The following is a 56195-nucleotide window of genomic DNA, read 5'->3' on the forward strand; positions in this document are numbered from 1 at the left end:
ACAAGAGCACGCCGGTGGCGATCGAGCTCCAGGCGAAGCCGAAGCGACGCTGACGCGCCGGGCGCCTCGCCGGCTCGACCGATGTTCTACCCGCGCCTGCGGTGCGGGTGACGGCGCTCGTGCTGGGGGGACGGCCCCTCCCCGCGCGGAGCGCCGGGAGGCGGACCGGAGGGTCTGCCCTGCTGCGGTGCGACGGGTGCAGCCGGGCCGAGCGGCGGACGACTCACGCGGATCACCTCCGGCGCGGGAGCGTCGCGGCGACGGGCCGGTCCGCCACGTCCAGGCTGCCGCGGTCCGCCCGCGCGCGGCGCGTTCTGCGGCTGGCGCGGTCCGGACTGCTGCTGCGGCTGGCGCTGTCCGGGCTGCTGCGGCTGGCGTGGCCCGGACTGCTGCTGCGGCTGGCGCTGTCCGGGCTGCTGCGGCTGGCGCGGTCCGGGCTGCTGCGGCTGGCGCGGCCCGGACTGCTGCTGCTGCTGGCGCGGCCCGGACTGCTGCTGCTGGCGCGGCCCGGACTGCTGCTGGCGCTGTCCCGGCTGCTGCTGCTGGCGCTGTCCGGGCTGCGCCGGACGCTGTCCGGCCTGCTGCGTGGTCGGCTCGTGGCGTGCGCCGGGCGAAAGGTGCGAAATCTGCCGCGGCCCGGACCCGGAGGGCTCGTGGTGGGCGCGCGGCTGCGCGGGCGCGTGGGTCTCGCGCGCCGGGGGCGCGTGCGCCGGCCGCTCCCGCCGTTCCTGCCAGACGCGATCCCGGCGCGGCTCCTGCTGCTGCGGCCGCTGCGGGTGACGCTCGCCGTGACCGCGCCCGTGCCGCTGTCCCTGCCTCTCGCCTCCCCGCGCGGCGGGCTCCGGCGGCCGGCCACTCGGCACGAAGTCGGAGCTGAGCTCGCGCCGTACGTACGCGCGCCAGATCTCGTGCCCGTCCCCGGAGGCGGCGTGGAGCTCGGGGGCGATGCCGGCGAAGAACCGCCGCACGTTCTCGAGGTCGCGCTGGAAGAACGACTCCGCCTGGCTGTTGTGCGCGGCGCCGACCACCTGCGGGAAGTCGATCACCACCGGGCCGTTCCAGCCGAGGAGGATGTTGTAGGGCGAGAGATCGCCGTGGATGAGATCGCACCCGAGCATCCGGACGATCTGGCTGCGCAGGTCGGCGTAGAGCGCCGCCGCCTCCTCGGGCGCGACCTGCGCGTCCACGAGGCGCGGCGCTGGGTGTCCGTTCGCGTCGACGACGAGCTCCATGAGGAGCACGCCCTCGTAGAACATCACCGGCCTGGGGACCCGGACGCCGGCGGCGTGCAGCGCGTGGAGCGCGTCGGCCTCCTTCGCCTTCCACGCCTCCTCGGCGGCGGCCTGCCCGAAGCGGCTGCCCCGGTCCATCGCGCGCTGCATGCGCGAGTCGCGGACCTGCCGCCCTTCCTTGTAGCCGGCGTTGTTCCGGAAGCTCCGCGCCTCGCGCGCCTTGTAGACCTTGGCGGCGACGACCTCGCCGCCGTGGCGGACGAGCCAGAGGTCCGCCTCCTTGCCGCTCTTGAGGCGCGCGCAGACCTCTTCGATGACGCCGTCCGCCAGGAGCGGTGCGAGGGGATCGTGCATGCTCGTCGGGTGGGTCCTTGCGCGAGGCTACTTCTTCGGGGCACCGCCCGGACGACCGCCACCGGCGCCGCCACCCGGCCTCCGGCCACCGCCGCCCGGCCGTCCGCGACCGCGCTCGTTCTTGCGATCCTCGCGGAGCGAGTCCATCGAGAAGCCGCCGGTCGCGCCGGCCTTGGTGCCGCCAGCGCCGCGGCCGCCACCGCCGCCTCCCCGACCGCCGCCGGGTCCACCGCGACCGCCACGGCCACCGCGGCCGCCGCGCTCGTCGCGGGGAGAGCTCACGGTCTGCTTCATGCTCTGCGGGAAGAAGTCCACGAGGTACTGGTGACCGCCGCTCGTCTTCGCGCCCGGGACCGGCTCCTCGACGCCGAACACGCGGACGAGCCGCACGTCCTCGGCCCGGCGCCCCACCACCTCGACGGCGGCGCGAAGCATGGCGAGCCGATCGCCCGACAGGCCCGTGGCCGTCGCCACTGCGGCGTCGAGCGCGGCCTTGACCGCCTCGCTCTCTCCCTCCGCCGCGGGCTTCGGCGCCTCTGCCGTCGCCGCGGGCGCTGCCTCCGCCGTCTCGGCGGGCGCAGCGGCCTCGACCGGCGCGGCCTCCTGCGCCTCGGTGGGCGCCTCGGCGACAGCGCCCTCCGGCGCGGCCGGGGCCGGCGCCTCGGCGGCCGCGGCGACGGGGGCGGCCGGCTTCTCCTCGGCCGGGAGTGAACGCCGGGCCTGGGCGACCGCGGCCGCCGCCGTCCTAATCAGGGATCCGCTGAGCTCGGTGAGCGTCTTCATGCGGGCGTAGCCATACACCGTCCGGGCGGTGTCGGCAAAGGGCTGCCTGGCGCGAGCGCTCGTCTGCCGGCTCCGCGAACCCGGCGACGCGAGAGGAGCGGGGCCTGGTCCGGCGCCGGCCGGTCGAGGTTCGTCACCTCTTCGCGGCGAGAAGCGCGTTCACCTTCTCCATCACCGCGAAGGCGTCCGCCACGTACAGCACGTCCGCCTTGCCCCTCGCCCACCCGCAGCCCGCGTCGAGGTTCACCGCGCGCCGCTCGCGGATGAAGCGCCAGCCGACGACGTGCGGCTCCTCACCGTGGCAGCAGGTCGCGAGCCCCTTGGGATGGCGAGGGGTGGAGCCGGTCTGGCCGACCTGGTTCAGGTGTGTCATGAACTCGAACACCTTCTGCCCCTCCCCCGCCTGATCCACGAGCGACTTGGACGAACCGAGCGAGGCGCCGGCGCTTCGCAGGAGGCCGAGGATGAGCTGCTCGGCGCGCTCCGGCTCGGGCTTCCCGGACGCCTGCTTCTTCGTCCAGCCCGCCCCGGCGACGAAGAGGAGCTTCGCGTCGGGGCGGATCGTCTGCTCGCCCGACGAGGGCGCCCGCAGCCCCAGGACCTTCGTCCGCGTCAGGCCGTCGGCGGAGAGCGCGAGCCGCTCGACCACGGGGGAGGCGCCGCCTTCGACCGTCGCCGCGGGGTACGCGCCCGGATCGACGAGCAGCACCCAGGGGCGCTCCTCGCGCCGGAGCTTCGCCTCGATGCGCTGCTTGTAGAACCAGCGGGTGATGGCGACGCCGCCGTCGGACGCGACCTGCGTCACGTGGGTGTCCACGCGCCCGCCGAGCCGCTGCGCGACCCCGGCCGCCACGCGCGCCATTCGGCTCGTCGCGGGCGCGACGACGACGGTCGCGCCGGAGGCCTTGGCGAGCGCCGTGGCGGCCGCCGCGTCGGTGCCGTAACGCGGGTCGTCGAAGGCGGGGCCCTCGACGGCGAGCACCTTCGTGGCGCCTGCGCCCGCGAGCGCCGCGGCCGCCCGCTCGACGGAGGCGCCGAACAGGCCGACGGCGAGCGGCCCGCCGACAGCGCGCGCCGCGGAGAGCGCCTCGAGCGCGGCGCGCGGGAGGCCGCCATCGGCCTCGGTGTGGGTGAGGAGGAGGACGGTGTCCATGGTCGGGCTCCCTCGCGCTAGTCCTGGGCGATCCACTCGACGAGCTCGCGCGCGACGTCGTCGGGGCTCATGTCCTTCACGATGCGGGTCTCGCGCTGCGTCCTCGGCACGGCGACCGAGAGGTACTCGACGCGACCGGTGCCGACCGGCGCGGGCGCGGCCTTCTGCAGGGCCGGCATGATCGCGCGCATGTTGGCCATGCCGACCTGCGGGTTGTTCTTGGGCTCGCCGAGGCTGCCGGTCGCCCAGCCGAGCACCGCGGGGGCGCCGGCGCAGGAGGACACCTGGTGCCTCCCGCCCTCCACGCGCTCGAGCACCTCGAACGCGCCGTCCGGACCTGGCGTGAGCTGGTCGACGCCCTGGAACTGATCGGGGATCTCGAGCCGCTCGCCGACGAGCTGGAGGGTGACGCCCGCACCGCGCGAGGCCGACTCCCAGCCGCCGAACAGGAGCAGCCGGGAGCGATCGAGGCCGGGGAGCGCCTTCACGGCGTCGGCGAGCCTCGCCGCGACCTCGTGGGGATCGGTGAAGCCGCCGGCGGGGCCGTCGAGCGCGACGAGCTCGAAGGGGACCCGCTGGCCGACCGCCATCATGACCTGCTGGAGCTTCGCCTTCGGGCCGAGCGAGAGGAGCGTCACCTTCGAGCCCGGCGTTCGCGCCGCGAGGTTCGCCGCCTCGTACAGCGCGTGGGCGGCCCACGGGTCGAGCACGTGCGGCAGCATGAGCTCGTTCTTGAGGCCCGGCCCCTGCGGCGTCTGGGCGGGCTCGAGGGTCTGGAGCGGGTCCGGGACGACGCTCCCGAGGACGACGATCTGGTATCCGGTGCTCATGGGCTCCTCGTCGTGCGCGCCCGCCGGCGAGCGGCGGGGGCGGGGTTTGCGATCAGTTCTCCGCGGAGTGAAGCCCGCCCGTCCCGGCGCGGAGCTCGAGGTTCACCTCGTCGGTCCCCTCGAGGCGTCCGGTGCAGCTCCACAGGCACGCGCCGCAGTGGACGCACTTCTCGCGATCGAAGCTCGGCACGCCGTCGGCGCCCGGCCGGAGCGCCTCGGCCGAGCAGATCTCGACGCAGACGCGCTTGCCGCAGGCGCGGCAGCGCTCGGCGGAGCGGAACCCGACGTGATCCGCGTAGCCGGGGGGCGCCTGGACCTTGCCGCCCATGAGGAGCGCGTCCTGCTGCGACACGAGGAGCTTCCCGTCGAGCGGCACGGCCGGCCAGCCGGCGCGATCCATGAGCGCGTCGTGCAGCGGGACGCCCCTCGCCTCGCACTCCGCCCGCAGCCGCGCGAGCTCCTCGGCCGGGATCCGGCCCGCGTAGAAGTCCTCCAGCGTGCCGACCGCGTCGGCCGGGTGCGGCGGCTCGTGGCCGAGCGACACCCTGCCGCGCGTGAGGCCCGCGAGCGCCATCCCGACGAGGCCGGGCACGAACCCGCGCTGGAAGCCGTCGCGCGCCTTCTCGGCGATCCTCGCCTCCGCCTCGATCCAGCTCGCGCGGCGACGGGCGACGTAGGCCTCCTCCAGGCCCTCCTTCGTGAGCGGCCTCCCCGCCTCTAGGAGCGCGATGACGCCCTCCGCGAGCTGGACGCCCGTCGTGAAGGCCTCGTCCACGCCCGAGGACGTGAGGACGTTCGTCGAGCCGGAGCCCTCGCCGATCCGCGCGAACCCGTCGCCCGCGAGGAACGGCTCGCCGCGCCGCCCGGACTCGAGGAGCGACTTCGCCCCCCAGGACCGGAGGCGCGCGCCCTCGAGGTGCCGCCAGATCGCGGGGTGCTGGACGTAGTGCTGTAGGTAGCGATAGGTCGTGCGCGCCGGCGACGCGAAGCCGCTCGGGACGAAGATGCCGACCGACGCGACGTGATCCGGGTGGACGTACAGGAACCCGAAGATCTCCGGCTCCGGGAACCCGAGCGTGTGGAGCACCGTGCCCGGCTCGAGGCGCGTTTCCTCCGGGAGGTCGACCACGAACTTCATGCCGACCGCCCACTCGCGCCGCGCGTTCCCGGGGGGCATGCCGAGCTCGGCGTCGAGCTGGCGCCCGACCGCGCCGACCGGCCCGTCGCCGACGACGGTCAGCGCGGCCCGGACGTCCATGCCCGGCATGAACGCGGCGTCCGGGAGCCCCTGGCGATCGACGCCCTGGTCGACGAGGCGGACGCCCCGGACCTTGCCGTCCTCGACGAGCGCCCGCGCGACGGGTGTCCCCGGCCAGAGCTGGACCGCGCCGGACGCGAGCACCTGGGCGCTCATCCACTGCATGAGCTGGCCCATCGAGAAGACGAAACCGTCCTGCTTGTGCAGGAACTCGGGCGTGAAGGGGAGCTCGAGCGCCTCGTCGGCGAAGGGCAGCACGCCGCGCAGCGCGCGGATGGTCCGATCCGCCGCGCGCAGCGAGGCCGACCGGCGGCTCGCGCCGAGGGGATCGAGCAGGTAGAGGACGCGCTCGTCCTTCACCCTCGCCGCCATGGGGATCTGCGCGCCGTCGAGGTCCGGGAACGCGGCGCGCAGGCCGCGGGCGCGCGTCACGACGCCCGACACGCCGAAGCCGAGGTCGTCGGCGCGCTCGTAGCAGACCACCTGCAGCGGCAGGCCCGGCGCCGCGGCGCTCTCGAGTGGCGGGAGGTCGGACGCGGAGAGGCGGCGCGACAGGGTGGTGAGGAAGCCGGCCGTGGCCGGCCCGAAGCCGACGCAGGCGATGTCCACGGACATCGTCTGGCGCTCCGGCTGTTCCTGGGTCCCGAGGGGCTGCAATGGCGTCTCCCTGGCGACGAAGGCCGCCGCGGCTACTGCGGGTAGTCGAGCGCCTCGGGGATCATCACCTTCGAGAGCGCCTCCGCAGCGCGGTCCTTCGCGAGCAACGCGCCCGTCAGGCACCCGTCGATCTTCACCCGCATCGTCCGGAAGTCGCTGATGCCCTGGCAGGAGGCGCAGGGGCCCTCCTTGTCCGGGTGGCCGCCCTCGGCGACCACGTCGCCGGTGCAGCCCGCGAGGCCTGGGATGATCCCCTCGAGCGCCTCGGCGTCGCTCGCCGACCAGCACGCCGCGCACCCCTCCGCGTCCCACGACGGGTGGCGGTTGTAGCCGTGGACGAGCTCGGCGCAGATGCGCCCCACCTCGCCCGCGGCGCGCGCCGCCTGGACGTGGCAGAGGTCCGCGAAGAAGCGGGCCGTGCCCGCGTGCGCCTCGCCGAGCACCGGCGCGCCCTCCTCGGCGAGCACGACCGCGTCGAGGATCTGGCTGCGCGCGGCCATGAGCCAGCCGAGCGCGTCCGCGAGCTTGAAGGTCACCCCCTGCCGCGGCGACTGGACGAGCTTCGCGCCGTCCGCGTCCGTCGACCGCTCGAGGTGCCGGTACGTCCAGAGCCAGAGCTCCATCGCCGACGCGAGCGCGCAGGCCCCGGTGCCCGGATGCGCGCCCGCCACGTGGCGCAGCTCGCGGACCCACGCCTTCTGCTGCGCGAGGAAGAGCGGGTTCGCCATCGTCACCGAGAGCTGCCGGCGCTGCACGGCCTCGGGGCCCTCGTAGGTCGCCTCGAGCTGGGCGTCCATCCACTTCTGGCCGAGGAACCCCGGGCAGTCCTCCGTGATGCCGTAGCCGCCCATGAGCGAGACCGCCTCGCGCATCACGCTCGCGCCGACGCCGGTGTTCCAGAGCTTCGTCGCGGGGCAGAGGACGTTCGCCTGCGCGTCGAGGAGCGCGAACCGGACGAGCTCGTCGGCGCGGAGCTCCGCGATGCGCGCCTCCTGCTTCTCGCCGCGGGGGTGCGCCTCGAGCTCCAGGAGCTCGAGCCCCTTCTGCTCGAGGGCCTTCGTCCACTTGAGGGTGGCCTTCATGCCGGAGATGCCCTGGGCCGCGAGCGCGGCGTCCTTGCGCCGCTCGAGCGGATCGAGCTCGTCGAACAGGCGAGCCGTCGCGAAGCCCAGCGACGCGCCCGCCTCGCCCGCCGCCCAGACCTCGACGAGCCGGTGCAGCGCGTCCTCGCGCTGCTGGATGCCGAGCTCGTAGCGCACCGATCCGGGCGCGGCCTGCTCGGCGCCGCGGAACCGCCCGCGCTGGTAGCGGATGACCGGCTCGATCGCGCTGAGCAGCTTCGCGGAGGTCATGACGCCGACCGTCACGCGCGTGCGCCGGAACACCGCCTCGATCACCTCGGAGTGGTCGAACCTCGGGACGATGACGCCGTCCTTCACGGTGTACCCGCCGACGATGCGGCTCGCCGGAACTTGCAGGCTGAAGATGGGATCGCTCGTCGAGGAGAGCTGGTGCACGAGCTTCTTCGTGGGGGTGCCGCGGTCGAACGTCCCCGCGTCCGTCTCCTCGAGGATGACGAGGCACGAGGACTTGATGCGCGGATCGTCGGTGTCCACCGCGGCGGTGACGAAGTTCGCGAACCCCATGTTCGTGATGAACCGGCCGCGCTTCTCGACCCGCAGCACGGGCTCCTCGCCCTCCTTCCACTCCGCCACGCTCACCTTCCCGGAGAGCATGCCGGTGTCCACGCCGACGTAGGGAATGGGCTCGGTGAGCGCGAACGCCGCGCGCCAGGGCCGCCGGTCCTCGCCGGGCTTCGCGGGCGCGGCGAGGCTCATGTAGTGGCGCACCTGCTCGGGCGTGCCGCGCTCGTGGATGGGCGACAGGCCCAGGAAGCCGGCGAGGGCGCCGGTCGCCGCGCCCGCGTCCACCCAGGCGAGCTCGAAGGCGGCGAGCGCGAGGGCGAGGTTCTTCGGGCCGGCGATGAAGCCGCCCTCCTCCGGCTCCATGAACGCCGCCGTGATCCCCGACGCGTCGTAGTGGGCGAGGAGCTCGTTCTTGCGCGCGGTCCACTCGTGCTCGTTCCTCCCGCCCTCCGCGACGAGGCGCGCGACCGGGCCGCGCGCGACGCCGCGCGCGGACTGCACCAGCATCTGCAGGTCGTACCGTTCCGCGAACCGCCACATGAGCTGCCGGACGTCGTCGCCGGGCAGGGTGCGGAGCGTGTCGGGATGAGCCTTCAGGGCGGGCGTCGCCATGGGGTGTTCCTCGCGGGGCGGGTGCGCGTGGGAGCGCACTGTGAGGAGAACAGTGACCGTGGTCCGAGCGGCGTGCGGCGGACAGTAGCAGAGGAACGGGGCCCGATTGCAATGCGTCAGGCCCGAGGATCGGCGGTGATTGCCCAATCCATTGTTCGGGATCATCGGACGACGCGACACTCTGCCGCGCCCGCGACCGTTCGCCACACTCTGCGGACGTCCGCCACACGGGTCTGCCGGCCGTGAGCTTCGGCGGATCCCTGCCCCTGGATCGAGGTGCACTGCCCGCGAAAGGGCGCACCCTTCCGGTCCGAGCCGCGGCAACACGCCCGCCGTACCTGTCGCGCATGACGACTCGAGCGTTCTCCCTGTTCCTGGCTCTCGCCGTTCCACTCACCGTCACCGCCGCCGCTCCCGCCGCGAAGGCGGTCCTGAAGGACGCCGACGGCAAGGAGGTCGGGACGGCCACGCTCACGCCGACTCGCGGCGGCGTGAAGCTCGCGGTCGCGGTGGCCGGGCTCCCGCCGGGGAAGCACGGCATCCACCTCCACGGAGCGGCCAAGTGCGAGCCGCCCGACTTCAAGTCGGCCGGCGGTCACTTCAACCCGTTCGGCAAGAAGCACGGCGTCCACAACCCGGAGGGCGTGCACGCCGGCGACCTGCCGAACCTCACGGTGGGGAAGGACGGCAAGGCGAAGGCGACCTTCACCGCGAAGGGGGCCACCCTGGGCGCCGGCGAGGGCTCGCTGCTCGGCCCGGACGGCACGGCCCTGGTCATCCACGCCGACCCCGACGACGAGAAGACCGATCCCGCCGGCAACTCGGGCGCGCGCATCGCCTGCGGCGTGGTCGAGAAGCAGTAGGGAGCCGGCGCCGGGGCGCTCACGCACGGGCCGGGCACTCCGCCCGGCTTGTCCCGAAGGCCCGTCCCCCCAATGTTCCCCTCCGAACCCTCGAAACCAAAGCGGAGGGGACATGGCCACCGTCAGCGGGCAGCAAGGCTTCCAGGCGACCTTCCAGGCGACGCCGCACTTCAGCCACATGGCCGAGCAGATGCGGCGGTCCATCCAGGAATGCCTGTCGTGCTTCAGCGTCTGCGAGCAGACCCTCGCGCACTGCCTGCAGAAGGGCGGCGAGCACGCGGCCGCCGATCACGTGAAGCTCCTGATGGACTGCGCGGAGAGCTGCCGCATGAGCGTGGCGCTCATGTCACGCGAGTCCGCGTTCCACGCCCACCAGTGCGCGACGTGTGCGGAGATCTGCAAGGCCTGCGAGGAGTCCTGCGAGGAGTTCGCGGGCGACGCGCAGATGAAGGCCTGCGCCAACGCGTGCCGCTCGTGCGCCGAGGCGTGCAGCGCGACGGCCGCCCTGGCGTAGCCGCCGGAGCCGGCCGCATCTCACGCGCACGCGAAGGTGGAGCGTCCGCCTCCCGGGAGGGCGGCGCGCGCCCCGACTCCAGCGGAGCCCGGTTGATCTGGTCGCGTCACGAGGCGCGCGATGGCGTCGGCGAGCCGGGCACAAGACGACCGAGCAGCGCAGGCGGGCCTGGAAGGCCCGTCGAGCAGCGCAGGGAGGAGTCTGCCCGGCGCAGCCAGCCAGCGTGCGCCGCAGTAGCGATCCAGGTCGACCGGTCTCTGCCTTACCCGAGCACCTTCTCCGCCTGCGCCACGTGGAGCAGCACGGCGGCCCGGCACCAGGGGAAGTCCCGCTTCAGCTGCTCGTGGACCGGCGTGCCCACCTGGAACTCGGCGCGTCCGGAGAGGCGGAAGCCGACGCCCTTCGGGTGCTTGGCCCCCAGGATCATCTGCACCCCGCTGCCGCTCCGGACGTTCTCCTCCGTCCGCCGGTAGCCGCCGGCGGGGAACGCGAGGGTGGTGTCGTCGAGGACGCGGAGGTAGCTGTTCCACGTCGCGACGAGGTGCGGCCCCGCCGGCCCCTCCGTCACGAAGGCGGCCGAGCCCTCCTGCGTCAGCGCTGCGCGAATCTCCTCGGAAATCATGAACGCACTCCTCCTGGCTCGCGGTCGCGTTTCTCGCGCGCGACGGTGTGCGCCCCCGTATAACGCGGGCGAGGAACGGATGGTCCGATTGAAGCGCGCCTACGACGGGCCCGAGCGGAGCGATGGCTACCGCGTGCTCGTGGACCGGCTCTGGCCGCGCGGCGTGAAGAAGGAGGCGCTCGCGCTCGACCTGTGGGCGAAGGACCTCGCGCCGAGCCCGGGGCTCCGGCGCTGGTTCGGGCACGACCCCGCCCGCTTCCGCGAGTTCGCGCGGCGCTACCACGCCGAGCTCGGGACGGGCCCGGCGCAGGTGCTCCTCGCGGAGCTCGGCCGCCGCGCAGCGCACCGTACGGTGACGCTCGTCTACGGCGCGCGCGACCGGGAGCACAACGGCGCCGTCGTGCTGCGTGACCTGATCGCGGAGGGGCCGGGGGAGCACGCGAGGTGACACCATGCCGCATGCGGCCGCGGCAGGCGGCGATGAAGATGACGGGATGACCTCCGGTCCGACCCGTACCGCGTGGCTGAAGTGGCTCTATCCGGTGATGCTGACGCTCGCGGGCGCGCTCCTCGCGACGGGCCCGGGTTGCCGCGAGGGTGGCTCACGCTCCGGAGACGCCGCGCCTGCGAACGCGCGGCGCTACACCGTGCGCGGCGAGATCGTGCGGCTCTCCGCCGCGGCGCGGCAGGTCTCCATCCGTCACGAGCCCATCGACGACTTCGCGAACGAGGCGGGGACGGTGGTGGGGATGGGCTCGATGGTGATGCCGTTCGACGTTTCGCCGGAGGCCGCGCTCGACGACGTGCGCGTCGGGGACAAGGTCGAGGTCCGGATCGCCGTCTCGTGGTCGCCTCCCGTGCTGCGGATCGAGCAGCTCCGCAAGCTTCCCGCCGACACCGCCCTCCGGTTCGGAGAGGCCCGCCCGAAGGCCGCCACGCGTCCCTGACGACCGTCGGCGGGCCCCGCGTCCCGGGACCCGAGCGCCCCCCGCCGCTCCGCCCTCGCCTTCTCGCGCGCCCTGCCGGCGCTCGACCCCCTCGCCCGTCAGCGTCCACGAGCCTCGCGCCTGCCGGGCACGACCACGAGGAGCGCGACCGCCGCCACGAACGCAAGCGTCGCGCCGTAGGCGAACGCGGCGGGAGATCCCAGCCGGTCCCAGATCAGGCCGAAGATCACCGAGGCCGGGAGCGCGCCGAGCCCGATCGCGAGGTTGTACCAGCCGAACGCGGCGCCGCGCCGGTCGGGCGGGACGAGGTCGGCCACGAGCGCCTTCTCCGCTCCCTCGGTGAGCCCGAAGTAGACGCCGTACAGGGAGAAGAGGGCCCACGCGTGCCACGCTGCGCTCGCGTGGCCGAAGAGGAAGTAGACGAGGGCATAGACCGCCCAGCCGACGACGATGAGCGGCTTGCGTCCGACCCGATCCGAGAGCGCGCCGCCGGGGGTGCTGGAGAGGGACTTCACGACGTGCAGCAGCGCCCAGAGGATCGGGGTGAGCGCCTGGTTCACGCCGAGCTGGGAGGCGCGCAGGAGGAGGAACGCGTCGGTCGCGTTGCCGAGCGTGAAGACGAGGAGCACGACGAGGTAGCGCCAGAACCCTCGACCCAGCGGGCCTGACGCGGCGGGGGCCTCGCGCCTCCCGTCCACCTCGCGCGGCACCTCCGACACGGCGGATGCGAGGACCAGCACCGAGAGCACGCCGGGGATCGCCGCCAGCCAGAAGACGCGCCGGAGCGGCGCGCCCGTCCACCACGTCAGGATCGCGAATGCGATGAGCGGCCCGACGACCGCGCCCGCGTGGTCGCCTGCCCGGTGGAGGCCGAAGGCCCTGCCGCGGATGGACGGCGCGACCGAGTCCGCGATGAGCGCGTCGCGCGGCGACGTCCGCACGCCCTTGCCGACGCGGTCCACGACCCGGATGACGAGAACCTGCGAGGCCGCCTGCGCGACGGCGACGAGCGGGCGCGCGAACGAGGAGATCACGTAGCCGAGGAGGACGAGCGGCTTGCGCCTCCGGACCCGATCCGACCACCACCCGCTGGCGAGCTTGAGGAGCGCGGCGGTGGTCTCCGCAGTTCCCTCGATGAGCCCCACCGCGCTCGCGCTCGCGTGGAGCACGCTCGACAGGAAGAGCGGCAGGAGCGGGTAGATCATCTCGCTCGAGACGTCGGTGAGGAAGCTCACCACCGCGAGCGCGATCACGTTCCGGCCGAGCCGCGGGCGCCCCTCCACGCTCGTCTCGCGCTCGGTCCGGCGGCCTCGAGCTCCATTTCCGGGAAGGCGCATGCGGCTCCTCGGGCGAAGGGTAACGCTGCTCGCGTCTCGCGGGGCCCCGCAATCGCGGCTGGCGGGCAGGGCCGCGCCGCCGGGTGCGACGCGCGGGGCGAGCGAACGGCCCTCGCGCGAGGAGCCTCGAGCCGGGATTGTTCCGCGCCGCGGGACACGGTGGTGCGCGCGCGCGACTTGTCCCGATCGCCTCGGCGGTTATGGATCCCGTCGGAGAGACCCATGATCGAGCGAGGACTGAAGGACGTGGTGACCCCCGTCGCGACGAGCGACGGCGCAGGCGTGCGGCTCCAGCGCAGCATCGCCACGGAGCGGCTCGACCACCTCGACCCGTTCTTCCTCTTCGACCATTTCGGGTCGGAAAACGCGAACGACTACGTCGCCGGCTTCCCCATGCACCCGCACCGGGGCATCGAGACCATCACCTACATGCTCGACGGCAGCGTTGCCCATCGGGACAGCCTCGGGAGCTCGGGCGTCATCGGGGCGGGCGACGTGCAGTGGATGACCGCGGGGAGCGGCATCCTGCACGAGGAGATGCCGAAGGTCGGACCGCGCCGGCTCGACGGCTTCCAGATCTGGGTGAACCTGCCCGCGAAGCTCAAGATGACCCGGCCGCGCTACCAGGACGTGCCCTCGAGCGCGATCCCCGAGGTCGCGCGCCCCGACGGCGCCCGCATCCGCGTGGTGGCGGGCGAGGTGGACGGCGTTCCCGGCGCGGTCCGCGAGATCTTCGCGGGACCGACCTACCTCGACATCGCGCTCCCTGCCGGCCGGACCTTCGAGCAGCCGGTGCCGCGCGGCCACACCGCGATCCTCTACGTCTTCCAGGGAGAGGTGAGCGTGGGCGGCGCCGCGCCCTCGCGCGGGCCCGCCATCCGCGCCCCGCACCTCGCCATCCTGGAGGACGGTGACGTCGTCCGCGTCCACGCCGGCGGCGCGGGCGCGCGCTTCCTGCTCCTGTCGGCGCAGCCGCTCCGCGAGCCGTACGCACGCTACGGCCCGTTCGTCATGAACACCCGCGAGGAGATCGCCGAGGCGCTCGCGGAGCTCCGCGCGGGGACGTTCATCAAGCCCTGACGGCGGCGCGGCTCGTCGCGCCGAGCGCGCCGCGCCCCGCCGTCACCGCGTCGCGCCCGCCTTCCCCGGCGGCGTCTCGGCGCGGGCGCTCTGCGGCGCCTCTACGACGCCGAACCCGTACCACCACCCGGTCACGGCGGACTTGCGGAACACGACCGTCCGCTGGCGTTCACGGAACGTATATCGAACCACGCCCTCCTTCTTCGACAGCATCTCCGTGAAGGCCTTGTCGACCTCGGGGCCGAGCTCCTTCGGGTTCGTGAAGACGAGCGTGGGATCCCATACGATCGCGAGGAGCGGCGTCGCGTCGAACGAGTAGAAGATGAGGTCGTCTCCGACATTCATCTCCTCGCGGATCCGGGCGCTCAGCTTGCCGAGGTAGATCGACGCGCCGAGGACGCCGGACACGACGCCGTCGCGACCCTTCACCGGCACGGCGACGATGGCGACGCCCTTGCCCGTCGCCTTGCTGACGACGAGGTCGCCGATCACGGTCTCCCCTGCGAGGACCTTCGGAAAGTAGGCCCGCGTGGAGAGGTTTCCCTTCTCGCGGCCGTTCTGGACGCTCCAGTACGACCCGTCTGGCAGGGCGAACCAGTTGAGCGCGGCGTCGTTCAGCTTGGCGATCTCGCCGAGCTGGCGCTCGATGTTTGCCCAGTCGGCGGAGCGCGTCTGCTCGGACAGCGCGAGCACCTGGAGCGAGTCCGCCATCTTCCGAAGGTGGCCGTCCGCGAGGGCGACGAACGCAGCGAGCACGACCTTCGCGTCCACCTCGAATGCCGCAGCCTCGGCGGGTGCCTGCGGCGGTGCGGCCCGTGCGATGCCGCTCGCCAGCGCCATCGCCAGCGCGAGCGCGAGACCCCTCCCGAATACGCCTCTCGATGCGGGGAACATGCCCTGCCTCCTTCCACGCCGGCCGGGTCGCGCCGCGCGACGAGCCTGCCCGAGCCCGGCCTCTCGTCGCGCACGCCTCGACCGGTCCACCCCACGATACGCTCCGAGGCGCGCTCACCTTCGCATTGCGGACGAGGGCCTTCGGGTTCGGACGATCGGCGTGCCCGCATCGTGGTGAGGAGATCACCCGTGCGCTCCTCTGGCTCACCGATCCGCGTGGACGGCCGCGCGCAGTGACGCTCGCCCGAACGGCGCCGAGGGCGCGGATCGCCGCCGGCCCGCGCACGTGCGCGCGAATGCGGCGCGGTCCGACGCGGTCGCGCCGACCGGCAGGACCGACCGTTCCAATCCTGGAACAGACCTGTGCTAAGGCGCCGATTGCGCCGCATCGGGAACGCCGCCAAGAATGCTCCCGTGCCGAGCGGCAGCGGGAGAGGGCCGAGAGAAGGCCCCGCCCCGCCGATGAGACCGCCGCCGCGGCCCCCAACGCTCTCCCGAAGGAAGGCCGAACATGAAGAAGCTCCTCGCCTCGCTGCTCGCCGTCGCCCCGATGCTCGCGCTCGCCGCGCCTGCCGCCTGGAACGTCGACGCGTCCCACTCGCAGGTCGGCTTCGCCGTGAAGCACCTCGTCATCTCGACGGTCCGCGGCGAGTTCACGAAGTACTCGGGCGTCGCGCAGCTCGACGACGCGGATCCGGCGCGCTCCACGGTCGAGGTGACGATCGACGCGAACAGCATCGATACCCGCGTCGCCGACCGGGACGCGCACCTCAAGTCGCCCGACTTCCTCGACGCGGCGAAGTACCCGGCCATCACCTTCAAGTCGGCCAAGGTCACCAAGGCGGGCAAGGACAAGCTGAAGGTCGCGGGCGACCTCACCCTGCACGGCGTCACGAAGCCCGTCACCCTCGACGTGACGACGTCGCCCGAGGTGAAGGGCATGTACGGCGAGACCCGCCGCGCGTTCTCGGCCGTCACGAAGATCAGCCGCAAGGACTACGGCCTCTCCTGGAACAAGCTCGTCGAGGCCGGCCCGGCGGTCGGGGACGAGATCGCCATCACGCTCGACGTCGAGCTCGTGAAGGACGCCCCGAAGAGCGCGTCGAGGTGAGGACGCCTGGCGCGCGGTGAGTCCGGGCCGGCTCCGCGAGCGCGGGGCCGGCCCGCGCCGTCCGTGGTCAGGGGCTCGCTCTCCTCGCGATGCGGACGCGCCAGTCGGCCGGGCCGCGCTCGAGGTACTCGGACTCCGCCTGGCCGGGCCGCACGAACCGGAACTGCTGCAGCAGCGGCGCCGGGTCGTGGTCGTTCACGATCACGAGCGCCTCGCCCGGTCCGAGCGCGTCGAAGGTCTGGAACACGAGGCCGTGCCGCAGCTCCGGCGGCAGCTTGCGAAGGTCGAGCTCACGGGGCGATCCGGTCATCGGGAGAGGCTCCTCGGGACGGGGTTCGGTCGCCGGGCGGTGCACCTCGCGTGCCTTCCGCGCGCGGCGCGACCCGCCGGCGCGGCGCTCTTGCGCTCGCCGCTCCGGCCCAGCGATTTCCCGCGGGGCGCCTCCGACCGCGCGCCCGGCGCGCCGGCGACACGATCGCGGCCCCGCGTGTTCCACGCCGTTCCGGTCTGGAACGTAAGGGGGATCGAGGACCCTCGGGGCACCCCCGGTGCTAGAACCCTTGCCGAGCGGCGCGGTCCGCCACCCGGCCCGTGTGAGCCCACTCGCATCCCGGCCGTTCCTGCGACCGTGCGGGCGAATAGACTCGACGCGGGAGGCCGATTGGCGCACGACCACGAAGGACAGCGCATCCTCGCGGCCATCGACGTGGGGACGAACGCGGTGCGCCTCGAGATCGCGCGCCCGCTGCCTGACGGCACGCTCGAGACCCTCCACCAGGAGCGCGATCCGGTGCGCCCGGGCGAGGGGGTCTTCGCCACCGGCTCGATGTCCCGCGAGGTCGCCGACCGGCTCCTCTCGGCCCTCCGCCGGTACGCGGCCCTCTGCCGCCGCTACCACGCCACCGTGCGCGCCGTCGCGACGAGCGCCGTCCGCGAGGCGCGGAACCGCGACGACCTCGTGAAGCGCGTGAAGCGCGAGACCGGGCTCGACCTCGAGGTCGTCTCCGGGCGCGAGGAGGCCCGCCTCATCTGCCGCGGCGTGCTGAACGGCCGGCCCCGGCGCGCGCGCTCGCTCGTCCTCGACATCGGCGGCGGGTCGACCGAGGTCGCGACCGCCGTGGGGGAGGAGGCGAAGGATCTCTACAGCGTCGGGCTCGGCGCGGTCCGGCTGACCGAGATCTTCGGCTCGGCGGGGAAGGTCTCGCCGCAGCGGCTCGCGGCCATGCGCAGCTTCGCCGACGAGGCGTTCCGCGACTCCGTTCCGCGGCGGCTGCCGCACGGCAACGTGGCGCTCGGGTCGTCCGGGACGATCAACGCCATCGTCGCGGCCCACGGCGAGGGCCGCCGCATGACGCTCCGGGACGTGAAGCGCGCGGTCGAGGAGCTCGCCTCCGACTCCATCGCGGAGCGGCGCAGGCGGTTCGAGCCCCGCCGCGCGGAGATCATCGTCGCGGGCGCCGTGATCCTCGAGGCGGCGATGCGCCACCTCGGCCTCGACTCGATCGCCGCGGTCGACACCGGGCTCCGCAACGGCATCCTCGTCGACCTCGCGCGCCGGTCGCCGGCGGCGGTCGCGGCCGCCCAGGCCTCTCGCGCCGCGGCGGCGCTCGCGTTCGGCCGCCGGTTCAACTTCGACGAGGGCCACGCCCGGCAGACGGCGCGCCTCGCGCTCGATCTCTTCGATCAGCTCGCCGAGCTGCACGCGCTCCCCGCGAGCGCGCGCGGGCTGCTCGAGGCGGCGGCGCTCCTCCACGACGTCGGGCACGCCGTCTCGCCGACCCGCCACCACAAGCACACCTTCTACCTCGTCTCGAGCGCCGACATCCCCGGGCTGTCCGACAGGGAGCGGCTCCTCGTCGCGCTCGTCGCCCGCTATCACCGGCGCAGCCCGCCGGAGCGGCACCGCCCGGATCTCGAGGACCTCCCCGCGGGCGAGTTCCGGCTCGTGCGGCGGCTCGTCGCCCTGCTGCGCGTCGCGGACGCGCTCGACCGGAGCCACCACCAGCCGGTCGTCTCCGTCCGGGCCGCCCGGAAGAACGGCGTCGTGAGGGTGCTCGCGCGGACCCGCGGCCCCGTGGACCTCGAGCTGTGGGACGTCGCCCGGGAGGCGTCGCTCTTCCGCGCCGTCTTCCACGCGTCGATCCACGTCGAGCGAGCGCGGAGGTAGGGCCCGGTCGCGAGCCGCGACCGCGACCTCGAGCCGCGTCGTCACGCCGCCGGCGCGTCCGCCGCGTGCCCGTTCGCCGCCGCCGCGACCTTCACCCCGAGCTTCACGCGCCGTCCGCCGCGCGAGAACCCGCGCCGCAGCGCCCGGACCACCCTCTCCTCCCGCCACCGCGAGAGCTCGCGCCGGAGCGCCCGGGCCTCGCGGGCGCGCTCCTCGTGGAGGACGGCGAGCGTCGCGCGCGCGGCCCGGCGCTCGCGCCGCTGGCCCCGGCGGGCGAGGCGCTCGAGCCGCTCGATCCGCACGTCCGTGTCGTGGAGATCGCCGAGCCGCTCCTGGAGCGGCACGAGCGCGGCGAGCATCCCCTTCGCCGCGCCCGGGAAGCCGGGCTCCACGAGCTCGGCGACGTAGCGGAGCTTCTTCGCCGCGATGCGGAGGCGGTGCACCTTCCGTGGCGATCGCGCGTCCCGCGCGGCCGCGAGGCGGCGCTTCAAGGTCGCGAGCCGCGCCCTCACCTCCTTCGCGAGCCGCTTCCCCTGGAGCCGCCCCTTCCCTGCCGCGTCCTCCGCGGCGCGCGCGATCGAGGGCGCGACGGCGCCCTGCCAGCCACGGATCGCGCGGCGCAGCCGCTTGCTGGCCCTCGGCAGGCCTCCGCCCGCCCACGCCGCGAGCCGCCCGCCGCCATCCTGCCTCCGGGCGTGCCGCTCGAACCAGCGCCGCTGCACCTGGCCGTCGCGGACCTCGCCGAGCGCGTCCTGGAGCGCCTTCACCTCGTCCTCGAGCGCCGCGAGGTCGCCGCGGCCGAAGAGCTGGAGCGCGGCGCGCAGCCGCCGCGTCGCGATCCGCATGTCGTGCACCGCGTCCACGTCCGGCTCGCCGTCGCCCGTCCCCACGGCCGCGGCCTCGTACCGGCGCACGTCGTCGAGGCGCGCGCGGACGAGGAGCGGGCCCGCCACGGAGAGCGGCGTGCCGGGCTCGAGCCCGGGGATCTCCGTCGGCTTCGCCACGCGCTAGCTCCCGGCGAGGAGCCGCTCCACGTCCTCGGGCCCGTGCCATCCGAGGACGCGGGGGTGCTTCGGCTCGAAGAACACGGACGACGTGAAGAAGTGCTCGATCTCCTCGAGCACCCGGCCGTCGAGGTCCCGATGCGTGCGCAGCGCGGCGCCGCGGGGGTGGACGAGCGGGAGCGCGAGGATCCGGTCGTTCCGCTCCCGTCCTCCGCCCTTCGCGTCCTGCTCGAGCGCGAGGACCCCGAGTGCGCGGCAGCGGAGGACGACGCCGGGGTAGCTCGCGACGTCCCAGTAGACGAGCGCGTCCACCGGGTCGCCGTCGGAGGCCTTCGTCCCCGGCACGAAGCCCCAGTCGTACGGGTAGGCGAACCCGAGCGGCAGCGGCCGGTGGCCGATCATCACGTCGAGCTCCGGATCGTGCTTGAGCTTGAGCGTCGCGCCGCGCGGCGCCTCGACGACGACGTGGAATCCGCCCTCCGTGCGGGCGGGAACGGACGAGATGGGCATGCCTCGAATCTGCGGTCCGGCGTCACGACCCGCCACCGGCGAGGCGGGCGGCGAGCGAGCGCCTCCCTGGACGCGCTCGACGGTGTGCGCGTCACCTCGCCTTCCGCGCCCCGAGCAGGCGCAAGAGCCTCGCCGTCGCGAGCCAGCGCAGCCGCCCTCCCCCCGGCCGCGGGGCGCCGTCGAGCTCGAGGAGGCACGCGCCGCCTTTGCGAAAGGTGAACAGCGGCTCGGGATCGCCGGCGACGAGGAGCGCCGCGAGGCCAGAGAGGTGCGGCTCGTGCCCGACGAGCGCGACGGTCCCGCCGTGGCGCGACGCGCGGAGCCACTCGAGCAGCTCCTGGGGCGGATGGCCCGGCGCGAGCGCCGGGAGCCCTTCCTCGGGCGAGAGCTCGAACGCGTCCGCGACGATCCGCGCCGTCTCGACGGCCCGGACGAGGGGGCTCGGGACGACGGCGTCGAGCTCCGCGACGAGCGCCATGAGCCCCCGCGCACCCCGGGCCATGCGCCGGCGTCCCTCGGCCGTCAGCGGCCGGCGCGCGTCGGCCGCCTCGCCGCGCGACGAGGCCCGCTCGGCGATGGCGTGGCGAATGAGCAGGAGCTCCATCTCCCTGCTCGATAAGGCCGGGCGCGGCCCGGCGGCAGCGGCGCGCCCCATTCCCGTGCACGCTCGGGGCCCACGCGAGGCGGGCTCCCCCGGTCGCTCGCGCGCCCGACCGGGTGGGGAGCGGGGGCGGACGGCGCGGCCCGTCTTCGTGGCGGCCGCGGCCCGCCGCCGCTTATGAGCGAAGAAAGGATCCCTCAGATGCTCAGAGGCACGGGCGTGTCGCCGGGAGTCGCGCGGGGCAAGGCCCTCGTCATCGCGTGCGGCTACCGGTCCGCGGCCCCCCGGCGCAGCATCCACCCGTCCGAGGTGGAGGGCGAGCGGCTGCGCCTGGACGCAGCCCTGGCCACCGCCGGCGCGGAGCTGGCCGCGCTCCAGGCGGACGTGACCGAGCGGCTCGGCCAGAGCCAGGCCGACATCTTCGGTGCCCAGGCGCTCGCGGTGGACGATCCGGAGCTGCGCGACCGGGTCCTCCGCCGGGTCCGGGAGAAGCTCATCAACGTCGAGGCGGCGCTCTCGGAGGTGATCGACGAGTACCTGCGGATCATCGAGGCGATCCCCGACGCCTACCTCCGCGAGCGCGCGGCCGACGTCCGCGACGTGGGCCGCCGGGTCCTGTCGACGCTCATCGAGCGCCGGGGCCCCTCGAGCCTCGTCATCCCCGCGGGCGCCATCATCGTGACGGAGGAGCTCCTGCCGTCCGTGACGGCGCGCCTCGAGCTCGACCGCGTCGGCGGCCTCGTGACGGAGCGGGGCAACCGGTTCTCGCACAGCTCGATCCTGGCGCGCTCCCTGGGGACCCCCGCCGTCGCCGGGGTGCCCGAGGCGTCGCTCCGGATCAGGACGGGAGATCGGCTGATCGTGGACGGCATCGGGGGCGTGGTCTTCGTCAACCCGGAGCCTGCGCTGGAGCGCGAGTACGATCGCGTGGAGGCGGAGCTCCGCGCCGGCAAGGAGGAGCTCACGCACCTCGTCGGCGTGCCCTCGGTGACGCGCGACGGCACGGCGGTCCCGCTCTACGCCAACGTGAACAAGCTCGCGGACACGGAGTCCGCGCTCCGCTTCGAGGCCGAGGGGATCGGCCTCTACCGCACCGAGTTCGCGTTCTCGATCCGCCCGGCGTTCCCCACCGAGGAGGAGCAGTACGAGTACCTCGCGCGGGCGGCGGAGCGCTTCCACCCGCGGAAGGTCGTCTTCCGTCTCCTCGACCTCGGCGGCGACAAGGTCCTGCCGTACTTCCCCCTGCCGCCCGCCCGCAACCCCTCGCTCGCGCAGCGCGGTGTCCGGCTCCTGCTCCGCCACCCCGAGGTGCTGAAGCCGCAGTTGCGGGCGTTCCTGCGCGTCAGCGCGGATCACCCGGCCTCCATCCTGCTCCCCGTCGTCGGCGGGCTGGAAGAGGTCCGGGAAGCCCGCCGGATGGTGAGGCAGGTGCAGGCGGAGCTCGCCGCCGAGGGCCTGCGCTTCAACCCCGACGTCCCGCTGGGCGCGATGATCGAGGTCCCCTCGGCGGCACTGATGGCGCGCACGCTGGCGCGGGAGGTCGAGTTCCTGAGCCTCGGGACGAACGACCTCGTGCAGTACGTGCTCGCGGCCGATCGCGAGGACGAGACCATCGCTCCCTACTACCAGCCCCTGCACCCGGGAGTGCTGCGCCTCATCCGCTCCGTCGCGGAGGCCGCGGAGGCCGCCGCCCGTGAGCTCACCATCTGCGGCGAGATGGCCGGCGATCCGCTCCACACCGAGCTCCTCCTCGGCCTCGGCCTGCGCGCGTTCAGCGTCGCCCCGGGCGAGATGCTCGAGGTGAAGAACGCCATCCGCGAGACCCGCCTCGACGCGGCCCGGGAGCTCGCGCAGCGCGCCGTGGAGCTGGGATCGGCCGCGGAGGTCGAGGCGCTGCTCGGCGAGCGGACCCGCCCCCGGAAGGATTGAGCCGCCGGCGGCCGGGCGAGCGAGCGAGCCGCCGGGCAGCGCGCGCGGCTCAGGCCGCGATCGCGCGGCCGGCCCGGACCGCGGCGACGGCGCGGAGGAGGTCGGAAGCGGCGTACGGCTTGGCCAGGTATCCGCTCGCGGCGAGCGCGCCGGGCTCGGCCGACGAGGTGACGAGCACCGGCACCTGGGCGAGCACGGGGTCGCGCAGCTGCTCGCGGCGGAACTCCCAGCCGGACATGACCGGCATCTCGAGGTCGAGCAGGATGAGCTCGGGCGTGAGCTCGCCCGCCTTGAGCCGAGCGAGGGCCTCGCGCCCGTGCCTCGCCGTCACCGTCTCGAAGCCCGCGTCGGTCAGGACCTGGACGACGAGCTCCCGGAGGTCCTCGTCGTCGTCGACCACCATCACCACGCCACCCGTCCGCTCGACCATGCCGTCCTCCCCTCGGACGCCGAGCTCAACGCTACGCCCCGTCCCGCGGCCGTCGAGCTTTCGGCGCCCGGGAACGCCAGCTCTCGTGGGTTCGGCCGACGGGAGGAGCGGCGGAGCCGGCCGGGCGCGTCAGGGACGCTCCGCGTGCCCCAAGTGCGGCCCTCGGCAGGGGGATGCGTGGCGATAGATCCCCGGTCCTTTCCCCAGGGAGATCCCGATGCCGCTCGTTCGCATCTCGCTCAGAGCCGGAAAGCCGGAGGCCTACCGCACCGCCCTCGGCGACGCGGTCCACCGCGCCATGGTGGAGACGATGAACGTCCCCGCGAAGGATCGCTTCCAGGTCATCACCGAGCACGACGCCGCGGGGCTCGTCTACGACCGGTCCTATCTCGACATCGCGCGGAGCGACGATCTCGTCGTCGTGCAGATCACGCTCAACGCGGGACGGACCGTGGAGATGAAGAAGGCGCTCTACGCCCGGATCGCCGAGCTGCTCTCCACGTCACCCGGGGTCCGAAGGGAGGACGTCCTCGTCTCCCTCGTGGAGGTGGGGAAGGAGAACTGGTCGTTCGGGAACGGGATCGCGCAGTACGCGTGACTCAAGGCGCCGCGACCACCCAGACGTCCTTCACGCCCTGCCCATTCGTGTCGCCCGGCTTCTTGTCCCCGACGAACGTGTAGAGCGGCTTGCCCTTGTACGTCGTCTGCTTCTTGCCGTCCTCACGCGTGATGGCGCCGAAGTCGCCCGCGCTCGGCCCCCCCGCCGGCTCGACCTTCTCGCGGTAGTAGATCGGCCAGTTCGCCACGCACGACCCTGCGCACGCGCTCTTCCCGCCCGCGTCCATCTTGAACACGTAGAGCGTCATGCCCTTGTCGTCGGTGAGGTAGCTCCCGACCTTCTCGCTCTTCGCCACCGTGACCGTGTCGCCGGCCGCCCGCGCGCCACCGGCGAGCCCTAGGACGGCGGCGGAGGCGATCGCCGCCACGAACCCACGCTTCGAAACGCGCATCTCGAGTCCCTCCCGCCCGTACGGGCGCGATGAACGTAGGGCGAGGAGGCCCTCGCGATCGCGGCTCGCGCGGGGCCATCGTCGCCTTTGCGCGGGTGCTGCCTTGGCGGGAACCGCGCGCGGTCGGGCGCGCGCGCCGGCGGGGTCAAGGCGCCGCGAGGAAGGGCGCTGCGGCGCGGTCGACGAGCCAGAGGACCGAGCCGTGCGCCGGCCGGACGCGCGCCGCGGGGAGCGCCTCCGCCCCGCTCTCGCCGGAGAGCACGCGCGCGAGCGCCGGCGCCTTCTGCGCGCCCGAGACGAGGAAGACGGCGTGCGCCGCCGCCTGCAGCGCGCGCAGGGTGAGCGTGATCCGGGCGGGGCCCGCGGCGGGCGCGGGCACCGCGGCGACGAGCCGCGACGGCTCGTCGATCGCGGGGCTCCCCGGGAACAGCGAGGCGGTGTGACCGTCCGCGCCCATCCCGAGCAGCAGGAGATCGAAGCGGGGCGCGACGCCGAAGAAGGCGCGCAGCGCGTCCTCGTAGGAGCGGGCGGCCGCGCCGGGCTCGTCCTCCCCGCGGATCCGGTGGACGTTCTCCGGCGGGAGCGCCACGGACGAGAGGAGCGCGCCGCGCGCCATGCCGTAGTTCGACCGCGGGTCGTCGGGCGGCACCGCCCGCTCGTCCCCGAAGAACACGTGCGTGCGCGCCCACGGGAGCGCGTCGCGGTAGGGGGCGGCGGGATCGGCGAGCAGCGCGTAGACCGCGCGCGGGGTCGCGCCGCCGGAGAGCGCGACCGCGAAGCGCCCCGACGCGGCCACCGCCGCGAGGGCCCGGAGGCGCCACTCGTCGGCGGCGGCGCGAGCGAGCGCGACGTGGTCGTCGAGGACCCGCACCTCCCGCCCGGACGTGTCCCCCTCCGCGCCCACGCGGCCCGCCCTCAGCCCACCACCCAGCGCCGCCCGTCGCGGCGCAGGAGCGTGTCCGCCGCCGGAGGCCCCCAGGAGCCGGCGGCGTAGTTCGGGAAGTCGGGGGCGGGGCGGCTCGACCACGCGTCGAGGATCGGGGTCATGATCCGCCACGCCGCCTCGACCATGTCGGCGCGGTGGAAGAGCGTCGAGTCGCCCACCAGCGCGTCGTACAGGAGCCGCTCGTACCCCGTCGCCGCGCACCCCTCGCCGATGCTCCCGTAGTCGAAGGAGAGCCGCACGTCCTCGACCCGGATGGCGGCGCCCGGCGCCTTCGCCTTGATGTCGAAGGAGATCGCCTCGTCGGGCTGGATGTGGATGTGGAGCCGGTTCGGCTCGAGCTCCGCGACGCCCGACTGCTGGAAGAGCGTGAGCGGCGGCTTCCGGAACTGGACCACGATCTCGGTGCAGCGGCGCGCGAGCCGCTTGCCCGATCTGACGTAGAAGGGCACCCCGGACCAGCGCCAGCTGTCCAGGTCGAGCCGCACGGCCGCGTAGGTCTCGATCGTCGACTGCGGGTCCACGTCCGGCTCCGACCGGTAGCCGGGCACGCGCGCCCCGGCGATCGTCCCCTCCCCGTACTGCCCGCGGACGGCGCCCGTCGCGCGGATCGTCTGGAGCACCTTCACCTTCTCGGCGTGGACCGCGTCGGCGTCGAGGCTCGCGAGCGGCTCCATGGCGACGAGCGTGACGAGCTGGAGGACGTGGTTCTGGAGGACGTCCCGCAGCGCCCCCGCGCTCTCGTAATAGGAGCCGCGCCCCTCCATCCCGAGGTCCTCCGCCACGGTGATCTGGACGTGGTCGACGTAGCGGCGGTTCCAGATGGGCTCGAACACGCCGTTCCCGAAGCGGAAGACGAGGATGTTCTGGACCGTCTCCTTCCCGAGGTAGTGATCGATCCGGAAGATCTGATCTTCCCGCAGCACCGCGTGCAGCTCCGCGCCGAGGGCCTTCGCCGAGGCGAGATCGCGCCCGAACGGCTTCTCCACGACCACGCGCCGCCACCCCTGCGCCTCGCGGGTGAGCCCCGCGGCCTCCAGGCGGCGGACGATCGTCCCGAACGCCGCGGGCGGCGTCGCGAGGTAGAAGAGGACGTTCCCGCCGGTCCGGTGGCGCGCGGACACCTCGGCGAGGCGGGCCTTCAGCCACCCGTAGGTGGCGGGGTCCTCGAACGCGCCCTGCACGACGCACATCCGCTCGACGAAGCCGTCGAAGCTGCGCTCGTCCTCCGGCGGGCACGCCGCGACCTCGCGCACGCTCGCGCCGATCGCCTCGCGGTACGCGGTGTCGGAGGCGACCTTGCGCCCGACGCCGATGATGGCGAAGTCCTCGGGCAAGAGCCCGTTCGACCACAGGTTCCACAGCGAGGGGAAGAGCTTGCGGCGCGCGAGATCGCCCGTGCCTCCGAAGATCACGAGCGCGGCGGGGTCGGCCGGCCGCTCGAGCGGAGCCGGCTTCGGCTTGCCTCCCTCGTCGGGCGCGATCCGCGCCTCGGGCTCGCTCATCGCCGTCGCTCCCGGGAGGTCCCCGGCGCCGACCCGGGCGCGCTCGGCGGCGGGGCCTCCGCGTGGCCGCCGAATTGCCGCCGCATCGCCGAGAGGAGCTTCTCGCCGAACGTGTGGTCCTGCCTCGAGCGGAACCGGGCGTAGAGCGCCGCGGAGATGACGGTCGCCGGGACCGCCTCCTCCACAGCGGCCTGCACCGTCCAGCGCCCCTCGCCGGAGTCCGGCACCCTGCCCCCGAACGCGTCGAGCCCGGGGTCCTGCGCGAGGGCCGCGGCGGCGAGGTCGAGGAGCCAGGAGGAGACGACGCTGCCGCGTCTCCAGACCTCGGCCACCTCGGCGAGATCGAGCCGGTAGCGGAGCTCCTCGGGCACCTCGTCCCCGGCGGCGCCGCGCAGGATGTCGAACCCCTCGGCGAACGCCTGCATGAGGGCGTACTCGATGCCGTTGTGGACCATCTTCACGAAGTGCCCGGCGCCCGCCGGACCGCAGTGGAGCCAGCCGTCGTCGGCGGTGCCCGTCCGGCCCTCGCGGCCGGGCGTGGCCGGCACCGCGGCGCGCCCCGGCGCGAGCGAGCGGAAGACCGGCTCGAGGAGGCGGACCGCCTCGGCGTCCCCGCCGATCATCAGGCTGTACCCGCGCTCGAGCCCGAAGACGCCGCCGCTCGTGCCGACGTCCACGTACCGGACGCCCTTCGCCGCGAGGCGCCCTGCCCGCCGCACGTCGTCCTTGAACCAGGAGTTGCCCCCGTCCACGACCACGTCGCCCGCCTGGAGCCGGTCCGCCAGCGCCGAGACCGTCTCCTCGGTGGGCGCTCCCGCGGGCAGCATGACCCAGACCGCCCGCGGAGGGGCGAGGCGGCCGACGAGCGCCTCGAGCGACGGCGCCGCGGCCGCTCCCTCCCGCTCCAGGGCCGCTCCCGCCGCGGGCTCGCGGTCGTACGCGACGACGCGGTGACCGGCGCGCAGGAGGCGCCGCGCCATGTTCGATCCCATCCGCCCGAGCCCGACCATCCCGAGGTGCATCGCGCCGTCTCCTCTCATGGGGCCGCGGGCGCGCCGAGCCCCGCGCGCCGCGCCTCGATCGTGGCGAGGAGCGCCTGGAACGGCTCGGCGAACTTCCGGACCCCCTCCGCGAGCACCTCGTCCGTGACCGCGTCCATCGAGATCCCGAGCGCCCTCAGCGCCGTGAGGTCGGCGTGGGCTCCCGGCACGTCCTCCTCGAGCGTGGGGCGCACCGTGAGGCCGCGGCGGAGGGCCTCGAGCGTGTCCGGCGGCACCGTGTCCACCGTGTCCGGGCCGACCAGCGCCTCGACGTACATGAGCTCCGGGTAGCGCGGATCCTTCACGCTCGTGCTCGCGAAGAGCACGCGCTGCGTGCGGGCGCCGCGGGCCGCGAGCCGCTGCCAGCGCCCGGTCGCGACGAGGGCCTTGTAGTCCTGGTAGGCCAGCTTCGCGTTGGCGATGCCGGCCTTGCCGCGGAGCGCCACGATGCGCTCGCGCTCGCTCGGCCCCGCCGCGCGGCCGGCCAGCGCGTCGAGCCGGCGGTCCACCGCGGTGTCGATCCGCGAGACGAAGAAGCTCGCCACGCTCGCCGCCCGCGAGAGCTCCTCTCCCCTGGCCGCGCGCGCCTCGAGCCCGGCCATCCAGGCCTCCGCGGCCAGTCGGTACGCCGAGCGCGCGAACAGCAGCGTGACGTTCACGTTCACGCCCTCGGCGGCCAGCGCCTCGATGGCCGGCATGCCCTCGGGCGTGCCCGGGACCTTGATGAAGACGTTCGGTCGCGAGAGCGCCCTCCACAGACGGAGGCCCTCCTCGATCGTCCCTCGCGTGTCCTTCGCCAGGAGCGGCGAGACCTCCAGGCTCACGAAGCCGTCGCGCCCGTCCATCGCGTCCCAGACCGGGCGCAGGAGATCGGCCGCCGCGCGCAGGTCCTGGAGCGCCAGCGCCTCGAAGATCGCCTTCGCGTCCGCGGTCCCCCGCCCCAGCGCGGCGATGTCGGCGTCGTAGTCGGCGGTGCCCGCGATCGCCTTCTCGTAGATGGACGGGTTCGTGGTGAGCCCGCGGACGCCGTCCTCGACGAGCCGCGCGAGCGACCCGGTGCGGAGGAGATCCCGCTTCAGCCCGTCGTACCAGAGGCTCTGCCCGTACCTCGCGAGCTCACGGATCGGCTCGATCATGTGCGCCTCCTTGCAGCGCCCGCGCCTCGATGGAGCGCGTCAGCGAGACCCGACGGCGGTGCCGCTCCTCGGCGGAGGGGCGGGCGCCGAGGAAGGCCCGGACGATCTCCCGCGCGAGCGCCTCCCCGACGACCCGCGCCCCGAGCGCGAGGACGTTCATCGCGTCGTGCTCGACGCCCTGGTGCGCCGAGTAGGTGTCGTGGCACACGCCGGCATAGACGCCCGGCAGCTTGTTCGCGGCGATGGCCACCCCCACGCCGCTCCCGCACACGAGGACGCCGCGCTCGGCCCGGCCGGACCGGACGGCCTCGCCCACCCGCACCGCGTGCTCCGGGTAGTCGTCCTCCGGTCCCGGCGCGCGCGGGGCGAGATCGACGATCTCGTGGCCGCCGGCGGCGAGGTCCTCGCGCAGCGCCTCCTTCAGGGCGAAGCCGGCGTGGTCGGCGGCGAGGGCGACGCGCACGGGCGCTAGCCCTCCCCGCGCGCGAGGAGCGCGCTCGCGGTCGAGACGATCGCGTCCGGCGTGAACCCGAAGCGCGTCTGCAGCGCCTTGAGCGGCGCGGAGGCGCCGAAGGTGCGCATCCCGACGACGGCGCCTTCGCTCCCCACGTAGCGATCCCAGCCGAACGTGGAGGCCTGCTCCACCGCGACGCGCGCCTTCACCTCGGGTGGGAGCACGCTCGCGCGGTACTCCGGCGGCTGCTGCTCGAAGAGCTCGAACGACGGCATGCTCACCACGCGCGCGCGGACGCCCCGCGCCGAGAGCGTCTCCCAGGCCGCGAGGGCGAGGTGCACCTCGCTCCCGGTGGCGAGGAGCAGCAGCGCGGGGCGCCCGCCGGGGGCGTCGGCGAGCACGTAGGCGCCGCGCGCGAGTCCCGACGCCGGGGCGTAGCGGGTGCGATCGAGGATCGGCACCGGCTGGCGGGTGAGCACGAGGGCCACCGGGCCGTAGCGCCGCTGCATCACGACGCGCCAGGCCTCCACCACCTCGTTCGCGTCCGCCGGGCGGAGCGTGACGAGGCCCGGGATCGCCCGGAGGGAGGCGAGGTGCTCCACGGGCTGGTGCGTGGGGCCGTCCTCGCCGAGCCCGATGGAGTCGTGCGTGAAGACGGCGATGACGGGGAGCTCCATGAGCGCGGAGAGCCGCAGCGCGGGGCGCATGTAGTCGCTGAAGACGAGGAAGGTCGCCTCGAAGGGGCGCAGCTTCGTGAGCGAGAGGCCATTCGTCACCGCGCCCATGGCGTGCTCGCGGATCCCGAAGTGCAGGTTCCTGCCGCCGGGGGTGTCCGCCTCGAGGTCCAGGGCGCCGTCGAGGGCGAGGCGGGTCTTCGTGGAGGGCGCGAGATCGGCGGCGCCGCCGAGGAGCCAGGGGACGTTCGCGGCGACGGCGGTCGCGACCTTCCCGGACGCGTCGCGCGTGGCGATCCCCTTCGCGTCGGCCGGGAACGCCGGGAGCCCCCGGTCCCACGCCTCCGGCAGCTCGCGGCGCTGGATCCGCTCGAGCTCGCCGGCGAGGTCCGGGTGGCGCGCCCGGTACGCGGCGAACGTCCGCTCCCACGCGCCGCGCAGGCGCGCGCCGCGGGCCCCGATCCCCGCGCGGAAGTTCTCGCGCACTCCCTCCGGCACGAGGAACCGGCCGTCCTCCGGCCACCCGTAGCGCCGCTTCGTGTCGCGGACCTCGTCCTCGCCGAGGGGCTCGCCGTGCGCCTCGGAGGTGTCCTGCTTCCGCGGCGCGCCCCAGGCGATGTGGCTGTCCACCACGATCAGCGTCGGGCGGTCGCGGGTCGCGCGGAACTGCTCGAGCGCGCGAGCGAGCGCGTCGAGGTCGTTCGCGTCGCCCACGCGCGTCACGCTCCACCCGAGCGCGATGAAGCGGCACGCCACGTCCTCGCTGAAGGCGAGCTCGGTCCGCCCCTCGATGGTGATCCGGTTGTTGTCGTAGATCCAGCAGAGGTTCGGCAGCCGGAGGTGGCCCGCGAGCGACGCCGCCTCCTCGGAGATCCCCTCCATGAGGTCGCCGTCCCCGCACAGCGCGTAGACGTCGTAGTCGAACAGCGTGAGGTCGGGGCGGTTGTACCGGGCGGCGAGCCAGCGGCCGCCGATCGCGAGGCCGACGCTCGTCGCGACGCCCTGCCCGAGCGGACCGGTCGTCGCCTCGACGCCGCTCGTCCACCGGTACTCGGGGTGTCCGGGGCACTTGCTGTCGAGCTGGCGGAACCGCTCGATGTCCGCGAGCTCGACGGCCAGCCGGCCCAGCGTCTCGTAGTCGGGATCGACGGCCTTCACCCCCGCGAGGTGGAGCAGCCCGTAGAGGAGCATCGACGCGTGCCCGTTCGAGAGCACGAAGCGGTCGCGGTCCGGCCAGACCGGATCCTCGGGGTCGTATCGCAGGAAGCGTTGCCACAGCACGTAGCCCACCGGCGCGAGGGCCATGGGCGTGCCCGGGTGGCCCGAGCGCGCCTTCTGGACGGCGTCCATGGCGAGGGTGCGGAGCGTCGCCACCGAGAGCTGGTCGACATCGCGGTCCACCACGGCTCCTGATCTGGATGCGACGCGCGCCGATCGCATCCCCTCGGCGCTCGCGTACCGGATCGTCCTGCGAGTGCGCGAGCGCCCGCACGGACGCGCGCTCCGTGCGCTCTTCTCAACCGCGCGCCGGGACCTCCATCGCGCGGCGCGCGGCGCCGAGGAGCCCGGCGCGGTCGTCGAGGATGACGTGGACCGGGATCTCCTCGAGCAGCGCGGCGAGCCGTCCCTTGTCCGTGAAGACCTCGTGGAACACCCCGCGCCGGAGCCAGGGCAAGATGTGCGGCGCGATGCCGCCGCCGAGGAAGACGCCGCCCGTCGCGAGCACGCGGAGGGCGAGGTTCCCCGCCTCGGCGGCGTACGCCGAGGCGAACAGATCGAGCGCCGCCGCGCAGACGGGATCGCGCCCCTCGAGCGCGGCCGACGACACGGCCTTCGCCGCGCCCGCGCCGGCGATCGCGCGGACGAGCTCCGGCGGCTCCGGGACCCCGCTCCGCTCGCGGAGGAAGCGGTACGCGTCGCCGAGCCCGGGGCCGGAGAGCACGCGCTCCCAGCTCACGCGGCCGTGGCGCGCCCGGAGCCAGCGGAGGAGCTCGATCTCGAGGTCGGTGCGCGGCGCGAAGTCCGCGTGCCCCCCCTCGCTCGGGAGCGCGACGAGGCGGCCGGAGATGGACAGGAGCGCCGCCTCGCCGAGCCCCGTCCCCGCCGCGATCACGGCCCGCGCCGCGGACGGGTCCGGGCGGCCCGCGTGGATCGTCCCGAGCGCGTCCGCGCCGAGCACGTCCAGTGACCACGCGAGCGCCTCGAGGTCGTTCATGAGCACGACCTCGGCGAGCCCGAGCGCCGCCGCGAGGCGATCCGCGTCGACCACCCAGGGCAGGTTCGTGGTCACGACGACGCCGGCCCGCAGCGGCCCGGCCACGCCGAACGCCGCCGAGTCGATGGAGCCGCCCTCCTCGCGCAGGAAGCGCTCCAGGATCTCCTCGAGGCGGCCGAAGCGGTCGCTCGGGTAGATCCGGAGGGCGCGCAGCGCGGGCCGTCCGCCCCGGACGTCGAAGGTGGCGAGGCGGGCGTTCGTCCCGCCGATGTCCCCTGCCAGGATCACGAGCCTCTCCGGGCCGCCTCGATCGTGCGAACCTCGCTCATCGCGTCCCATGCCGCGCCCGAGCGCGCAGGGCTCGTCTCGCACGGGCCATCGGGGCGGTGCGCGCTCCTGGCCTTGCGCGCGAGGCGCGCGGGTCGAAGATCCGGCACCGACGGGGTGCGCCGGCAAATGCCCGATAGGATCCTGGTCCTCAACGCGGGCTCGTCGTCCATCAAGTTCTCGCTCTTCCGCGGGCGCGATGGGGCGCTCGCGGCCGACGTCCGCGGCCAGGTCGACGGGCTCTCGCCCGAGGGCGCGCCGCGCTTCGTGGCGCGCGGGCCGGGCGGCGCGGTGCTCGCGGAGCGTCGCTGGCCGGCGAGCGCGTACCTCGACCACGCGGGCGCGGTGCGGGCGCTCCTCGACTTCGTCCGCGGGGCGGCGGAGGGCGGGGCGCTCGCGGGCGCGGCGCACCGGGTGGTGCACGGCGGCGCCGTCTTCGCCGGGCCGGAGCTCGTCGACGACGGCGTGCTCGCCCGGCTCCAGACCTTCGTCCCGCTCGCGCCACTCCACCAGCCGCACGGCCTCGCGCCCATCCGCATCCTGCGCGAGCTCGACCCGGCGCTCCCGCAGGTCGCCTGCTTCGACACCGCCTTCCACCGCACCCTGCCCCCCGTGGCCGAGCGCTTCGCGCTCCCCGAGGAGCTGCACGCGGCGGGCCTCCGGCGCTACGGCTTCCACGGTCTCTCGTACGAGTACGTAGCCTCGACGCTCGGGTCGCTCGATCCCGCCGCCGCGTCCGGGCGGACGGTCGTCATGCACCTCGGCAGCGGCGCCAGCATGTGCGCCCTGCTCGAGGGTCGCAGCGTCGCGACGACGATGGGGTTCAGCGTGCTCGACGGGCTCTGCATGGGGACCCGCTGTGGCGCGCTGGATCCGGGCGTCGTGCTCTGGCTCGCGAGCGAGCGGGGCCTGGATCCGCGCGCGATCGAGCGGCTCCTGTACGACGAGTCCGGGCTCCTCGGGGTGTCGGGCATCTCGAGCGATCTCCGGACGCTGCTCGCCTCGCCCGATCCGCGCGCGCGGCTCGCCGTGGACCTCTTCGTCTACCGGATCGACCGCGAGCTGGGGTCCCTCGCGGCGGCGCTCGGCGGACTCGACGCCGTCGTGTTCACGGCGGGTATCGGCGAGAACTCCGCCGAGATCCGGGCGCGGGTCTGCCGCGACGCCGCCTGGCTCGGCCTCGAGCTCGATCCTGCGGCGAACGCCGCGGGGGGCCCGCGGATCTCCGGCGGCCGGAGCCGCGTGTCCGCCTGGGTGGTCCGCACCGACGAGGAGCTGATGATCGCGCGGCACGCGCGCCGGATCCTGGCGCGCGCGGTCGCGGGGGAGGGACGAGCCGTGAGCGAGCAAGCGCCGAGGACCCCGGGAATCGCCGACCTGTCCGCGTTCGGGCCTGCGCGCTCCACCGTGCGCGGAGCGCCGCTCGCGCCCGAGGAGGTGGGCCGGATCGACGCCTTCTGGCGCGCCTGCAACTACCTCGCGCTCGGCATGATCTTCCTGCAGGACAACCCGCTCCTGCGCGAGCCGCTCCGCCCCGAGCACGTGAAGAACCGGCTCCTCGGCCACTGGGGCGCGAGCCCGGCCCTGTCGTTCGTCTACGCGCACCTCGACCGGATCATCCGCGCGCGCAACCTGGACGTGCTCTTCCTGGCGGGGCCGGGGCACGGCGCGCCCGGCGTGCTCGGCCCGGTCTACCTCGAGGGCACCTACTCCGAGGTCTACCCGGACAAGAGCCTCGACGAGGAGGGGCTCCGGCGCCTCTTCAAGCAGTTCTCGTTCCCGGGCGGCGTCGGCAGCCACTGCACGCCCGAGCTGCCGGGCTCGATCCACGAGGGCGGAGAGCTCGGGTACGTGCTCTCCCACGCCTGCGGCGCCGCGTTCGACGACCCGGACCTCATCGTCGCGGCCGTCGTGGGGGACGGCGAGGCCGAGACCGGCCCGCTCGCGACGTCGTGGCACGTGAACAAGTTCCTGAACCCGATCCGCGACGGCGCGGTCCTCCCGATCCTGTCCCTGAACGGCTACAAGATCGACAACCCCACCCTGCTCTCCCGCATCCCCTCGGACGAGCTCACGCAGCTCCTCGCCGGCTACGGCTGGACGCCCTTCCTCGTGGAGGGCTCCGAGCCCGAGTCGATGCACCAGGCGATGGCGGCCACCCTCGATCGCTGCGTGGAGCTCGTGCGCGGGGCGCAGGCCGAGGCACGCCGGACCGGCGTCGCCGCCCGGCCGCGCTGGCCGATGATCGTGCTGCGCGCGCCCAAGGGCTGGACGGCGCCGGCCGAGCTGGACGGCCACGCGCTCGAGGGCTCCTGGCGCGCGCACCAGGTCCCCATCCCGGGCGTCAAGCGGGACCCCGCCCGGCTCGCGCTGCTCGAGCGCTGGCTCCGGAGCTACCGCCCCGAGGAGCTCTTCGACGCGGCGGGCGCGCCGGTCGCCGCCGTGCGCGAGGCGGCGCCCCGGGGGCCGCGCCGCATGGGCGCGAGCGCGCGCGCCAACGGCGGGCTCCTCAAGAAGGCGCTCCGGCTCCCCGACTTCCGGGACTACGCGGTGACGGTGGAGTCGCCCGGGGGCTCGCAGGCGGGGAACACCGGTCCGCTCGGCGCCTTCCTGCGCGACGTGCTGCGCGCGAACGACCGGAACTTCCGGTTCTTCTCGCCCGACGAGACCACCTCGAACCGGCTCGACGCGGTGTACGAGGCGTCGGGGAAGCTCTGGCTCGGCGCGAGCCTCCCGGAGGACGCCGACGGCGGCCGGCTCGCCCCCGACGGCCGCGCCGTCGAGGTGCTCTCGGAGCACACGCTCGAGGGGATGCTGGAGGGCTACCTCCTGACCGGGCGCCACGGGCTCCTCGCGTCCTACGAGGCGTTCGTCCACATCATCGACTCGATGTTCAACCAGCACGCGAAGTGGCTCTCCATCTGCAACCGCCTCTCGTGGCGCGAGGAGATCGCGTCGCTCAACCTGCTCGTCACCTCGACCGTCTGGCGCCAGGACCACAACGGCTTCACCCACCAGGACCCCGGGTTCCTGGACGTGGTGGTGAACAAGAGCGCCGAGGTGACCCGCATCTACCTCCCGCCCGACGCGAACTGCCTGCTCTCGGTGGCGGACCACTGCCTCCGGAGCGAGAACTACGTGAACGTGATCGTCGCCGACAAGCAGGTCCACCTTCAGTACCTCTCGATGGAGGCGGCCGTCGCGCACTGCGCGAAGGGGATCGGCATCTGGGACTGGGCGAGCAGCGACGAGGGGCACGACCCCGACGTCGTCATGGCGTGCGCCGGCGACGTCGCCACGCTGGAGGCGCTGGCCGCCACGGCCATGCTGCGGGAGGCGTTCCCCGACCTGCGCCTCCGCTTCGTGAACGTCGTGGACCTGTTCAAGCTCCAGCCGGAGACGGAGCACCCGCACGGCCTCTCCGACCGGGACTTCGACTCGCTCTTCACCGGGGACGCGCCGATCATCTTCAACTTCCACGGCTACCCCTGGCTCGTCCACCGGCTCGCCTACCGCCGCAGGAACCACCCGAACCTGCACGTGCGCGGCTACAAGGAGAAGGGGAGCATCAACACGCCCCTCGAGCTCGCGATCGAGAACCAGATCGACCGGTTCAGCCTGGCCATGGACGTGATCGACCGCGTGCCGCGGCTGCTCGGCCCGGGCGCTCACGCCAAGGAGCGGTTCCGCAACCGGCAGATCCAGTGCCGGCTGCACGCCCAGGAGTACGGCATCGACCCGCCCGACATCGTGGGCTGGCGGTGGCCGGCGGGGGACGCCGTTGGCCGCGATTAGCCCCACGGACGCATCTCCTCAGCGCCGCGCCGTCGCGGACGTCGTCGCCGCGCTCGCGAGCGACGCGCGGCGCGGGCTCTCGGGCGGCGCGGTCGAGGAGCGCCTCCGGCGCCACGGCAGGAACGAGCTGCCCTCGCCGCCGCCGGTCCCCGCCTGGCGACGCTTCCTCGCCCAGTTCGCGGACGTCCTCACGATCCTGCTGCTCGTCGCGACGGTGGTCTCCTTCGTCGCCTGGTGGATCGAGCGGGAGACCCCGCTCCCGTACGAGACGCTCACCATCGTCGCGATCGTCCTCCTCAACGGCGTGCTGGGCTTCGTCCAGGAGAGCCGGGCCGAGCAGGCGGTCGCGGCGCTCCGGGCGATGACCGCCCCGACGGCCCGCGTCCTGCGCGACGGGAAGCAGGAGCTCGTCCCGACCGCCGGGCTCGTGCCGGGCGACGTCCTGCTCCTCGAGGAGGGCGACACGGTCCCGGCGGACGCCCGCGTGCTCGAGGCGATCGCGCTCCGGGTCGCCGAGGCGGCCCTCACGGGCGAGAGCACGCCCGTCTCGAAGGACAGCGCCCCGCTCGCCGTCGAGGCCGGGATCGCCGATCGGACGAACATGGTGTGGAGCGGCACGGCCATCGCCTCCGGCCGCGGCCGGGCCGTCGTCACCGCCACCGGACCCTCGACGGAGCTCGGCCGGATCGCCGGCTCGCTCCAGGAGACCGAGGAGGTCGCGACGCCGCTCCAGCGGGAGCTCGACCGCGTGGGCAAGCAGCTCGGCGTCGCGGTCGTCGCGATCGCGCTCGCGATCAGCGCGACGATCCTGGTGCTGGAGGAGCTGCGGTCGCTCACCGACCTGGTCGACGTGCTGCTCCTGGCGGTCTCGCTCGCCGTGGCCGCCGTCCCGGAGGGGCTCACGGCGATCACGACGATCGTGCTCTCGCTCGGGACGCAGCGCATGGCCGCGCGCCACGTCATCGTGCGCAAGCTCTCGGCGGTCGAGACGCTCGGCTCGACCACGACGATCTGCTCCGACAAGACCGGGACCCTGACCCGGAACGAGATGACCGTCCGCGCCGTCGTCACGGCGAGCGGCGCCGTCGAGCTGAGCGGGACGGGCTACGATCCCACCGGCGAGGTGCGGAGGGACGGCGCGCCGGTGGAGGACCCCGCGCTGCTGGAGGAGGTGGAGAAGACGCTCGGCGCCGGGCGGCTCGCGAGCAACGCCACGCTCGTCGAGCAGGACGGCCGCTTCACGATCCAGGGCGATCCGACCGAGGGCGCGCTCCTCGTCGCCGCGAGGAAGGTGGGGCTCGCCGCGGAGGAGCTCGAGGCGCGCTACCCGCGCGTCGGCGAGGTGCCGTTCTCCTCGGACCGCAAGATGATGAGCACCGCCCACGCGGACGCCGAGCAGGAGCGGGTGCTCGTGTTCGCGAAGGGGGCGCCCGACATCCTGCTCGCGCGCTGCACGCAGGAGCGGGTCGGCCAGGGGACGAGGGCGCTCGGCGAGGAGCGCCGCGCGGAGCTCTCGCGCGCCGTCGACAGGCTCGCCGCGTCGGCGCTGCGGACGCTGGGCGTCGCCTACCGCACGCTGGGCCGGGACGCGGTCACCGGCGAGCTGACGGACGAGGTCGAGCAGGAGCTCGTGTTCCTCGGGGTGGTCGGCATGATCGACCCGCCGCGCCCGGAGGCCCGCGCCTCGGTCGCGCAGGCGCAGGGCGCAGGCGTCCGGCCCGTGATGATCACCGGCGACCACCCGATCACCGCGGCGGCCATCTCCGCCGAGCTGGGCATCGCCGCCGCCGGCGCCAGGGTGCTGACCGGCGCCGAGCTCCAGCGCATGGACGACGAGGCGTTGCGCGAGGCCGCCCGCGACGTCTCCGTCTACGCCCGGGTGTCCGCCGAGCACAAGCTGCGGATCGTCCGGGCGCTGCGCGCGAACGGCGAGATCATCGCCATGACCGGCGATGGCGTGAACGACGCCCCGGCGCTGAAGGCGGCGGACATCGGCGTGGCGATGGGCATCACCGGGACCGACGTCGCGAAGGGCGCCGCCGACATGATCCTCACCGACGACAACTTCGCCTCCATCGTCGCCGCCGTCGAGGAGGGCCGCTCGATCTTCGCCAACATCCAGCGCTTCCTGCGCTACCTGCTCTCGTCGAACATCGGCGAGGTGCTCGTCATGCTCCTGGGCGTGCTGCTCGCCGGGGTCGTCGGCCTCGCGCCCGAGGAGGGCTCGGCGGTCGTCGTCCCGCTGCTCGCGACCCAGATCCTCTGGATCAACCTCTTGACCGACTCGGGCCCGGCGCTGGCGCTCGGGGTCGAGCCCCCGGACCGTGACGTCATGCTCGAGCCGCCGCGCGACCCCCGGAGCCGGGTGATCGACGCACGGACCTGGCTCGATCTCATCCTGGTCGGCGTGGTCATGGCCGCCGGGACGCTCGCGGTGATGGACCTCGCCTTGCCCGGCGGGCTCCTCGGCGGCGGCGCCTCGGCGCCGGGGCAGGGCCTCCGCCGTGCCCAGACCCTGGCGTTCACCACCCTCGTCCTGTTCCAGCTGTTCAACGCCTTCAACGCCCGCTTCGTGGCCCGCAGCGCCTTCCACCGGGCCTTCGCCAACCGCTGGCTCTGGCTCGCGGTGGCGATCTCGGCGGGCCTGCAGGTCGCCGTGGTCCACGCCCCGTTCCTCCAGCGTCCGTTCCGGACCGTCGCGCTCGACGCGAAGGACTGGCTCCTCTGCGTCGCCGTCGCGAGCTCCGTGCTGTGGGTGATGGAGGCGAAGAAGGCGGTGGTGCGGCTCGCCGCGCGGTCCGGCGCCGGGCGGCTGCCGCGAACGCGCCCGGCCTGAGCGCGAAGCGCCGCGGCAACAGGGACGCGGCAGACCTGCTTACCGGTACGTCAGCCGTCTCGGCGCGGCCCAGATGGGCTCGGCGGACGCCCGCGCGCGGGCCGCACGACCGAGCGGCGCGTCGCCCGAGCGGAGCGCGACGCGCCCCGCCGAGGCCCCGACACGGCAGCGCGCGCCGTGCATCGGTGAGGAGAGCTCGACGAGGAGGTACGACATGGCCCCGACTCGCCCGGGGTTCCGCCTGGGCATCTACGTCTTCAAGGACGCCGAGATCGTCGACTTCGCCGCTCCGCACGGCGTCTTCTCGGTGGCGCGCCGGTACGATCCGGAGCTGGACGCGTTCCTGGTCGCGGACGCGATGCGCCCGGTGCAGGCCCAGGCCGGCTTCACGGTCCTGCCGAACTACGGCTTCTCGGACCGCCCTGCGATGGACGCATTCCTGATCCCGGGGGGCTACGGCACGAGGCAGGAGCTGCACAACCGGCGCCTCCACGAGTTCATCCGCAGCCAGCCCCAGGAGACGCTCCTCGTCTCCGTCTGCACGGGCTCCTGGATCTACGGCGCGATGGGCCTGCTCGACGGCCTCCCCGCGACGAACCGCAAGGAGCCGGACCGCGCCGAGGCGACGCCGCCGGGCCTCGTGCCGCTCGAGCGGCTCGCGCGGATCGCGCCGGCGTGCAAGCCGAGCCGCGCCCGCGTCGTCGACGCCGGACGGATCATCACCGCGGGGGGGATCACGTCGGGGATGGAGATGGGCTTCCATCTGCTCCGCCGCGCCGGGTATCCGGAGAGCTTCATCGCCGACGTCGCGCGCGTCATGGAGTACACCGCGGCGTACGAGCTGTACCGGGACGATCGCGAGGAGCCGCGGAGCTGATGGCGCCCGTCGCTTGCGTCGAGCCGTCGCGAGACGCGCGATGCCGTCGCCGAGCCGGGCCCGGGCTCGCCGGTCGCGGTGGACCGGCGGGCGCGGGCCCGGAGCTTCAGGAGCGACGCTCCCGGCGCGGCGGAGCGCGCCGGGAGCGGGCGTCGCCTACAGGCAGGTCGCCGCGCAGGCCGCCGCCGGCGTCGCCGCCTTCAGCGCCTCGTCCGTCGCCTGCAGCACCTCGAACACGAACGTCGGGTTGTGGATGGCGTTCGAGCCGTCGTTCACGAGGCCGAGGTTCCACAGCGACCGCGAGAGGACGCCGTCCACGCCGGCGAGCGCGAACGCGCCCGTCGCGTCCGTGACCTTCCCGGCCGAGGCGCGGACCGTCTTGGTCGAGACCGTTCCCGACGGGAACGTGACGTCCACCGCCGCGACGAGGTTGAACACGATGGTCGTGCCCTCCACGTCGATGCTCGCGATGTTCGTGAGCGCGAGGACGAGCGGCGTGCCCTCAGGGGCTCCGTGGCCCGCGCCCGCGGGCGTGACGGTGAACCCGGCGGTGCCGGCCACCGCGGCCTCGAGGGTCGCGCTGAGCTGCGCGATGACCTGGGCGCGCGCGTTCGCGTACGCCGTCTCGATGGCCTCGCCGTTCACCTCTTCGCCGTGGCACTCCTTGCAGATCGACTTCGCCGCGTCGAAGCCCGCGTCGTTCGTGAAGCCGAACGTGTGGTTCGTGATCGTGTAGCGGAGGCCCTCGACGGCGGTCTTCATGTGGCAGCCGACGCAGGTCTCGGACACGGCGGCGTGGCCGGAGACCTTGTAGCCGTTGGCGTCGCCGATGAAGTACGCGTTCATGCCCATCAGCACCTCGGTCTGGGTCGGCGCGTGCGGCGTCGCGAAGCCCGTCATCGGGACGGCGTCGCCCCTGAGACCGCGGCGGCCGTTGTGGCAGGTCATGCAGAGCGCGCCGGTGCCGGCGCCGGAGACGGTGAAGCCGGCGGCGACGTAGACGGGGGCCTTGCCGTCGATGCGGACGGTGGTGGAGTGCGAGTCGTGGCACGCGGCGCAGGTCTGCGGCTCGACGTTCTCCTTCGTGGCGCCGCTGTCGACCGAGTCCTGCAGCGTGTTCGCGGCGTACTTCACGAAGCCCTGCGCCGAGTGGCAGCGCGCGCAGCTGGAGTTGGCGCGGGCCCCGGTCGACTCGCCGAAGGCGAGGCCGGTGTTCGCGTGGCCGGAGCGGCGCCAGAGCGCGACGCGGTCATGGTTCGTGGGACGGTCGTGGCACACGGCGCACGCGGCGACGCCGTACTCGCCGACCGGCTTCGAGCCGCCGTTCGCGGCGTGGCGGCCGAGCGGACCGTGGCAGCTCTCGCACTGCATGCCGGCGTAGGCCTTGGCGTCCGCGGGGACGAGGTCCCAGGCGCCGTACTGCGGCTCCGTCGTGACGAGGTCGGGGGGAGTGCCGGTGAGGCCGGTGAGGTACTTGGAGAGGTCGGGGAAGGTCCAGCCCGCGGCCTTGGCGACGTCGTCGAAGCCGTCGTTCTGGAGCGCCGCGTTGTAGCCGGTCGTGTGGCACGCCACGCAGTTCTCGCCGTAGTGCGTGCCCTCGGCGCCCGTCATGCCGTACTCGAACGTCGTCATCGCGCCCGGCTCGGTCCAGAAGACGGTCGGGTTCGCCGTGGGCGCCGGGATGGGCTTGCCGTCGGGGCCGGTCTTCCAGACCAGCTGGCCGTTCGCGTCGTACTCCATGTACTTGAAGAAGTGGTTCCCGTGCGCCGAGTTGCTCCACTTCTTGAACTTGAGCGCCATGGCCGCCTGCTTCTCGGCGGACATGAGGTACTCGTGGCAGCCACCGCAGCTCGGGTTCGAGCTGACGTAGTTCGAGACGGCGACGCGGAGCCCGTCGAACCGGTAGACGCCCGGGGCGTCCGCGATGAACCAGGGGAACGCGGTGTCGGCGTCGTTCAGCACGGCGCTCGAGGCGATCGGCTTCTCGGTGAAGACGAGCGCGGCGGCGTTGCCGGGGATGCTGGCGATGACGAGGGTGCCCGTCGGGATGGAGCCGTTGGCCTGGGCGAGCGTCGCCGGGACGACCGCGACGGTGACCTTGCCCTCGAAGCCCATCTGGTCGGTGACGACGACGTCGAAGTTGTACGTCATCTCCGTGAGCTGCCGGTTGCTGACGCCGAGGAACTCGGGGCGGAAGGGCTTCCCTTCCTCGTCGAGCGACGGACCGAACCCGATCACCTTCTTGTCGGCGGCGACGATGTCGGCGAGGGCGCCCGTCGTGAAGGTCGGGGCCTCGACGTCATTCGCGGACAGCGTGACCGCCGTCGGGTTCGTGGTCCGCGGCGTCCACTTGTACGTGTAGGGCGGCGTGCCGCCGGTGACCGTGACGCCGAGGGTGACCTCGCGCTCGAAGCCGGCCGGGTTCGGCGGCTTCGCGGCCTTGAGGACGAGCGGGGAGATCGCGGTGAGCTCGCGGTTCAGGATGTACTCCTTGCCCGCGGCGATCGAGATGTTCGGCACCTCGAGCGTCTTGAAGCCGTTGCCCGAGAAGACGATGGTGTAGACGCCGATGGCGCAGCCCGAGCCGAGCTCGTACTCGCCGTTCGCGTCGGACGTGGCGGTCCCGCACCAGTCCGGAATGCTCGTCACCGTGACGTTCGTCGCCGGATACTCCTTCCCCGCGACCTTGAACGTCAGCTTGCCCATCACCCCACCCGTCGACCTGCCGTCCGCGCCGTCCTGGCCGCTCGGCCCCACTGGTCCCGCCGCGCCGTCCTGGCCGTTCAGCCCGTCCCTGCCGTCCTTGCCGTTCGAGCCACCGGAGCAGCCGGCGAGCGCGAGGACCATCACCAGCGAGAGCACGCGATGCTTCGTCGCATCCATGAAGGGATTCCCCCCAATTACTTAACGTGAAGAGTCGATTCCAGAGACACCGCCGGTCACACGGCCGGCGGTGCCCGCGGTGCACGTGCGAGAGCCGGGCCGCTCGCTCGCTGATCGCCCGCACTCACCGTGTACCGCGTAACGTCGTCACGGCGGCATGGGAGCCCCGCGAGGTCGAGCCGCGCGGCGACGTGTCGTGCGCGCCGAGTGATCCCGTGCCCTTGAGCGCGCCCGTCCCTCCGCCGCAGCCGGCCCGGCGGTCGGGCGTTTTCTGCCAGGGCCACAAGCGGCGATCCGCGACCGGCGGCGTGTGTGGCGGGGTCGCACGGGTGTGGTCTTACCCTGCGTGATTTCACCCGGGGGATTTCACCCACCGGCGTGGTCACGGAACGTCAACCTATGGAAATGCGGGGCGATTCATCGCACTCCTTGGCAGCTCCTTGAATGGTCTGCCGACCGCCGGGAGCACCCCTGGAGGGACGCCCTGCCGCAAGACGGGCTCTGCCGCAGCGACGTCCGCCGACGCGTTGAAGGCGTTCCCGCGGGCTCGCTCACGCCGGGCGCCGTCCTCATCGTCATGCGCGGAGGTGCCACATGCCGAACGAAGGTGGAGAGCGGCCGCGCACTCAGACGAGCGCTCCCGTGAAGCCCGCCCGCACGACGGAGGACGTACCGGCTCCTCGGCGCGACGCTCCCGATGAGAGGATGCCCGCTCGACGGGCGGCCGACGACGACACGGGCGTGGGCGGCGACCGCATGCCGAAGGGCGCGGACGAGCCTGGCGCCGGGCTGTGACCGAACCGGCACGAGCCCCGGCGCGCGGACGGCTCTCCGGCCGGGCAGGCGCGGGGGAAGGCGGGGAGACGTAGCCTGTCCGTGCAGAAATGGCGGCCAGACGCGCACCGCACGTCATCGTCGTGGGAGCCGGCGCGGCCGGGCTCGCGGCGGCCGCGCTGCTCCGCGACCGCGGGGTGGCGGTGACGCTCGTCGAGGCGCGCGATCGGTATGGCGGGCGCATCGACACGCGCCTCGACCCGGTGCTGGGCCTTTCTCTCGAGCACGGCGCCGAGTTCGTGCACGGCCACCCGGACCGGACGCTCGCGCTCGCGCGCCGCGCTCGGGCCGCCATCCGCGAGGTGCCGGACCGGCACCAGCGCCCGCGAGGGAGTCGGCTCGCCGGGATCACGGCCGCGTACGCGCGCGCGCAGGAGCTCCTCGCGCTCGGCACCCGGGACGACGAGAGCATCGGAGCCCTGCTCCGACGCCGCTCCGCCCTGCGACGGTCGCGGGAGGCGATCCCCCTGGCCCGGGAGCTCGTGCGCGGGTTCTACCTCGCCGATCCGCGCACCGCGTCGTCCCTCGCCCTCGCGCGGTTGAGCCGCGGGATGGAGGAGATCGGCGGCGACACCGCCGCGCGGATCGACGGAGGCTACGCGAGGATCCTCTCCCCGCTGGCGCGAGCGCTTCGCGGCGGCGTGCTCCGCCTCGGCATCGTCGTCGAGGAGGTCGGGTGGGGTCGCCGGGAGGTGCGGCTCCGGGCGCGCGGTCGCGCCGGAGGCCGGCTCGCGCCGATCACGGGGAGTCACGCCATCGTGACCCTGCCGCTGTCGATCCTGCGCGACGGCGCGGTCCGGTTCGTCCCTGCGCTGCCCGAGAAGCAAAGCGCCGCGAGGGCCCTCGCGATGGGGCCGGTCGTGAAGGTCCTGCTGCGGTTCCGGCGCGCGCCGTGGGGAGGCCGGCGCCTCGTGTTCCTGCACGTCCCCGGCGCCGCCGTGCCGGTCTTCTGGACGCTCGCGCCCGTGGACGCGCCGGTGCTGGTCGGCTGGGCGGGAGGACCGGGCGCGGCCCGCCTCGCGGGGAAGCGGGAGCAGGACGTCTTGCGGGCGGCGATCCGGTCCGCCTCGCACGGCCTGGGCGTGCCGCCGGCCGAGCTCGAGGACCTGCTCGACGGCGCGGCGATCGCCGACTGGACGCGCGACCCGTTCGCGCGCGGGGGCTACGCGGTCTTCCCGGTCGGCTCGGACGGCGCGTCCGCCGCGCTCGCGCGCAGCGTCGAGGGGACGCTGTTCTTCGCAGGCGAGGCCACCGCCGCCGGGCTGGCCGGCACCGTCGAGGGGGCGCTCCGGAGCGGCGAGCGCGCGGCGCGGGAGGTGCTGGAGACGCTCTGAGCGTTTTCCTTCCCTTGCGACCCCCGTTCGCTTATCGCCTGGTCATGCGCTTCCTCCATCCCGAGCACGACGAGGCCCTCGAGCTCTCCCTCGACGACGTCTTCCTCGTCCCCGACTACTTCGACGGCGGCTCGCGCCTCGACGTGGACCTGCGCCCCGTGGACTTCTCCGGGGGCGCGCACCCGGTCGTGTCCGCGAACATGAACGCGGTCACCGGCAAGCGGATGGCCGAGACCATGGCTCGCCTCGGCGGCCTCGGCGTCCTGCCCCAGGACATGGACCTGGAGACGGCTTCGCGCATCATCCGGCACATCAAGGCCGCCGACCCGCGCTACGACACCCCGCTCGCCGTGTCGCCGCGCGCCACGCTGCGCGACGTCCTCGGCATCATCCGCAAGCGCGCGCACGACATGGTGGTCGTGGTCGACGACGAGCGCCGGCCGCTCGGCATCGTCACGCACGCCGACCTGCGCGACCGGGACCAGTACTCGCCCGTCGGCTCGCTCATGTCGTCGCGCCTCGTGACCCTCCCGGCCGGCACCCCGAACCGGGACGCCTTCCTGCTCATGGAGGATCAGCGCGTGAAGGCCGCGCCGGTCCTCGACGCCGAGGGCCGGCTGGCCGGCGTGCTGACGCGCGACGACGCTGTGCGGCTGGAGCTGCTCGAGCCCGCGCTCGACGCGCGGGGCAGGCTCATGGTCGCCGCCGCCGTCGGGATCTCGGCCGGCGCCGCCGCGGCGGCCGCCGCCCTCGCCGAGCTCGGCGTCGCCGCGATCGTGCTCGACACCGCGCACGGGCACCAGCGCCGCATGATCGAGGCGATCCGCGAGGTGCGCCGCGCCATCGGCGCGCTGCCGCTCGTGGCCGGCAACGTGTGCACCCCCGAGGGCACCCGCGCCCTCCTCGACGCGGGCGCCGACATCGTGAAGGTGAACGTCGGGCCGGGTGCCATGTGCACGACCCGCATGCAGACCGGGGCCGGCCGGCCGACGTTCTCGTCGGTGCTCGCGTGCGCCCGCGAGGCTCACCGGCGCGGGCGACACGTGTGGGCCGACGGCGGCGTGCGCGATCCGCGCGACGTGGCCCTCTACCTCGCCGCCGGCGCCTCCCGCGTCATGATCGGCACCGCGCTCTCCGGCACCTACGAGAGCCCGGGCGACGTGAAGGAGGATCGCGAGGGGCGCCCGTACAAGGAGAACTACGGGATGGCCAGCGCCCGGGCGGTGAGCGATCGCTCCGCGGGGCTCGACGCGTTCGAGCGCGCGAAGAAGGGCTTCTTCCGCGAGGGGATCTCGACGTCGCGGATCTACATCCGCGAGGGGCGCGAGAGCGTCGGCGCGATCCTCGTCGACGTGATCACCGGCGTGCAGTCCGCCTTCACGTACGCGGGCGCGCTGACCGTGCCGGAGTTCCACCGCAAGGCGGTGATCGGCGTCCAGACCGCGGGCGGCTACGGAGAGGGGAAGCCGCGGGGGTGAGCGGCGTAGTGCGTTCGCGGCGACTCCGCGGGGAACGCGGGGATCGCCTCGACCAGCTCCTCGTCCACGTAGCACCACGCCCAGTCCTCTCCCGGCTCGAACGCCTTCGCGACCGGATGCCTCGTCGCGTGGAAGTGGCGGGTGGCGTGCTTGTTCGGTGAGCTGTCGCAGCACCCCACGTGGCCGCAGGTCATGCACAGCCGCAGCTGGACCCACGCGTCGCCGCTCTGGAGGCACTCCTCGCAGCCGAGCGAGCTCGGCGTCAGGGCGTGCGACCTCGGTCGCTGGAGGCTGCTCAGGTGCTCGCACATGCCTGCTCTCATGACGGCGCGGCCCCCGGCGGTCAATCCCGGACGACCCCGCGCCCGCCCGTGCTATGCACAGGAGCTGGAGGTTCCATGACCCGCGCCCTGATCCTGACCCTCGCCGCCCTGCTCGCCGCCCCGGCGCTCGCGGACGAGCCCGCGCCGAAGGCGCCTCCGGCGCCCGCGACCGCCGGCGGCGCCGCGCCCCGCGCCGCGAGCGGCGAGCGCCCCCGGCCGGACGCGCGCCGCGCCACCGACCTGCGCCCTCGCCCGCGGACGGAGGAGCCAGCAAAGAGAGACGGAGCGGCGCCGGCTCGCTCGCAGACCGCGTCGAAGCCGCCGCCGTGCGTCGAGGTGAAGCCTTGCTCGATCGACTGATCGCCGGGGCAGCGCCTGCCGTGCATCCAGCGCGTGCAGCCGCGCGCACGACGCTTCTCCGGGAACACGTCACCCTCTCGGCCCTCACCGCGACCGCTTACCCTCACCGTCCATGAAGAGAGCACGTCAGAAGACGTCGCGGCGCCCCGGCGGCGTCCCGCCCGACCGTCGTTCGCCCGCCAGGCCGCTCGTGGCGGCGCTCGGGCTCGCCCTGCTGGGCGTGGCCCTGGCTGCCCTCCTCGCGCGCCTGCACGCTCGCGCGCACGCGGGGTACTCCAGCTTCTGCGCCATCAACGACGTCGTGAACTGCGATCGCGTGGCGTTGAGCCGGTTCTCCGTGTTCCTCGGGCTGCCCGTCGCGGCCTGGGGCGTCCTGGGCTACGGCCTCGCCGCCGGGCTCGCCGCTCGGGCGCTCGTCCACGCGCGGCGCGGTCGCCCCCTCGCCCGGGGGCTCCTGTTCGGCGTGGCGGCGACCGCGGTCGCGGCGTCGATCGCGCTCGCGATCGTGAGCGAGGCCGCCATCGGCGCGTGGTGCCTGCTCTGCGTGGCCTCGTGGCTCACGGCCGTCGCGCTCCTCGCGGCGGCCTGGCGCGCCTGCCCGGCCGGCCCCGCCGCCGCGATCGCGGCCGACCTCGCCGCGCTCCGCGCGCGCCCGGCGAGGTCCGCGGCGCTCGCGGTCGTGCTCCTCGCCGCCGTCGCGGGCGCGCGGGCCGCATACCCGCGCTACGCGTCCGTGGCGCCCGCGCCTCCCGCCGCGCGCGCCGGCGCGCCGGGGACCCCGACCCCGAGCCCGGCGGCGGCTCCGGCCCCCGGCGACCGCGTCATCGTCGAGTTCAGCGACTACGAGTGCCCGTTCTGCGCGCGCGCCCACGAGCAGCTCGCGCTCCTCCGCGCGGCGAGGCCGGACCTGGAGATCGTCCGCCGGCACTTCCCCCTCGACGCCGCGTGCAACCCCGCCCTGAAGCGCTCCATCCATCCGTCGGCGTGCTCCCTCGCGCGCGCCGCGATCTGCGCCGAGGCGCGGGGCCGCTTCGAGCAGATGGACGACGCGCTGTTCAAGAACCAGCAGGACAAGGCGCCGGTGGCGACCCTCGCGGCTCGCCTCGGGCTCGACCTCCCCGCGTTCGAGGCGTGCCTCGTGTCGCCCGCGACGGAGGCCCGGCTCTCCCGCGACGTCGCGGACGCGATGCGCGCCGGCGTGCGCGCGACGCCGTCGTACGTCGTGGGCGGCAAGGTCTACGCGGGCGAGCTCCCGCGGGAGCTCTGGAGCGCGCCCCCGGCCGCCCAGCCTCGCGCCCGCGCCGCCGAGCGCTGAGGCGCCGAGGGAGCGCGGGACCGGAGCTTCGTGGACGACCGCCGCGCCGAGCGCCCGCCTCGGTGGGCGCGCGTGCGCGATCGGCGTCGGTGTGGGAACAACGGCGCTCCGCGGCGGATTGGAACAGGGGACGACGGTGTCCCCCTGGACTCCCTTGGACGTGCTTCGACGCATCGGTGAGCGGTTGCGCAGCGACACGGTCGTCGCCCGCTACGGGCTCGCCGTCACGCTGGCCACCGCCGCGATCGGGCTCACGCTCGTGCTCTCGCCGGTGTTCCCGCACACGCTGACGGTGCTCGCGCTGGGGGCAGTCGCGGTGAGCACCGCGACCTGCGGCGCGGGCCCCGGGGTGCTCGTCATCGTCCTCGTCGTGGGCTGGTTCACCGCCTTGGTGGCGCCCACGCTCGATCGCGGCGAGGCGCTGCACTTCGTGCTCTTCGCGCTGGTGGGCGCCCTCATCGTCCGCACGAGCGGCTCGGCGCGCGCCTCGCTCCGCGCCGCCGTCGGCCTGCGTCGCGAGGGGGCGCGGCGGGTGCGCGCGCGGCTCGAGTCGCTGCGCGCGGTGACGCGCGCCGTGGACGAGGGCGTGTACGCCATCGGGCGGGACGGCCGCATCACGTACCTGAACGCGGCCGCGGAGCGCATGCTCGGGTACCGGAGCAAGGAGCTCGTCGGCCTCGAGATGAAGGCGGCGCTCCGCTGCAACCGCATCGAGGGGACCTGCTCGGGGAAGACGTGCCGGCTGCTGAACGTGATGGCCACCGGCCAGCCGCACCGCGGCGCCGACGACACGCTCACGCGCAAGGACGGCTCCTGCTTCCCGGTGCGCTACAGCTCCGCGCCCATCACCCGCGGCGGCAGGATCGTCGGCGCCGCCATCGCGTTCCAGGACATCACGGAGGAGCGGCGCGCCGCCAAGCGGGAGCGGTTCCTCGCGATCGCGACCGAGCAGCTCGCGAGCTCGCTCGGCTTCGACGAGACGCTCGCCCGGTCGGCGCGCGTCGCCCTCCCGCACCTCGGCGACTGGTGCGCGGTGGTCCTCGCCGGCGAATGCGGCGCCGCCGGTCGGGTCGCGGTGGAGGCGCTCGATCCGGCGCGCGCGCACGAGGGGTACGAGATCCTGCGCCGCACTCCCGTCGCTCCGCTGGCGGAGGACGGGTTCGGGATCGAGGTCCGGACGAGCGCACCCGAGCTCATCCGCGAGGTGGACAACCTCTCCGACCACGACGGCTCGACGGCTCGCGCACGCGAGGAGCTGCTCCGGAGGGTGGGCGTCCGGTCCTTCATGTCCGTCCCGCTCCGCGCGCGCGACCGGGTGCTCGGGACCATGGACTTCGGCATCGCGGGCTCGAGCAGGCGGTTCGACGCGGAGGATCTCGGCGTCGCCACGGAGCTGGCGCGCCGGTGCGCGCTCGCGATCGACAACGCCCGGCTCTACCAGCAGGCGCAGGACGCCATCCGCGCCCGCGACGACACCCTCGCCATCGTGTCGCACGATCTCAGGAACCCGCTCTCGGCCATCCGGATGGCCGCGAGCGTCGCCGCCGGGAGCACCGCGCCCGGCACCCCCGCCCGGAAGGCTTCCCAGTCCATCGAGCGCGTGTGCAACCGCATGAACCGCCTCATCGGCGATCTCGTCGACCTCGCGTCGATCGACGCGGGGCGGCTCTCGATCCTGCGCACCGCGATCTGCCCGGCGGGGCCCGTGGACGACGCCGTGGACGCGATCCGGCCGCTCGCGGAGCAGCTCGGCGTGCGCCTCGAGCTCGACCTCGCCGTCGACCCGCCGCGCGTGTGGGGCGACCGCGACCGCCTCCAGCAGGTCCTCGTGAACCTGCTCTCGAACGCGGTGAAGGTGAGCGCGCGCGGCGCGTCGGTCCGGCTGCGGTCCCGCGCGCTGCCCGGCACGGTGGTGTTCTCCGTGAGCGACCGCGGACCGGGGATCCCCCTCGAGCACCAGGCGCGCATCTTCGACCGGTACTGGCGCGATCCCTCGGTTCGCTACACGGGCACGGGCCTCGGCCTCTCGATCGCCCGCGGGATCATCGAGGCGCACGGCGGACGGCTGTGGGTCGTCAGCAGGCCCGGCGCCGGAGCGACGCTGCGGTTCACGATCCCGCTGGCGCCCGAAGCCGAGGTCGCGGAGCCGGAGCGCGCTCCCAGGGCGCCGGGCGCCGGCGCAGCCCCGGAGGTCGGAGCGTCGCGGTGGGCGATGGAAGGGGACCGGCGCGGGGCGTGAGACCGACCCTCCCTCCGCGAAGGCCGCGAACCCGTCCTCCGTCCACAGAAGGCTCGGCCCGCTCCGTGAGCCGCCGCAGAATCACGGGGCCCACATGCCCAGCTGCATCCCGGGACGGAGGGGCGCCACGTCAGCGCGCGAGAGCGGCGTCGGCCCTTCGCCCGCGTCGCGGCGGAAGCGATCCATGTGCTCGCGCCCGAAGCTCCTCTCTGCGTGAAGCAGATTGTGGGCTCGGCAGGCGAGCCGAAGGTTGTCGATCGTCGACGGTCCGGCGAGGGCCGCGGGTTGGATGTGATCGAGCTCGAGCTTCCAGCGGCTATTGCAGCGGCAGCCGTCCGGACCGACCCAGGCGCAGCGCCCGCCGTCGCGGCTCCACACCGCGCGGCGCACTATCGCCGGGATCGTGGACCTCGCCACCGCCGGCTTCGCCGCAGTCTGCTTCGTGCCCTGCTTCGCGTCCTCTTTCGCGTCCTTCGTCTTGCGCTGCGGCGTGACCGCGCCCTTGCGCTTGCCGTGCTTGTCGATGGCGCAGCGGATCGCTTCGTGGAGCACCGCCGCGAGGTCGCCGTCCGGGACCTTGTGCGACAGGAGTGACCGGAGCGTCTCGAGGTCCTCCTTACAGGCGCGGCCGAGGGTGACGCGGAGCGACCAGTGGTCGTCCGAGACGGGGAGGGTCTCGGCCCGTCGCTTTGGCTTCTCGAGGGTGGCGTCAGGCGGTGGGAGCCGGCCGGCATTCGGGCTCGGATCGAGGGTCTCCGCAGTTCCGGGCGAGCTCGACGCCTCCGCCCGCTCGGCCCCACCATTGGACGCCGGGAGGGCCAGCGCTGTGCTCGCCGCGGCGGGCGCGCGCTCGGGCAGCGTCCGGAGGCCCGTGCGCGGAGCGGTGCGCGCCTGCACGGACACGACGAGGTGCTCGACCTCGGCCCGGGTCCGATAGGCGGCGCGGGCGAGAAGGTCGTTCAGGTTCTCCTCGGTGAGCACCTGGCCGAGGAGCGCCACGGTGGACAAGCAGAGGCGCCCATCGCGCAGCGGAGCTTCCAGCGTCGGGAACCGGCGCAGCACTCGCATCGCCTGGATGCGCCTTCCGGCGGCGCCCTCGCGCAGGTGGAGCGCCTCGAGGCAGTAGCTCCACAGCGACGAATAGCCGGCCTCCACGAACGCGCGGCGCCGATCGAATTCGTCGAGGTGCAGGAGGAAGTCGACCTGGACGTTTCGTTCCTCTCCGGCGAGCTCGCGCAGGCGCAGGGCGAGGACATTGGACTCGAGAGAAGCGGGGGCGAGCGCGGACATGGGGTTGCACCTCCAGTACACCCTTCGTAACACGCGATTTCCGGAGCTCCGGAGACGCTCCAGGCTCGCGCCTGCGCGGCGTTCTTCGCTTCACCCTCGTCGATGCCTTTCGGCGGTCGGCGCACGTGACACGCGCCAGGCGCGTGCGCGAGAGCGGCCCTTCCGCGCCGACCCGTACGCCCGAGCGCGATCGTGGCGAGATGGCGTCAATGGGAAAGTTTCACCCACCGCAACCGGGACGCTCTCCCTGGGCGCGAGCGACGCTGCGACGTCCTGAGGAACTATCGCTGGCGATAGCGGTCGCTGTAGGTGAACGCTAGCGAGCTCCCGAGACGCTCCGGTCCGTGCGCCCGCACGAGCTGTGGATGCGCGTCGCTCGCATGCACCCGCGCAAATTCACGCCCGCGCCGCGCCCAGCCGGTCACGCCCCGACGTGACGTCCGGCTGCTTCGCCGCCTCTGGCGCGTTCATCGGGGGAGCGGCTCAACCCCAAGCGAGCAACCCCTGTCATCATCAAGGTTCCTCGGGGATCGCCTCGGCCGAGAAGCGGGGCGACGGGCCGCCGAGCAGCACGTACGAGAGCTGCACGGCAGAGTCCGCGTGGAACGTCGCGTCCTGCACCCGCCGGGCGCGACGGGTCACCTCCACGGCGATCGCGCTGGCGCCCACGATGCGCAGCGTCGCCCCCGCGCGCGCCTCGAGCAGGAGCGCCGTCCCGCCCGGCTCGCCCTCGCCCAGCACGAGGTACTGGCGGAGGGTCAGGCCTGCGCGCGCGCGCGTGCCGGCGAGCAGGGCGACGTCGAGCAGCGACTGCGCGCCGGGGCCCATCAGGTAGTCCCGCCCCGTGCCGTCCGGCGCGCGCGCGACGGATCCGGCGGCGCCGAGCAGCACCGCCCCGCCGTGGAGGTCCGCCTCGAGCGCCCAGTCTCCGCCGAGGTCGGCGCGACCGCTCGCGCCCACCCCGATCGCGCTCGTCGAGACGCGGTACGGTCCGGGCGTGTCGAGATCGAAGGACAGGAAGAGTCCCCACAGCCCGCGCACCGCGCGCGTGGGCTCCAGCACGGCACCGGCGAGGAGCCCGCGGCCGCGCACCGTCGCGTCCGGATCCGCGGAGAAGCCGTACGCCGCCTCGAGCACGAAGTGGTCGAACGGCCGCGCGAGCTCGAGGTCCGGGTCGCCGGGGAGCCCCCACGTGAAGTCGAGGCCCGCCCGCCCGTGCCACGCTTCCTCGCGGTCCGCCCCCGACGCCGCCGACAGGGAGAGCTCCCACCGCGAGGACGGCGCCTCCATGGGCGTGGTCGCGACGTACAGCCGCCGGTTCACCGCCGACATGGGCGAGAGCACGCTCGCGGCGGCGTCGCGCCAGGCTCCGCCCTCCGCCCGCAGCGCGTCCGAGAAGCGCGTCAGGACCTCCCCGAGCACCATGCCCGCCACGGGGGTCGTGATCTGATCGTTCCTCGCGGGCCGCTCCGTCTCCCCCGCGATCTCCCAGAGCGCGCTCGCCGCGAACGCGTAGGACGCGGACTGCCAGAAGCCGAGCCCCGTGGAGCGCGCCGCGGTGAACGCCCACGTGCCCTGGTACGGATGACCGAACTGGTTCACCCAGAACTGATCGTCGTCGAGCACCCACCGGCTGCGCAGGTTGCGGCCGATCGAGTCGGCGGAGACGTCGCCCCAGGGAGCCGCGCCCACCCAGCGGTTCCAGCTCACCATGACGGCGTGGACGCCGAGCGCCTCGGCGGCGGGGAGCACGAAGCGGCGAGCGCCGTCGCCGGAGCGCTCCGGCCGCTCGAGCCCGGGGGCCGCCGTGATCGACGATGGCGGGAGGAGCTGCAGGTCCGCCTCGCGAGCGGCGTACTCGGCCCGTCGCTCGGATCTCTTCGCGTCCGGAGCGCTGCGGGTCGCGGCGGGCGCGGCGTACTCCACCCGGCGCTCGTGCGGCGGCGCGTCCGCCGCACCGCGGACCGGGGCGGCGGCGAGGAGGAGGAGCAGGAGGAAGGAGGCCTTCGGCGAGGATCGGCGCGGCGCCATCGAGGGCGCTCCCTGCAAGCGGACGGCCGAGCGGAACGGCCCGTGCAGACGCGCGTGGCGTGCTCCAGGTGTCGGATCTCCGTGCATCGGCCAGGACGCCGCCACGGGGCGTCCGCGACGACCTCGGCGCGTCGCGAGCGAACCCGAGGCAGCGACCCGCGGCGCGAACCAGGCCCGGCGGCCGGGCCGGCGCGGCCGCCTGCGCCGCCGCCGCGCTCGTCGCCTCGAGCGGCTGCGCGGCTCACCTGCCGCGCGCGGACGAGCGGGTCCCGTTCCTGGAGCGGTCGTACGTGTCGCTCACGACCGACCGGCGCCAGGCCTTCGAGGCCGATCCCGCCCTGCACCTCGTGCTCTGGAACGGGCTCGAGGATCCGGGCCTGCAGGAGTCGGGCGGGGTCACGACCTCGCTCTCGATGTCGTTCCTGGGGATGTTCCGGCTCCTGCGCGAGGACTCCACGCCCGTCCGCACGCCCACTTACGAGCCGCGCGCCAAGCTCCAGATCTTCGCGGCCGCCCGACCCGAGGACGCGGGGGCGGCACCCCGGGGCCCGCGCACGCTCGCCGCCCTCGAGCTCTCCGTGGGGCACCGCTCCAACGGGCAGCAAGGCTGCGCCCTCACGGATCACCTCCGCACCGGAAAGGGCGACTTCGACTGCGTTCCGCTGACGGATCCGCCGAGCGAGCGGCTCGACCTCTCCGCGGGGAGCTTCACGACGAACTACCTCGGCGCAGCGGTCGGCGGCCTCCGGCAGCTCGGCGCTGGACGCGGCCGGGCGATCCTCTCCGCCCGCTCCTCGGCGGAGTGGAACGTGCCCTGCGGGCTCGGGGCGTGCATGCCCGCGCAGATGCGCCGCCGGTACGGCGCGGTCGTAGGGCGGGCGTCGGCGGAGCTCGAGCTGCCCGCCCTGTGGCACCTGACGCGGGCGCTGCCGCTCGTCGCCGCGCACTCGGAGCTCGGCCTCCGCCTGGGCCTCGCCGGCTCGCGCCACCTCGGCACGGTCGCGCGGCCTGCGTTCGGCGATCTGGCGGCCGAGGTGACCTTGCTGGCTCGCGCGCCGCGGAGCCTGGGCCTCGGACTGTTCCTGCGGCGCCAGCAGGGCCGCGACCCGCTCAACATCCGCTTCGAGGAGCGCCTCGACGCGTGGATGGTCGGGTTCGTGGCGGAGCCGGGGGCGCCATGACGACGCGTGTCCGCGAATCCGACAGGGCTGTTCAGGATTCCGGCAGACTGCGCATCGCCCAGGCGGTGCTCACGAGGGCGGAAGCACTTGTCGCCGGCGACCCGCCTCACCACGGCAGCGGCCGCCCGTCCCTGAAGAACCCGCCCGTCGGGCCATCGTCCGGGAGCGTCGCCGCCCAGACGATCCCGCGCGCGCCCTCGGGGATGGGCCTGCCGCCGGCCCCGCCCATGTCGGTCGCCACCCAGCCCGGACAGACCGCGTTCACGAGGATGCCGGTGCCGGCCAGCTCGGCGGCGAGGACGCGCGTCAGCGCGTTGAGGGCGGCCTTGGAGGTGGAGTAGGCGGGGGTGTCCGAGCCCATCGAGGCGAGCGAGCCTGCCTCGCTCGACACGTTCACGATGCGTCCGCGTCCACGCTCGAGCATGAGCGGCAGGAGCGCCTCGGCGAGGCGCCAGGCGCCGAAGAGGTTCGTCTCGAAGGCCTCGCGGACCACCCGCCAGTCGGGGCTCCAGGCGTGGTCTCCGGTGTCGTAGTGGATTCCGGCGTTGTTGACGAGCACGTCGCAGCGCCCGAAGGCGGCGCGGACCTCCGCGGCGAGCCGGGCCGGGGACTCCGGATCGGCGACGTCGAGGATCGCGGGGTGGAGCGCCTTGCGACCTCGCGCCGCCGCCTCGCCCTTCCGCAGCTCGCGCACGCCCATCACGACGTCGAAGCCGCGGTCGGCGAGCTGCAGGCTCACCTCCAGGCCCAGCCCGCGGTTCGCCCCGCTGACGACCGCGACGGGAGCTTCGGCCATTCGCACCTCCCCTGCTCCTCGTCAGCGGCGGCCGCCCACCTCGTCGAGGTGCTCGAGGAGGTCCGCCGGATCCTCGAACACCCGGTACGCGCCGGCGCGCTCGAGCTCTCCCTCGCCGTAGCCGCCGGACAGCAGGCCGATCCCCAGCGCGCGCGCCCGCTGGGCGGCGAGCATGTCCCAGACCGCATCACCCACCACCGACGCCGAGCCGATGGGAACCCCGAGCCGCTGCGCCGCTGCCAGGAAGAGGTCGGGATCGGGCTTCGCGTGCCTGACCTGGTCCCGCGTGACGATCGGCACGCGCTCCGCGTCGACCCCCAGGGAGGCGATCACCGGTCCGGCCGATTCCATCCGGCCGCTCGTCGCGATCGCCCACGGGATCCGCGCCGCGTCGAGCGCCGCGAGCAGCTCGCGCGCCCCGGGCAGCGGGCGAACGTCGGCGAGCCGCCGCCGGTACGCCTCGCCGTGCAGGCGCTGCAGCCGCTCGATGCGCTCGCCGGACAGCTCCACGCCCGTCTCGCGCAGGAGCATGTTCGTGAACAGCCCGCCGCTCATGCCGATCCGGCGGTGGATCCTCCACACGGAGAGCTCGATCCCCTCCGACTCGAGCGCCTCGCGCCAGGCGAGCACGTGCTGGTAGACGCTGTCGACGAGCGTCCCGTCGAGGTCGAAGAGGAAGGACGTCTGCGGATGGAGCATCGTCGTCTCCGTTCCCGTGCACCGGCCTGCGCCGAAGGCGTCGCGCTCACGCGCCGGCGCGCTCGAACATCCTCAGCTCCCAGCGG

At 74.2% G+C, this 56195-nt stretch carries 48 protein-coding genes (2 of these 48 cut by a window edge); 19 read left to right on the forward strand and 29 right to left on the reverse strand.

The window, feature by feature from the left end:
* On the forward strand, positions 1-53 hold the final stretch of the coding sequence (locus MLV88_RS02470; RefSeq protein WP_242336384.1) for a hypothetical protein. The gene continues 328 nt to the left of window position 1, outside the view; 53 of the gene's 381 nt are visible here — the last part of the coding sequence; its start codon lies beyond the left edge, outside the window; its stop codon occupies positions 51-53.
* A gap of 33 nt (positions 54-86) precedes the next feature.
* Here MLV88_RS02470 and MLV88_RS02475 read toward each other — a convergent pair whose 3' ends face one another.
* The 6 genes from MLV88_RS02475 to MLV88_RS02500 all read right to left on the reverse strand — a co-directional run bounded on the left by MLV88_RS02475 (position 87) and on the right by MLV88_RS02500 (position 8525).
* Complete coding sequence (locus MLV88_RS02475) at positions 87-1586, reverse strand: RIO1 family regulatory kinase/ATPase domain-containing protein (RefSeq protein WP_242336381.1); 1500 nt, start codon at positions 1584-1586, stop codon at positions 87-89.
* 27 nt (positions 1587-1613) lie between these two features.
* Complete coding sequence (locus MLV88_RS02480; protein WP_242336378.1) at positions 1614-2369, reverse strand: translation initiation factor 2; 756 nt, start codon at positions 2367-2369, stop codon at positions 1614-1616.
* Between the two features lie 133 nt (positions 2370-2502).
* Positions 2503-3522, reverse strand: a complete 1020-nt coding sequence (locus MLV88_RS02485) for an electron transfer flavoprotein subunit alpha/FixB family protein (RefSeq protein WP_242336375.1) — start codon at positions 3520-3522, stop codon at positions 2503-2505.
* A gap of 17 nt (positions 3523-3539) precedes the next feature.
* Positions 3540-4352, reverse strand: a complete 813-nt coding sequence (locus tag MLV88_RS02490) for an electron transfer flavoprotein subunit beta/FixA family protein (protein ID WP_242336372.1) — start codon at positions 4350-4352, stop codon at positions 3540-3542.
* A gap of 52 nt (positions 4353-4404) precedes the next feature.
* Entirely contained in the window at positions 4405-6225 is a 1821-nt protein-coding gene (locus MLV88_RS02495) for a 4Fe-4S ferredoxin (RefSeq protein WP_242354900.1), read from the reverse strand.
* Positions 6226-6299: 74 nt separating this feature from the next.
* The gene (locus MLV88_RS02500; RefSeq protein ID WP_242336366.1) at positions 6300-8525 is read right to left on the reverse strand and encodes an acyl-CoA dehydrogenase; all 2226 of its coding nucleotides are present in this window, start codon (positions 8523-8525) and stop codon (positions 6300-6302) included.
* A 347-nt stretch (positions 8526-8872) separates the two neighbouring features.
* On the opposite strand from MLV88_RS02500, the gene MLV88_RS02505 reads away from it, so the two are divergent.
* Together MLV88_RS02505 and MLV88_RS02510 are read left to right on the forward strand one after the other, a co-directional pair.
* A complete protein-coding gene (locus tag MLV88_RS02505; RefSeq protein ID WP_242354898.1) occupies positions 8873-9388 on the forward strand; it encodes a superoxide dismutase family protein in 516 nt (171 codons plus the stop codon).
* Between the two features lie 112 nt (positions 9389-9500).
* A complete protein-coding gene (locus MLV88_RS02510) occupies positions 9501-9902 on the forward strand; it encodes a four-helix bundle copper-binding protein (protein ID WP_242354895.1) in 402 nt (133 codons plus the stop codon).
* A gap of 262 nt (positions 9903-10164) precedes the next feature.
* Here the strand turns inward: MLV88_RS02510 and MLV88_RS02515 are convergent, their stop codons facing one another.
* Positions 10165-10524 (reverse strand): pyridoxamine 5'-phosphate oxidase family protein, encoded by a 360-nt coding sequence (locus tag MLV88_RS02515; RefSeq protein WP_242336358.1) that lies wholly within the window; start codon positions 10522-10524, stop codon positions 10165-10167.
* A gap of 79 nt (positions 10525-10603) precedes the next feature.
* Between MLV88_RS02515 and MLV88_RS02520 the strand changes: the two genes are divergently transcribed.
* Both MLV88_RS02520 and MLV88_RS02525 read left to right on the forward strand, forming a co-directional pair.
* The gene (locus MLV88_RS02520) at positions 10604-10972 is read left to right on the forward strand and encodes a DUF488 domain-containing protein (protein WP_242370814.1); all 369 of its coding nucleotides are present in this window, start codon (positions 10604-10606) and stop codon (positions 10970-10972) included.
* Positions 10973-11018: 46 nt separating this feature from the next.
* Positions 11019-11471 carry a copper-binding protein gene (locus MLV88_RS02525; protein WP_242354891.1) on the forward strand — a complete coding sequence of 151 codons (453 nt, stop codon included), beginning with the start codon at positions 11019-11021 and terminating at the stop codon, positions 11469-11471.
* Positions 11472-11569: 98 nt separating this feature from the next.
* On the opposite strand, the gene MLV88_RS02530 is transcribed toward MLV88_RS02525, so the two are convergent.
* Positions 11570-12808 (reverse strand): MFS transporter, encoded by a 1239-nt coding sequence (locus MLV88_RS02530; protein ID WP_242354889.1) that lies wholly within the window; start codon positions 12806-12808, stop codon positions 11570-11572.
* A gap of 222 nt (positions 12809-13030) precedes the next feature.
* On the opposite strand from MLV88_RS02530, the gene MLV88_RS02535 reads away from it, so the two are divergent.
* On the forward strand, positions 13031-13888 hold the full coding sequence (locus MLV88_RS02535) for a pirin family protein (RefSeq protein ID WP_242354887.1): 858 nt from the start codon (positions 13031-13033) through the stop codon (positions 13886-13888).
* A gap of 42 nt (positions 13889-13930) precedes the next feature.
* Here the strand turns inward: MLV88_RS02535 and MLV88_RS02540 are convergent, their stop codons facing one another.
* Positions 13931-14782, reverse strand: coding sequence for a PDC sensor domain-containing protein (locus MLV88_RS02540; RefSeq protein WP_243336742.1), 852 nt, complete (start codon positions 14780-14782; stop codon positions 13931-13933).
* 511 nt (positions 14783-15293) lie between these two features.
* On the opposite strand from MLV88_RS02540, the gene MLV88_RS02545 reads away from it, so the two are divergent.
* The gene (locus MLV88_RS02545; RefSeq protein ID WP_242336342.1) at positions 15294-15893 is read left to right on the forward strand and encodes a YceI family protein; all 600 of its coding nucleotides are present in this window, start codon (positions 15294-15296) and stop codon (positions 15891-15893) included.
* Between the two features lie 67 nt (positions 15894-15960).
* Here MLV88_RS02545 and MLV88_RS02550 read toward each other — a convergent pair whose 3' ends face one another.
* Positions 15961-16203 carry a DUF2249 domain-containing protein gene (locus MLV88_RS02550; protein WP_242336339.1) on the reverse strand — a complete coding sequence of 81 codons (243 nt, stop codon included), beginning with the start codon at positions 16201-16203 and terminating at the stop codon, positions 15961-15963.
* A gap of 351 nt (positions 16204-16554) precedes the next feature.
* On the opposite strand from MLV88_RS02550, the gene MLV88_RS02555 reads away from it, so the two are divergent.
* Positions 16555-18060, forward strand: coding sequence for a Ppx/GppA phosphatase family protein (locus tag MLV88_RS02555; RefSeq protein WP_242336337.1), 1506 nt, complete (start codon positions 16555-16557; stop codon positions 18058-18060).
* 41 nt (positions 18061-18101) lie between these two features.
* On the opposite strand, the gene MLV88_RS02560 is transcribed toward MLV88_RS02555, so the two are convergent.
* From MLV88_RS02560 to sixA, 3 genes are all read right to left on the reverse strand, one after another.
* The gene (locus MLV88_RS02560) at positions 18102-19064 is read right to left on the reverse strand and encodes a CHAD domain-containing protein (protein WP_242336334.1); all 963 of its coding nucleotides are present in this window, start codon (positions 19062-19064) and stop codon (positions 18102-18104) included.
* Positions 19065-19067: 3 nt separating this feature from the next.
* Positions 19068-19574 carry an inorganic diphosphatase gene (locus MLV88_RS02565; protein WP_242336331.1) on the reverse strand — a complete coding sequence of 169 codons (507 nt, stop codon included), beginning with the start codon at positions 19572-19574 and terminating at the stop codon, positions 19068-19070.
* A 91-nt stretch (positions 19575-19665) separates the two neighbouring features.
* A complete protein-coding gene (sixA, locus tag MLV88_RS02570; RefSeq protein WP_242336328.1) occupies positions 19666-20178 on the reverse strand; it encodes a phosphohistidine phosphatase SixA in 513 nt (170 codons plus the stop codon).
* Between the two features lie 198 nt (positions 20179-20376).
* Here sixA and ptsP point away from each other — a divergent pair, with 198 nt between their 5' ends.
* The gene (gene ptsP, locus MLV88_RS02575; protein ID WP_242336325.1) at positions 20377-22104 is read left to right on the forward strand and encodes a phosphoenolpyruvate--protein phosphotransferase; all 1728 of its coding nucleotides are present in this window, start codon (positions 20377-20379) and stop codon (positions 22102-22104) included.
* A gap of 49 nt (positions 22105-22153) precedes the next feature.
* Here ptsP and MLV88_RS02580 read toward each other — a convergent pair whose 3' ends face one another.
* Positions 22154-22534, reverse strand: a complete 381-nt coding sequence (locus tag MLV88_RS02580) for a response regulator (protein WP_242336322.1) — start codon at positions 22532-22534, stop codon at positions 22154-22156.
* Between the two features lie 217 nt (positions 22535-22751).
* Here MLV88_RS02580 and MLV88_RS02585 point away from each other — a divergent pair, with 217 nt between their 5' ends.
* Positions 22752-23132, forward strand: coding sequence for a tautomerase family protein (locus MLV88_RS02585; protein WP_242336319.1), 381 nt, complete (start codon positions 22752-22754; stop codon positions 23130-23132).
* Position 23133: 1 nt separating this feature from the next.
* Here the strand turns inward: MLV88_RS02585 and MLV88_RS02590 are convergent, their stop codons facing one another.
* From MLV88_RS02590 to glk, 8 genes are all read right to left on the reverse strand, one after another.
* Complete coding sequence (locus MLV88_RS02590; RefSeq protein WP_242336316.1) at positions 23134-23544, reverse strand: COG4315 family predicted lipoprotein; 411 nt, start codon at positions 23542-23544, stop codon at positions 23134-23136.
* Between the two features lie 145 nt (positions 23545-23689).
* A complete protein-coding gene (gene pgl, locus MLV88_RS02595; RefSeq protein ID WP_242336313.1) occupies positions 23690-24448 on the reverse strand; it encodes a 6-phosphogluconolactonase in 759 nt (252 codons plus the stop codon).
* Positions 24449-24459: 11 nt separating this feature from the next.
* Complete coding sequence (gene zwf / locus MLV88_RS02600) at positions 24460-25992, reverse strand: glucose-6-phosphate dehydrogenase (protein ID WP_242336310.1); 1533 nt, start codon at positions 25990-25992, stop codon at positions 24460-24462.
* Entirely contained in the window at positions 25989-27014 is a 1026-nt protein-coding gene (gnd, locus tag MLV88_RS02605) for a phosphogluconate dehydrogenase (NAD(+)-dependent, decarboxylating) (RefSeq protein WP_242336307.1), read from the reverse strand. Before gnd ends, zwf begins: the two co-directional genes overlap by 4 nt.
* A 14-nt stretch (positions 27015-27028) precedes the next feature.
* Positions 27029-28168: a transaldolase gene (gene tal / locus MLV88_RS02610; RefSeq protein WP_242336304.1), complete on the reverse strand. Its 1140-nt coding sequence runs from the start codon at positions 28166-28168 to the stop codon at positions 27029-27031.
* A complete protein-coding gene (locus tag MLV88_RS02615) occupies positions 28149-28631 on the reverse strand; it encodes an RpiB/LacA/LacB family sugar-phosphate isomerase (protein WP_242336301.1) in 483 nt (160 codons plus the stop codon). Before MLV88_RS02615 ends, tal begins: the two co-directional genes overlap by 20 nt.
* A 5-nt stretch (positions 28632-28636) precedes the next feature.
* Positions 28637-30736, reverse strand: a complete 2100-nt coding sequence (gene tkt / locus MLV88_RS02620) for a transketolase (RefSeq protein ID WP_242336298.1) — start codon at positions 30734-30736, stop codon at positions 28637-28639.
* Positions 30737-30812: 76 nt separating this feature from the next.
* Complete coding sequence (gene glk / locus MLV88_RS02625) at positions 30813-31799, reverse strand: glucokinase (protein ID WP_242336295.1); 987 nt, start codon at positions 31797-31799, stop codon at positions 30813-30815.
* A 168-nt stretch (positions 31800-31967) separates the two neighbouring features.
* Between glk and MLV88_RS02630 the strand changes: the two genes are divergently transcribed.
* The 3 genes from MLV88_RS02630 (at position 31968) to MLV88_RS02640 (ending at position 39346) form a co-directional block, all read left to right on the forward strand.
* Positions 31968-35633, forward strand: coding sequence for a phosphoketolase (locus MLV88_RS02630; protein WP_242336292.1), 3666 nt, complete (start codon positions 31968-31970; stop codon positions 35631-35633).
* Complete coding sequence (locus tag MLV88_RS02635) at positions 35620-38469, forward strand: cation-translocating P-type ATPase (protein ID WP_242336289.1); 2850 nt, start codon at positions 35620-35622, stop codon at positions 38467-38469. Before MLV88_RS02630 ends, MLV88_RS02635 begins: the two co-directional genes overlap by 14 nt.
* A 214-nt stretch (positions 38470-38683) precedes the next feature.
* Positions 38684-39346: a DJ-1/PfpI family protein gene (locus MLV88_RS02640; protein ID WP_242336286.1), complete on the forward strand. Its 663-nt coding sequence runs from the start codon at positions 38684-38686 to the stop codon at positions 39344-39346.
* Positions 39347-39502: 156 nt separating this feature from the next.
* Here the strand turns inward: MLV88_RS02640 and MLV88_RS02645 are convergent, their stop codons facing one another.
* Positions 39503-42229, reverse strand: coding sequence for a hypothetical protein (locus MLV88_RS02645; protein WP_243336744.1), 2727 nt, complete (start codon positions 42227-42229; stop codon positions 39503-39505).
* 884 nt (positions 42230-43113) lie between these two features.
* Here MLV88_RS02645 and MLV88_RS02650 point away from each other — a divergent pair.
* Together MLV88_RS02650 and MLV88_RS02655 are read left to right on the forward strand one after the other, a co-directional pair.
* A complete protein-coding gene (locus MLV88_RS02650; RefSeq protein WP_242370820.1) occupies positions 43114-44397 on the forward strand; it encodes a flavin monoamine oxidase family protein in 1284 nt (427 codons plus the stop codon).
* Positions 44398-44441: 44 nt separating this feature from the next.
* Positions 44442-45875: a GuaB1 family IMP dehydrogenase-related protein gene (locus MLV88_RS02655; protein ID WP_242336277.1), complete on the forward strand. Its 1434-nt coding sequence runs from the start codon at positions 44442-44444 to the stop codon at positions 45873-45875.
* Here MLV88_RS02655 and MLV88_RS02660 read toward each other — a convergent pair.
* Complete coding sequence (locus MLV88_RS02660) at positions 45848-46186, reverse strand: ubiquitin carboxyl-terminal hydrolase 14 (RefSeq protein WP_242336276.1); 339 nt, start codon at positions 46184-46186, stop codon at positions 45848-45850. The genes MLV88_RS02655 and MLV88_RS02660 overlap by 28 nt on opposite strands.
* Positions 46187-46273: 87 nt before the next feature.
* On the opposite strand from MLV88_RS02660, the gene MLV88_RS02665 reads away from it, so the two are divergent.
* The 3 genes from MLV88_RS02665 (at position 46274) to MLV88_RS02675 (ending at position 50112) form a co-directional block, all read left to right on the forward strand.
* Entirely contained in the window at positions 46274-46558 is a 285-nt protein-coding gene (locus MLV88_RS02665) for a hypothetical protein (protein ID WP_242360511.1), read from the forward strand.
* 112 nt (positions 46559-46670) lie between these two features.
* On the forward strand, positions 46671-47873 hold the full coding sequence (locus MLV88_RS02670) for a vitamin K epoxide reductase/DsbA family protein (protein WP_243336745.1): 1203 nt from the start codon (positions 46671-46673) through the stop codon (positions 47871-47873).
* Between the two features lie 160 nt (positions 47874-48033).
* Positions 48034-50112, forward strand: a complete 2079-nt coding sequence (locus MLV88_RS02675; RefSeq protein WP_242332892.1) for a sensor histidine kinase — start codon at positions 48034-48036, stop codon at positions 50110-50112.
* An 81-nt stretch (positions 50113-50193) separates the two neighbouring features.
* Here the strand turns inward: MLV88_RS02675 and MLV88_RS02680 are convergent, their stop codons facing one another.
* Both MLV88_RS02680 and MLV88_RS02685 read right to left on the reverse strand, forming a co-directional pair.
* Positions 50194-51402, reverse strand: coding sequence for an HNH endonuclease (locus tag MLV88_RS02680; RefSeq protein WP_242332893.1), 1209 nt, complete (start codon positions 51400-51402; stop codon positions 50194-50196).
* 513 nt (positions 51403-51915) lie between these two features.
* On the reverse strand, positions 51916-53433 hold the full coding sequence (locus tag MLV88_RS02685) for a DUF3943 domain-containing protein (RefSeq protein ID WP_242352223.1): 1518 nt from the start codon (positions 53431-53433) through the stop codon (positions 51916-51918).
* Between the two features lie 59 nt (positions 53434-53492).
* Between MLV88_RS02685 and MLV88_RS02690 the strand changes: the two genes are divergently transcribed.
* Entirely contained in the window at positions 53493-54614 is a 1122-nt protein-coding gene (locus tag MLV88_RS02690) for a hypothetical protein (protein WP_242352225.1), read from the forward strand.
* Between the two features lie 106 nt (positions 54615-54720).
* On the opposite strand, the gene MLV88_RS02695 is transcribed toward MLV88_RS02690, so the two are convergent.
* The 3 genes in view from MLV88_RS02695 to MLV88_RS02705 are tightly spaced (at most 46 nt apart) and all read right to left on the reverse strand, a layout consistent with a single transcriptional unit that may run on beyond the window.
* Positions 54721-55410: an SDR family oxidoreductase gene (locus MLV88_RS02695; RefSeq protein ID WP_242332896.1), complete on the reverse strand. Its 690-nt coding sequence runs from the start codon at positions 55408-55410 to the stop codon at positions 54721-54723.
* A 21-nt stretch (positions 55411-55431) separates the two neighbouring features.
* On the reverse strand, positions 55432-56109 hold the full coding sequence (locus tag MLV88_RS02700; protein WP_242352227.1) for an HAD family hydrolase: 678 nt from the start codon (positions 56107-56109) through the stop codon (positions 55432-55434).
* A 46-nt stretch (positions 56110-56155) separates the two neighbouring features.
* On the reverse strand, positions 56156-56195 hold the 3' end of the coding sequence (locus MLV88_RS02705; RefSeq protein WP_242332900.1) for a hypothetical protein. The gene runs 188 nt beyond the window's last position; the window shows 40 of its 228 coding nt (coding positions 189-228); its start codon lies off the right edge, out of view; the stop codon is at positions 56156-56158.

It is taken from the genome of Anaeromyxobacter soli (genome assembly GCF_022808855.1).
GTDB classification, from domain to species: domain Bacteria; phylum Myxococcota; class Myxococcia; order Myxococcales; family Anaeromyxobacteraceae; genus Anaeromyxobacter; species Anaeromyxobacter soli.

Bases quoted from the DNA above. Each gene is read 5' to 3' on its own strand.
- MLV88_RS02475 (WP_242336381.1), bottom strand. From the start codon at position 1,586: ATGCACGATCCCCTCGCACCGCTCCTGGCGGACGGCGTCATCGAAGAG.
- MLV88_RS02480 (WP_242336378.1), bottom strand. From the start codon at position 2,369: ATGAAGACGCTCACCGAGCTCAGCGGATCCCTGATTAGGACGGCGGCG.
- MLV88_RS02485 (WP_242336375.1), bottom strand. From the start codon at position 3,522: ATGGACACCGTCCTCCTCCTCACCCACACCGAGGCCGATGGCGGCCTC.
- MLV88_RS02490 (WP_242336372.1), bottom strand. From the start codon at position 4,352: ATGAGCACCGGATACCAGATCGTCGTCCTCGGGAGCGTCGTCCCGGAC.
- MLV88_RS02495 (WP_242354900.1), bottom strand. From the start codon at position 6,225: ATGTCCGTGGACATCGCCTGCGTCGGCTTCGGGCCGGCCACGGCCGGC.
- MLV88_RS02500 (WP_242336366.1), bottom strand. From the start codon at position 8,525: ATGGCGACGCCCGCCCTGAAGGCTCATCCCGACACGCTCCGCACCCTG.
- MLV88_RS02505 (WP_242354898.1), top strand. From the start codon at position 8,873: ATGACGACTCGAGCGTTCTCCCTGTTCCTGGCTCTCGCCGTTCCACTC.
- MLV88_RS02510 (WP_242354895.1), top strand. From the start codon at position 9,501: ATGGCCACCGTCAGCGGGCAGCAAGGCTTCCAGGCGACCTTCCAGGCG.
- MLV88_RS02515 (WP_242336358.1), bottom strand. From the start codon at position 10,524: ATGATTTCCGAGGAGATTCGCGCAGCGCTGACGCAGGAGGGCTCGGCC.
- MLV88_RS02520 (WP_242370814.1), top strand. From the start codon at position 10,604: ATGGTCCGATTGAAGCGCGCCTACGACGGGCCCGAGCGGAGCGATGGC.
- MLV88_RS02525 (WP_242354891.1), top strand. From the start codon at position 11,019: ATGACCTCCGGTCCGACCCGTACCGCGTGGCTGAAGTGGCTCTATCCG.
- MLV88_RS02530 (WP_242354889.1), bottom strand. From the start codon at position 12,808: ATGCGCCTTCCCGGAAATGGAGCTCGAGGCCGCCGGACCGAGCGCGAG.
- MLV88_RS02535 (WP_242354887.1), top strand. From the start codon at position 13,031: ATGATCGAGCGAGGACTGAAGGACGTGGTGACCCCCGTCGCGACGAGC.
- MLV88_RS02540 (WP_243336742.1), bottom strand. From the start codon at position 14,782: ATGTTCCCCGCATCGAGAGGCGTATTCGGGAGGGGTCTCGCGCTCGCG.
- MLV88_RS02545 (WP_242336342.1), top strand. From the start codon at position 15,294: ATGAAGAAGCTCCTCGCCTCGCTGCTCGCCGTCGCCCCGATGCTCGCG.
- MLV88_RS02550 (WP_242336339.1), bottom strand. From the start codon at position 16,203: ATGACCGGATCGCCCCGTGAGCTCGACCTTCGCAAGCTGCCGCCGGAG.
- MLV88_RS02565 (WP_242336331.1), bottom strand. From the start codon at position 19,574: ATGCCCATCTCGTCCGTTCCCGCCCGCACGGAGGGCGGATTCCACGTC.
- sixA (WP_242336328.1), bottom strand. From the start codon at position 20,178: ATGGAGCTCCTGCTCATTCGCCACGCCATCGCCGAGCGGGCCTCGTCG.
- ptsP (WP_242336325.1), top strand. From the start codon at position 20,377: ATGCTCAGAGGCACGGGCGTGTCGCCGGGAGTCGCGCGGGGCAAGGCC.
- MLV88_RS02580 (WP_242336322.1), bottom strand. From the start codon at position 22,534: ATGGTCGAGCGGACGGGTGGCGTGGTGATGGTGGTCGACGACGACGAG.
- MLV88_RS02585 (WP_242336319.1), top strand. From the start codon at position 22,752: ATGCCGCTCGTTCGCATCTCGCTCAGAGCCGGAAAGCCGGAGGCCTAC.
- MLV88_RS02590 (WP_242336316.1), bottom strand. From the start codon at position 23,544: ATGCGCGTTTCGAAGCGTGGGTTCGTGGCGGCGATCGCCTCCGCCGCC.
- zwf (WP_242336310.1), bottom strand. From the start codon at position 25,992: ATGAGCGAGCCCGAGGCGCGGATCGCGCCCGACGAGGGAGGCAAGCCG.
- gnd (WP_242336307.1), bottom strand. From the start codon at position 27,014: ATGCACCTCGGGATGGTCGGGCTCGGGCGGATGGGATCGAACATGGCG.
- tal (WP_242336304.1), bottom strand. From the start codon at position 28,168: ATGATCGAGCCGATCCGTGAGCTCGCGAGGTACGGGCAGAGCCTCTGG.
- tkt (WP_242336298.1), bottom strand. From the start codon at position 30,736: ATGCGATCGGCGCGCGTCGCATCCAGATCAGGAGCCGTGGTGGACCGC.
- MLV88_RS02630 (WP_242336292.1), top strand. From the start codon at position 31,968: ATGCCCGATAGGATCCTGGTCCTCAACGCGGGCTCGTCGTCCATCAAG.
- MLV88_RS02640 (WP_242336286.1), top strand. From the start codon at position 38,684: ATGGCCCCGACTCGCCCGGGGTTCCGCCTGGGCATCTACGTCTTCAAG.
- MLV88_RS02645 (WP_243336744.1), bottom strand. From the start codon at position 42,229: ATGGATGCGACGAAGCATCGCGTGCTCTCGCTGGTGATGGTCCTCGCG.
- MLV88_RS02650 (WP_242370820.1), top strand. From the start codon at position 43,114: ATGGCGGCCAGACGCGCACCGCACGTCATCGTCGTGGGAGCCGGCGCG.
- MLV88_RS02655 (WP_242336277.1), top strand. From the start codon at position 44,442: ATGCGCTTCCTCCATCCCGAGCACGACGAGGCCCTCGAGCTCTCCCTC.
- MLV88_RS02660 (WP_242336276.1), bottom strand. From the start codon at position 46,186: ATGTGCGAGCACCTGAGCAGCCTCCAGCGACCGAGGTCGCACGCCCTG.
- MLV88_RS02665 (WP_242360511.1), top strand. From the start codon at position 46,274: ATGACCCGCGCCCTGATCCTGACCCTCGCCGCCCTGCTCGCCGCCCCG.
- MLV88_RS02670 (WP_243336745.1), top strand. From the start codon at position 46,671: ATGAAGAGAGCACGTCAGAAGACGTCGCGGCGCCCCGGCGGCGTCCCG.
- MLV88_RS02680 (WP_242332893.1), bottom strand. From the start codon at position 51,402: ATGTCCGCGCTCGCCCCCGCTTCTCTCGAGTCCAATGTCCTCGCCCTG.
- MLV88_RS02685 (WP_242352223.1), bottom strand. From the start codon at position 53,433: ATGGCGCCGCGCCGATCCTCGCCGAAGGCCTCCTTCCTCCTGCTCCTC.
- MLV88_RS02695 (WP_242332896.1), bottom strand. From the start codon at position 55,410: ATGGCCGAAGCTCCCGTCGCGGTCGTCAGCGGGGCGAACCGCGGGCTG.
- MLV88_RS02700 (WP_242352227.1), bottom strand. From the start codon at position 56,109: ATGCTCCATCCGCAGACGTCCTTCCTCTTCGACCTCGACGGGACGCTC.